The sequence below is a fragment of the Pseudomonas sp. B20 genome (assembly GCF_020515755.1).
GTDB lineage: Bacteria > Pseudomonadota > Gammaproteobacteria > Pseudomonadales > Pseudomonadaceae > Aquipseudomonas > Aquipseudomonas syringae.
This window is the reverse complement of record NZ_JAHPJG010000014.1, coordinates 115,344-171,964: the sequence shown is the minus strand read 5'-3', so window position 1 is coordinate 171,964 and position 56,621 is coordinate 115,344. Positions and strand designations below refer to the sequence as shown.

Genomic DNA, 56,621 nt, shown 5'->3' with positions numbered 1-56,621 from the left:
TCCAGGCAGTCGGGCAGCGTATCCTGCTTGACCACCAACGAGTGGTAGCGGGTGACCACCAACGGATGATTCAAGCCATCGAACACCCCGCCGTCTTGGTGAATGACCGGGCTGGTTTTGCCATGCATGACCTGACGCGCACGAACCACGTCGCCGCCAAAGGCCTGACCGATGGACTGATGCCCCAGGCACACGCCCAGAATCGGCAGCTTGCCCGCGAAGTGCTTGATCACATCCAGCGAGACGCCGGCTTCATTGGGCGTGCACGGGCCAGGCGAGACCACGATGCGCTCCGGGTTCAGGGCTTCGATCTCGGCGATGCTCAGTTCGTCATTGCGAATGACTTTGACGTCCGCCCCCAGCTCACCGAGGTACTGCACGACGTTGTAGGTAAACGAATCGTAGTTATCGATCATCAGCAGCATTTTGCTATCAACCTTTTGATTTACTGACTTGATTCAGGCCTTCCGGATTCTGCTTCACTCATGCATCCCCACGTCAGCCACAAGGCCGGGGGACGGAGAAAAGCATCATAAAATCGAAGGCATACAGGTACGGGTCCGGCAGGGCCGGCAAGGAAATAGTCAGGCGCGCCAACGCCAACGGGCGTGAGCCTTGATAACGCGCATCAAAAGCTTGCTGACTGTCGTCACGGAAGGGGTCTCATCGGTACGTTTCAGGACATTAGCGTACCGAATCGGCCGGTGCAATATGAATGTACCGGGCCGCGCCGATTGAAAAGGAGTTAAAGGCTGAAAAGAGGGCCGCGCCTCCTTGTGGAGGCGGGATTGAGGCAGGGGCACGATGGCCGAGGGTGGGGAGCCGAGAGGAACATCAGTGCGCAATCTCGCGCACGTAGGCTTGGCAGGCCTTCAAAGCGATCAATCCCTGATCGCCGTAGTCGGTGATGGCGACAATTCGTCCAGCAGCCGCTGGGTCAAGTTCGCCTCGCGAGCTTCCATGAACCACGCCGCCGGTATCGGTGCCGGCTGGCATGCCATCACGGTTGGCGGGGCTGTTGGCGAGGAGGACTGACAAGCGCAAATCAGCGGTAGCCAGGCGATCACGCAAACGAGCCTGAGCAGTCTGTGCATCGCTCAACTCCTTGTGGATGGTTGTATCGTTGGTGTGCAAACGGACTTCCAGCGCCCGTCGTTGTGCCTGCTCGGCGTTCTGCCAGTCGACTAGCGCGAGCGCCGCCTGCTCGCGCTCGCGCTGCCACGTCAGCTGTTGCGCGGACAGTTGCAGGCCATAGCGGGCCGCCTGCCATGTCCAGGCGGCCCATGTACCCAGCCCTGACCCCAGCACGAATGCGAGGATCAGGCATCGCATATCCAGCACTTTCACGGCAGCACCTCCAATGCCCGCTGGTAAAGCGCCTGCCGATCCGCCAGGCCGTTGGTACCGCCGTTGATGCGGCGGGTGATCATCAGAAAATCACCCTTGTCTGCCAGCGCGTTGAGGTTGGCACGGTCCCAGAACCATGCCGCCGACATGGCCGCGTGGTCGGGTTGTTCGAGCAGTTGCGGCTGGGCAAGCAAGTCCAGTCCGAGCGCCTCCCCGCACGCCTCGTAGTTGGTCCGCCCCGTCACCTGAATCAGCCCACGGCCCCGATACAGCTGACCGTCGCCATCTGCCTCTGGCGTGTTGCCCAGACGCAGCGCCAACTGGCCCGTGTCGTACTTCGCCAGGTAGCTGTCACTACCCAGCTCACGCACATAACGAAGCTGCCCGGACTCATGCCCTATCTGAGCGATGAACGCGGCGATACGCAGGCGAGTGTCGATGGCGTAACGGGCCATGGCGATGTTGAGAGCAGGAACGAAAACGCCGGCTTTAGAGCCGGCGTTGGGGAGGATTTGCAGTAGTTGTTGCTGGTTGATAGGCATGGTTACTCCTGCCTTGCTTATGACGCTCGTCAGTGCCCCCAATCGACGAAGCTCTCGTGACTCAAGAGCGACGCGCATTAGGGGTAAAAAACACCCCATCATTGACCTGAGTCGTTAGCAGCAGTCATATCGGCAGGTCGCGGCCATAGCGAAAGCAGAAACAACAACTCCAGCCTCATCGCTGGCGCCGGATGCAATTCGTTTTCGCGCACGCCCTGCCAAATGGCTAACTACTCAGAAGGTGGCACATACACAAAAGGCTGCGCAGGCGCCACTGGCCAGTCGAACTTCCTTGGGTAACCTGGCACTGTGTCAATTAGGGAAAGCTGCACGCGATAAAGACGGAACGCGTACAGCTCAGCGTTTATTGCTGGCACGGATTTCAATTGCTCTTCGGTCGCCAGATTCATTGCTATGGCGTCTTGAAGAATATCCAGTTCGTCCAGCAACGAGTGGATTCGATAGGTAGCGTTACTTGATAAGTTATTTCGCTGACTCGTCACCAGCTGCAGGACCGCCTCCTCGGTCGGCTCGAGAACCGGGCCGAACTCACCGGCGAGGGCACGGTTAAACAGATCGACGCCGTGAGCAGCGGAGTCGTTGGGAGACGCACTAAAAGGCACCTCGCCGTAAGTGTCTTTAAACTCTGCAAACAACACCCACAGATTAATGTATGTGTGTGTCATATCGGACCAACGTGGATCACGAGCGCTTATTACTGTGTACATATGAATACCTTTGATTTTCTATTGAGAGAGTATGGATTTATGAATAATTGACGCTTGCGGGCGTCAGCGGACCTCCCGTTTCGTTTGATGACAGGAACTAAAACGCCGGCGGTGGGGCCGGCGTCAGGGATGATGTTCAGTTGTTGCTACTGGTCGAGAGGCATTGATCCTCCTCTGGGGCTTGCGGGATGAGCCCACCCCATGAGCCGATAAGGTTCTCCTGTTCAAAAGATTAAATGGCGAATAAAACAACGCCCCCTCAGAGCGGGGCGTCAGGACTTGGGCAGCTCGTCTGCACTTACGCCGGTGACGAACTCACTATTTCGCTTGAATTGCTGGTAACGCTCGTCGGTATCCTCGACCAGCGCTTGATTGGGATACTCGGCATCATCCTGAATGCAGGCGAACACTGCGATAATGGTTTTACCGTCTTTGGAAAGTTGTACGTGGATCATGGACCACCTCAGAATTTGTAGCCGGAAATATTGAGAGCACCTTCTTTATAAGTACCTGACTGCACACCTGTAGACCAATAAATAGTTTGAGGCGTAATCAGTCTCAAGTTAGAGAAGGAGCCTGTTTCAATGTCTTGAACCGTCTCTGACATACTGTTTCCAGCTACCTGCTGAATACCTATGCCCGACACGGATGAAGCAATAGTTATCGCAGCATTTACAGTATTGACGCCAGCTATGGATAACCAACCAGTGAGCGCCTTCGCCGAAACAGGAACAACAGAAGCCAGGTTTATCGACTTGGTAGTCGTAATAGCAACGGTAGTCGCGGCCACTTTTTCGCTTACGACGCTAACCTCCCGGCCATCCATAAAACCGATCTGGAACAGCGAGCTCCTAGTCCTCCAGATACTCACTAATGCGGAGGCTGTAAAACCGCCAGGCATGTTTGCTCCGGTATACACCTCGCTCGCTGTCGTCGAGGTGACATCAGTGCACAGCAAGGCAGAAGCCCCTGTCAGAGGGTTGTAGATCGCATAGATAGCAACGAACCCATTCGCTGGCGGCGTCCCCGTATCCATACCGCCGCTGCCTACGGTGTTCAGGTTGATCGTCTTGTTGAATGCGCCAAGCCGATATCCCATCCCACCCAAACCGGTCTCGACAACCAGTTCATCCGCCGTGATCGTTGCGGACGCGGAAGCGCTGACCACACTCATGATCAAATTGCGGGCGCTGCCAACAACCGTGGTGGGTACCAAACCAGGATCGTCGTTCGACACGGCCTCACGCCAGCCAGTCCAGATGCTACTTGCCTGCGTGCGCCAGAATTTGCGGCTACCGGCTCCCAATTGAGTAACAACCTGCAGGCAACCGCCGTTGTTGTAGGGAATGACCTCTACTGAACTGTTCGTTGGCAACGGTTGATTAAGCGTTGTTGGACTGGTGCGATACCAGCCCCCCTGAACAACGAGGTTGAGGTCCGTCACTAACAAACTGGTGGTTACACCCAAGCCAAGCGCAGTAAGAGCAGCCTGTACAAATGCCGTGTTTGCAATGGACAAATCGTTATCACCAGGCGCTGCGGTAGGAGCCTTCGGATCCCCGATGAAGACAGGAGAATCGATTCCCGCCACTTCGGTGATTTTGCCGCGCTTGGTGATGTAGATCGCATCAGGGTTAAAAACAAGCTCTACCCACTCCGCCGCATTGAGCTTCAACGTATTGCTGCCGGCACCGAATAGAGAGATGACCTCAGCACCATTGGCCTTGATAGTTGCCGCTGCTGGCGATGCGTTATGAAAGGTTATCGACTTACCTACCACTACGTTCGCCTTGGAAGGCAAGGTCAGCGTGATACCACCGGCATTGATTCTGTGCCAATGCCCCGCCGCTCCGGGCAACAGAGTTTCAGAAGCGGTGTAGCCAAACCCGGCACCTTTGTAGGCCTGCCTGACCTGCGAACCTATCTGCGTGATAGCCGACGCGAGCTGGTCTGTTCTGGTTTCATCAGGCTGCTCACCACCGGCTGCCATCGCATTCAAAATCTCCTGCGTGATCGAGTTACCCCACTGCGCAGGAATAAGCGAACCGGGCATGCCGGTCGCCGGGTTTTCATCTACAAACTTGCCGCTTGCCAGGCCTACGCCCGGCACACTCTTGGGATAATCCACATTGTGTTCCTCAGTTGAAGTTTACGAATTCGACGCTGTGCGCCGGTGCTGCTCGACGGATCAAACATTCGATTGCGAGCCCGGGATTCACCCCGAACCGCTCGCCCCAGTAGCTGGCCCCGAAGCGTCGGCCCAGGCGCTGGCGCCCGCCGGTGTTCAGGGTCCACATGAATTGCGCGCTCCAGGTGCCGAAATGCGCCCGACCAAAACGCGAACGCCCCATACGGGGCGCTCGGTGTTCGGTCACGGTGGCATCGGGGTAGCCCTGGCTGATGGCGATGTCGATGTAGAACGCCGCGTTCTGCCCTCCTGTCGCCACGAGCCGCTGGCGCACCGACAGGCGCCGGTCTGCGAACAACGGTTTGAGCCCCAGGCACGGGTCAGGCAGGTTCATCACCCGCTCCCAGTCCGGGACCAGCTCACTGACGGTGGCGGGGTCCATCTCGTTGAGCAGGTCGAACGCGCGGCCATCGATGCGTGCGAACTCGCGGGACAGGCCGGTAATCACCTGCTGCAATTCCGGCACCCGCTCCGGATCCCATGCGGGACCGGGTGGCAACAGCGCCTGCAGTTGTCCGGCGTAGTGTTCGGCAGTTCTTATGACGACCATTGAATACCCCCGAACGTGAGCAGCTGGTTGGCCGCAGCAGTAACGTTGGCCACGGGTGAAACCAGCACATGATCGGTTTCGCCTGTCGCGCGACTGATGGCCTCGGCGATGTGCGTGAGCAACAGGGTTTCGCCCAGTCCGCCCTCACGGTTGTGCAGGTCCAACAGTTGCGCCTCGACCGCCGCCCGCACGGCGGAGGTGTCCGGGGTGAGCCGGATGGTGTAGACCACCGGTTTCTGCACCGGCGCCAGCACATATACGTCTGCGGTGACTGGACGCAGCGGCTCGATATACGCTGCGACCGCAGCGAGCTGCTCGGCGTCGGGAATGGGATCGGCCTGGTCGTCACGCATGAAGAACACCGCCACCGTCCCTGGCCCCATGAACCGGCGCACACACCAGGCGCGCGTCACGCCCGGCACTTCCAGCGCCCAGGTCACGTAATCATCCTGATTGCCGCCATGCGGGATGACCCGGTAGGAGCGCACGACACGCGCACGCAACGACTCGATACTTTCCTGCGAGATGCCGCCGGAAAGTCCGTCGGCAATGACGGTGAAGGTGCTGTCGATGCCTTCGACCGGTTGCACGGCAGTCATCACCAGACCGGCATCTGCATTACCCAGAACACCGGCATCCACCGCTTCGACCGTGGTCGTGTTATTGCCCGCAACCGTGGTGACGCCTTTGGTGACGCGGTAGAAGCGTCCATCACTGAACTGCAGCACAGTGTCCGCATCCAGCACCGCGCCGGCTGCAGCGGTGAAGCGCACCGTGCCGGTAGCGGCCTGTGCCACTTTGCGCGGCTGCCTCAGGCGCAGGATGGCTTGCCGCTCGAGGGTTTCCTCGTCGGCGGTGTCCGGCAGAATCTGGTCGGCGATCCAGTCCTGATAGCCGTACAGCCCGTAGGCCGCGCCGCTGTGCGCGCGGGACAATACCCGAGCATCGGACTGACGCAGCGCTTCGTCGGCGAGGTCGACCTGGGTTCGGTTGATCAGCGCCGGTAACGTAGGTGTTTCAAACGGCATAAATCACCTGCCACTGTTCAGAAGGGTTGAAACGCACGAGCTGACCGTCCGAGACGACCAGCTCGACGCCCAGGTTCAGGCGGTTGCTCTGAACCTGTTCGGTAAGAATGTTGATGTGCTGGACCTGGCCATCTTCGATCAGCCAGTCGAGCGCTTCCCGGGCATAGAACTCGGCATCGCGCCGGGTCTGGGCAGTCAGCCTGACCCGACGCAGCAGCCACAGCCTGGAACCGATGCGGTCATTGGCCTGTGCCGGGTAGGTGTCGCCCCACCAGCCATAGCGCTCGGCATCGTCGAACGGATCGTCCGCTTCGGCACGCCGCCAGGTGAACAGGCTGATGACCACCGAGCGCAGCAAGGACGCCTGCAGAGAACCTTCGATAATCATCCGGCACCTCCAACGGGCGGCCCGCTCTGGCCATTACCGCCCTGCACGTTGCCGTGCAGATGGCTGATCTGGCTGATGCCAGCGGCAAGCTGGTCGCCCTGGGAGACGATCTTTCCGGTCTGGGTGATCTGTGGAGTGTCGAAGTTCACGGCCACCGCCGCCTTGATGTTCAAGGTGTCGGTTTCAATGTCGATGACCTTGCCGCGCTTGAGGTGAATCTTGTCGCCCTCGTCGGTATAGATCGCCACTTCGCCCGACTCCAGCCCCTTGAGCCGATAGCGCCGGTCGGCCACCACCAGCAGCAGACCGTGCGACCGGTCGCCACCAATGAACGCGGCGATACCTTCAGCGCCGGCCAGTGGATTGCTGGTGAAACCGTAGGGTTCGAAGTGCTCCATGTCGTCCTTGACCTCTCCGGCGGTGAGGCGCATTTGCAGCGCCTGCATTTTGCTGCTGGCCCTGGCGAGCACCACGGTGCCGCGCACCAGCATGCGATTGAGTAAGCTCATGAGGTTGTTTCCTCGTCGATGGGCAGCAGCCAGGAGTAAGCGTCCTGATTGACCTGCACCTTGCTGCGCTTGTTGGGGTCACCTGGCTCGGCCTGGAAACCTTCAGGCGGACCGACCACCAGTGTGGTGATCGTGCCTTGGTCGCTCAGCGAGTAGGTCACGGCTGAAATCAGCATGTTGCGGCTCGTAAAACCGATGACCGGATCGATCACCCGGACCATGGTGTTGTGCCGCCAGAGCGCCCCGTTGGACTGCCGCCAGCCCTGGACCTTGTAGGTGGTGAGCAGCGCCTTGCCGGCCCGCTGACCGCGCTCCCAATTGGCGCGACTCAGGGCGAGCTTGGGTGTGATCGGCGCATCCTCATGAACGACCAGTACGCGAAGACGCTTTTTATGCGCGGGATCGTCATGCCGGTCATCCGTGACTTCTGCCGAAACCTCCGACGACTCCTTGCCAAACGTCTGGTCATTACCAGTCTGTTGACCGATGACCCGGTACTCGGAAAAAAGCCCGGAAAAGTCCCGCGCTATGTTCGCGCTCAACACATTCTTGCCGAGTTCGAGCGCGTCTGCGCTCTGCCCGCGACTACCCGGCCTGGCCAGCACCACATTGCCGTATTCGTCATCGGTGGAAAAAATCCGGAACAGGGTCAGCAACCGGTCAATGGACTTGAACACGGTTTCGGCAGGCTCGATGGTGTGATCGGCCATCTTCGAGGTTTCCGGTATTTCGCTGATCACCGACAAACCATAAGGAGCAGCCAGCGCTTCAACGATCTTCAACACACCCACCTCCTTCCACTGGCTCGGCCTGTTGATGGCCGAGCAGTCGATGAGGTCGGCGGTTTTCGAGCGCCCGGAAATCTTTAGCGTGACTTGCTTGCCGTCATAGCTGATCGGCGCGGCAAACACCCAGCCGGTCAGAATCAACTCGCCGCCGATACGCACTTCGCACGCTGCGCCGGGCGTGATCGGATGCGAAATCTCAGTGCCCGGCCACTGCCAGGTAATGCTCACGTCAAAGCTGCGCGCCTGACGCTCGATCCCGGCAGAGATTTCCACCGACTTCCAGCCGGCATAGTCGTGCTCGTCAACCGTCAGGGTGACAACGTTAGGGTCGATCATGGGTCACTCCTGAGCGATCTTCAGCGTGCCGGGCGGCACGAAGCCCGGATGGGCCAGCCGATTGCGCTGCACCATTTCCAGTGCCCGGCTGGCGTCACCGAATCGGCGATAGGCCAGCACCAGCGCGGGCAAAGGCTCGGAGACCTTCATGTCCACCAGACGTACACCGGAGGCCGCCACCGCGTTGAGGTGCCTGATCAACGCCTGACGCAACGTATTGAGCGCCAGGTAATGTTCGGGGTCGGCTTTCAACGACGCTTCCCAGATCGCCGAACTCAGCGTGTCACGCAGTTCGATGACGTCATCGGCAACCGGCACATCGACGCGTTGCAGCGCTTGCGTCACTTGCTGATCCAGCGACGGCACTACCGTGAGCGGCGTGACGGTCGTCGCAACCGGCATGCTCGCGACGATTTTCGCCACCTTGACCAACAAGGCATCCTGAACCAGATTGGCCGCCGCCTGAGCCGTCACGCCGGTGTCCAGCCCGCTGCTCTGACTGACCAGATTGATGCCGGACACCGCTTCCGCCTGTTGCGTGGCCTCGGAAATCACCGACCGGTAATCGACCGTTTCAACAGAGGACACGCCGCCATTGCTGCCGGACCTTGCTGCCGCGCTGCTCGCCGCCGTGCCGTTACTGCCACTCGCGGATCCGCTGCCTGAGCCGCCCCCTGTCGAGCTGCCGGAACCTGACCCGGCACTCGTCCCGGTACTCGCACCGCCAATACTGCTGGTGCCGTTCGCTCTTCTGGCTCGACGGCTGTCCCCGTCGAAACTGGCGAAGAACGTGGTAAACAGCGTGCTGACCGTCAACGGCGCATTGACCAGCGAATGCACCAGCGCAGTGACATCCGAATAGATCGTCATGAACGGTGTGAACTGCCGCTGAATAGTCGCGAATACACCCGACAGGGCGCTGCGCAGCGCCTGAATATTGATACGCACCGCGTCCACCGTGGCCATCACCGAGCGGTAGCGCCTGAGCGCCGAGTCCAGCAGGCTCTCGGACGCGCCCAGCAACTGCCGTCGCGTATTGAGGGTCGACACGGGAAACTTGAGCGGGTTGGCCGGATAGAATTTCAGGTCCAGCCGGACGAGCCCGCCTTCGCTCAGGTTGTGTGTAACGCCACATTCGCCAACCTGGACCTGCACGCGACCCAGCCAGGGATGCACCAGCTCGCCGGCACCTTCCTGCTCCAGTGCCTGCAGCAGTCTGTCTCGCTGTTCGAAACAGTCGGGACCGACAATGAACCCCGTCAGCGTATGCACTTTCGACTGTTTGCCCAGCGACTCGAAATAAGGCTCGTCGCGTTGTGGAAACTCATGCAACTGCCCCTTGCGGCCTGCCGGGACGACGGCTTTTTCAATGAAAAAACCGACGCCCCGAAAAGACGCTGGCAGCAGGCTGTCACGCCATGTACTCATGATCCGGCTCCTGCGCCGAGGGTTCGATAACCGACGTTTGGCGATATCGTCAAACCCGGCTGGTTGGTTTGCACTTGCCCGGCGCGCATGCCCGGCGGCGCGTTTTCAAAGCGAATGTTGAGCTCGCCCTCAAGTCGCGGGCCGGCACCGGCTGCGCCCTGTTGCAACAACAGGCTGCCGGGCGCCAACGGCGTGGGTACGCCGAGCAATTGGCTGGTCGAGGGCACGCCAGTGGCCTGATTGAGCAACTGCTGATTCGTGCGAACGTTCTCGACGGCACCGGCCGCCAGAAACGCCCCGGTCCCGCCGCCTGGCCCTGCGTTGCGTATCCGCTGTTCTTCCGCGAACTGATTGGCCTTCTCGGTCGCCCGCTGCAGGACGGTCTTATTCGTGTCGCCACCAAACCAGCTCATGATCGGTTCGATGAATGGCTTGATGTCCGCCCACAGACCTGCGAACCAGGTTTTGATCGGCTGCCAGTTCTCGATGACCATGCCCAGCGGCGAAAAACTGAACAGCGTTGCCAGCACATCGGTAAACGGTTGCGCCTCGGCCTTGATGGTTTCCCACAGGCCGGCCAGGTACTCGGACAACGGCTGCCAGTTGGCCACGACCATGCCCAGCGGCGACCACGCAAACAGCGTTTGCAGAAAATCGAAAACCGGCGTGGCCAGCGCCTTGATCACGTCCCACAGCGCAGCAAAGAATTCGCTCAGTGGCTGCCAGTTGGCTGCGATCATGCCCAGCGGCGTCCAGGCGAAGACCGCCTTGAGTACGTCCCACAGCGCCATCACCGGTCCGCGAATCGCCTCCCAGACCGCCTGAAAATAAGGTGCGACGGTCGACCAGTTGGCGATCAGAAAACCTGCCGCCAGCGCCAGGCCGCGCACGATCAGGCCCAACGGTGACATGCCCATGACCGCAGCCAGCAGACCGGCGGCACTCGTCGCAGCGAGAACGGCGACTTGCAGTACGCCGAAAGCAATCGCGGCGCCCACGACGCCCTTGATCACCTCTGGATGTTCGGCCGCCAGCGCGGCGACCTGAGAAATCATCGGCCCGATCACGGCCATTGCTTCGTTCATCGCCGGCAGGAACATACTGCCGATGTTGATGCCCAGACGATCGACACGGTTGGTCATCTCTTTGATGGCAGTGGCCGTGGTCTGGGAGTTATCTGCGAACTCCTTCTCGATGGAGCCGCTGTTTTGCACGCCCTCCCCGACCTTGGCCAGGTTGGACCTGAGCACATCGAGGTGGGCCAGCAGTGGCGTGATCGCGCCCAGCGATTCGGCACCGAACAGCTGCGTGATGACGTCCGACTGTTTGCCGGGATCAACACTGGAAACCGCCGTCAGAACCTTTTCAATGGTCCCGGACGGGTCACTCTGCATGCCTTGGGTCAGCTGGTTGACGTCGAGCTGCAACGCCTCGAACGCCCCGGCTTTCGCCGCGCCCCCTTCGGTCAACGATTGCATGAAACGCTTCATGCCGCTGGCGGCCACATCGGCCGGCACATCGACGCTGGCCAGGGTCGCTCCCATGGCCGCCAGTTGCCCGGAGGCCATCCCCGCAACCGGCCCGAGCGGGCCCATTGCAGTGACCATGGTGGCGATTTTCTTTTCCAGGTTGTTGCCGCCGAGCACGTTGATCTTCTCAGACAACGCCGCGACCTGCGGCTGAGTCATCTGAAACGATGACCGCCACGAGGCCATCATGTCGCCCGACTCGGCCGCTGTCTGATCGAATGCGACGCCCATTTTCACGGCGTCGCTGGCAAACCCGGTCAGTTCTTCGCGCGGTACATTGGCCTTGGCACCCGCGGCGACAATCGCCGCGATACCGTTGGCGCTTTCCGGCAGTCGTTCGCTGAGGTCCAGAATGTCGGAACTCATCTGCTGGAACTGTTGCGGTGTTTCAAAGGTGACCGATCGTTTCACGCCGGCCATGCTGGTCTCGAAACCGATCGCTGCCTTTACCCCGGCAATCAAGGGCTCTGCCAAAGCATTGCCCTTGATCATCTCGCCCACTTCGACGTTCCCAAGACCAGAGCCTTTAAGCCTGGTCTCGAAGCCTTCAACGTTGTTGCGGATGGTTGCCAGCGTTGGAGACAGCTTGTCGACGCCGGTAATCAGCGTCTTGATAGTGTCTGCCATCACTCCCCCTGCAGGATCTGGTTGATGCGTTGCGTCTGCAAGATCGACTCGGTGATGACGTCCAGCTCCCTGGACATCATCAGTTCGGGATCGGTCTTCCAGAAATACGCGAGGTCGTAAACGACGGCGATCAGTCCTTCGAGGTCGCTGATGCCGCTGCCATGAAAAAACTCGCAACCTTCCAGCTCAACGTGTTGATGTCGCACAGGTCCATCTGATTGACCGACGAGGGCGGGATGCCGGCGCAGACGGCGATGTACTTCGCCGCCACGTCCAGATCCAGAGAAACTTCCTCGTTCTTGTCGATCCTGTACGGCAGGGCCTTGATGGCCCGCGCTTCCTGCGCCGTAGGGCGCCGGAAGGTCAGTTGCGAAAGGGTTTCGCCGTGCGCTTCGATCGGGCTGGCCAGGTCGATGACTTCACTCATTGCCAGCTCCCCTGATTGCCGTCGAACTTCAGCTCGATGGTGCCGTCGTCAGCCTTGCTGCTCGGCTCATCGACCAGGTAGGCGCCGGACAGGACGTAGGTCTTGCCGTTCTTGAATTCACAGGTGATGGTCATGTCCACACCGGTGGTAAGCAGCTTGAGCGGCAGATCTGCGGTATGCACGGCGGTGAATTTCAGCCACGCGGCCTTGTCGACTTCCTTGTAGTAGCCCGGTACGACGGTATCGCGCTTGATGTTCATCAGAGGCGCTTCGCCGCCGCCGCTGATGGTCAATTGGGTGCCATCCACTTTGATGTAGCAGGTACCCGCAACTTTCTGACCCATGTTGTTTATCTCCAGAATGAAAAAACCCGCACGAGGCGGGCTTGAAAGGGTTGGTTAGGCTTATGCCGCTTCGTCGTACTGCAAGCGGAACTGGTTGAGCAGCGCGAACACGCGCAGGCCGTTGATGTAGTCAGGCGGGAACATCACGTTCACGCGGCTTGGGTCATTGCCGTCACGCTCGACGATCAGATGCTGGGCGAACGTTTCGGCGTTCTCCACATGACCCTCTTCTTCAAGACGTGCGTATTGCGCAATCAACTCGCCACGGATGGTGCTCGGCGTGATGATCGGCTGGCCGGCACCGAAGCGCGTGCCATCGTTGGCCAGCTTGTGGCGGCCGTACTTGCTGGTGATGATGCCTTGCAGACGACGGATGATGAACGCCGACTGGTGCATGGTTTCGCTGTCCAGGTACGAGTTGTCAGCCTGGCCGTAAGCGTTCTTCTGGTAGGTGGTGATCGAACGCTGAATGCGCACGTAACCGCCTTCGTAGTACGCCGTGGCGATGCCGTAACGCAGCAGCGACTCACGCTCGGTCAGGGTGAAACGCTGACTGGCCGGCGCCGGATCGATACCGGGCATGGTGCCGCTCTGGGTCGGACGGCTGGCGTCGGCAGAGATGAACACCGCCGTACGCGCAGCCAGTGCAGCGGCTTGCAGCCAGACCGGTTGCGGAACACCGTTTTCGACACCCTGAAGGGTGATGTGCTGGTCGTTGCGCAGTTGACCTGCGGCCACCAGCGTACCGACCGTGCCGCGCTTGGCGCTGTAAACGTGACCGTACAGCTGACGTGCCCAGCTCCAGCGACCGGTGCTGTCGTCCATTGCCGCTTTCCAGGCATCCAGCGTGGCGGTGTCGGTCCAGGGCATGCAGATGAACTCGAACGGCTCATCGCCCAGCGCAGCCAGTGCCTTGAGCTGATCAGGCGTACCCACGCCACCAGTCATGACGGTGCCTGCCGCCGTCAGGCCGGCAGGAATGACTTCGCCATTGGTCTTGCCCTGGCGATTGAATTCCAGCTGGATGTCATTGCCGCTTGCCCCGCTCCATTTGCAGGAAAGGGTCAGCACACCCGCTTCGACAGCCGCGGTGATCGGCAGGTCAGGCGTGGCATTGATTTTCACCGACAGCGCCGTGGCCGCCTGGGCAGCGGTTGCGCCGTTAACGACAGTGGCCTGCACTCGCATGCCGCCGACATACAGGTTCAGCAGACCGGCTTCGGTCGCCGCACCGGTGAGGGTGACTTTCGCGCTGGCCTTGGCGCCTTCGGTACTGAGCAGCGGCAGGCACCAGACTTCGCCGGTGGGGTCCGCCTTGCGCCAGGTTTCATACATGGCGGCCAGCATGGAACCCTGACCGCCGATGTTTTTCGCCAGCGCCACGCTTGGCACCAGCACCAGAGAACCCAGTTCGGGGCCGGACACATCGTCGTTGACCTGCGCAACGATCAGTCGACGCATGCTGGCCGACGCGCTGTTGGCGGCCGAGTTGTCCATCTCCGCATAAAACAGCGGAACGCGAACATCGGATGGAATGTTGTTAAAGCTGATAGCCATTGTTTGGCTTCCTCTTGGTTAAGCCGTGAAGGCTTGATGGGTGGTGGTGGATTGCTCGGTTTTAAGGGTGATGTCGCCGTCGTTCTGACGACGCTGCCACCAGGCGTTGAAGGTCACCTGCCGGCCTTCGACGGGCAGCAAATCGCCCGCCTCCGGATCCGGCACAGTGCGGCCTTCGGCCGGTACTACAGTGATGCGTTGAGTCATGGGGTTACCTCTGCTGTGAACTTCGCTTCGATACGGCCATCAGGGCCGGGGGATTTCAGATTCGGATCTGCGGGGTCAACGCAGTCCATCTCGAGGGTGGCGCCGGTAAACCCGGGCAAACCATCCAGATACGCTTCGTGCCAGGTCTCGGCAGGCTGATCGGCGGTGTTGCGGCCCAGTTGAAACTGCGCTGCAAAGCCGAAGCGATACGTCACCCGGTCGCCGCTGATCTGCACCAGCGCGCCACCGGTGTACTGCATCGCGTCGTAATCGTGATCCGGGTTCCAGCCCACCAGTGCACGCCACAGTTCGGCGCGCAGGGCATGCAGTTGCTCGCTGGCTTCCTGCCCGCGCTTGTCACCGCCATCGAGCACCACCACGACATCGATCGTGTCGGTGATGTTCTGGCGGATGACGTTCTGCAAATCGTTGGCGGTGGACTGATCGCCAGTGGCAATCACGTACGCCGACGGGTGAGCGAGCTGATCGCCGAGGGCGACCGCAGCCCAGTCGATACCGGCACTGATTCGCCCGGCAAAGCTCGGGCAGGTCGCCTGCAAATGGGCAACTATCGGGGTTATCTTCATGAGGGTTTCCGCGTGTATTGAAGGTTGATTGCGGCGTGGGAGACGCCTACTGATTCGCCTTGCCCAATGCCTCATCAGCCTTGTCTGCAGCACGGCTGGCCGTGTGAGCGGCCTGATTGGCAATCGATGCAGCACTCTCGACCTTGTCTGCTGCCTGGGTGGTGGTTTCGGCCAGCCTGTCCAGGCGCCGGTCGCGCTTACCCAGCGCTGCGTCGTAGGCATTGCGAACCTCGGCCAGCTGCTGCGTATGCTCGGCATTCGCCGACCACTGCCCGGCCTGAAAACCGAGCATCAGGCAGCCAGCGATCAGCAGCACGGAAATCAGCCAGACCTCCAGGCGCCGCCACCAATGGCGAGCGATGAAATCAATTGCGCATCTGTGCATCGTTTGCACCTCCGAGTTGAGATCGCAGCCGGGCTATTTCGGCGCTTTGCGTGGTGACCTTGTCGGTGAGTTGAACGATGTGGCTGGTGAGGGCTTCGATCTTGCCCTCCATCCGGCCAACCGCTGCGGCGAGCTCGTTGCGCTCCTTGGCGAACTGATCAGCCCGCGCTTCAGCCTCCTTGCGCGCCTGGCGCTCGGAGTCGAGCAATTCATTGAGGCGACGAACCGTGCCGATGTCCGCGTTGTCCATCGCCCGGTCTGTTGCATCTCTGGAAAGAAACTTGCGCAGCCATAGAAAGCCGCCAAGCAGAATTGTGCCCGTGCCGCCCAGCCAGGTAGCTGTGCCTGGGCCTAGGTCGGTTGGGTCCATTGGTACTCCGGAAATAAAAAAGGCCGCACTGAGGCGGCCGGGCTGAACACATTTAACAATGCTGCGTCGGCCAGGCTTGCGACGACACCTGATCTGGACTTTGACCGGATCTTAAAAAACAAACCCCGCCAAGGCGGGGTTCGAGGTGGGTCGCGAGTGACCGGTTGTGGCTGTTGATCAGCCTGTTTCCGGCTGCTGCCCTGAGGCGCAAATCGCATATCGTGGGACCTTTTTACCCCCCTCCGGAAAGCCTGGGAAGGGGCAGTTTCGGGGTGGGTCGAGTTTGACCGGAGTTCAGCACGAGTTCGGCCACAGCTGTGCAATCGACCCGGATAAACGGCGTGAAACCGTGCCTTCATTCACCCTTGTGCAGCCTTGTCGACGACGGCGTTGCTGCTTCTGGAAGCGCTGCGCTCGGCGAGAATCGCCAGCACTTGCTGGTGAAGCTTGTTGATCCAGTTGCGATAGGTGCGGTCTGCGCCCTCATTAATGCCCACCAGGCGCATCTGCTCGCGCACCGGCAACGATTCGACATAACGCAATGTTGCCAGCTGGGCCAGTTCGGGCCCGCGGCTCCTTGCCGGGCTGCGCGACAGCTGCGCAATGGCCGCCTCCACTTCGCTGCTTATATAGTCCAGACCGCTGCCATTGCCCACCAGCACGCGCGAGCCGGGTGTGCGACGCGGAATGTACGCGCCCCATTCCATGATCCCGGCCATCGGGCTGCTCAGTCCGCCGCCCAGGCCAATGCGCATGCGCTGTTCACCCCAATGCTGCATCACGGCTTCTATTTTCTCGATCATCGTGTCTCTCCTGTAGGACCTTTCCGAAACGCTGCGCAGCGTCTTTCGCTGCACAGGACCAAGGCCTTACAATACATTTTGTATTTTTATGACACAACGAAGCATTACATTATGTATATTGCTCAACACCCTACAGCCTGTATGATTCGACGCATGAACAGAAAATGGTATGAAGTCGCAAGACAGGTCATGGACACCCAGGAAATCAGCCAGGAAGAGATGGCTGAGCGGATGGGCGTAACGCCCGGCGCGGTAGGGCATTGGCTGAATGGCAAGCGTGAGCCGAAGATCGAGGTCATCAATCGATTTCTGACCGAGCTCGGCCTGCCGATTCTCACCACCTCCATCCCGACCAGCGAACCCGGCATGCACAACGTGGAGCACACGGTGCAGCCTTCGCGTTTCTATCGCTACCCGGTCATCAGCTGGGTAGAGGCCGGTGGCTGGAGTGAAGCCGTCGAGCCCTACCCTGCCGGCTATTCGGACACCTTCGAGATCAGCGACTATAAAGCCAAGGGCAGAGCCTTCTGGCTGGTGGTCCGTGGCGATTCGATGACCGCCCCCGCAGGCCAGAGCATTCCCGAAGGCATGTTGATTCTGGTCGACACCGGAATCGAGCCCACTGCCGGCAAGCTGGTCATCGCCAAGCTGCCGGAAAGCAACGAGGCCACGTTCAAAAAGCTTGTCGAAGACGCCGGACGCTACTTTCTCAAGCCGCTGAACCCCGCCTACCCGACCCTTGCGGTGACCGAGGAGTGCAAGCTGATCGGTGTCATCAGGCAGATGACCATGCGTCTCTGACTCCCGGCACGCACTGCCCAAGCCCCGATAATCGGGGCTTTTTCATGTCACCTGTTTCAACCCTGGCATGTGTCTGTGTAGGAAACATTTGTAGCTTGCGTGAGAAACAGCCCTCAATTACTGTATGCACATACAGTAAAAAGGAGTTCACTCATGCTCAAGCAGTTCCCCGACACCTCGCAACATGACGCTTACCTGGCCTTGGCACAGCGCATTCAGGACGCTATCACCAGTGACAAGGCGCAGATCGAGCATCAGGTCCTGCTGATCAGGGAGCCTGGCGAGTCGGTGGCTCACTGGGAGCGCATCATGGATCAGATCAGCGAGGCCGAAGGCATCAGCGTGACTCGCAACCCTGAAAACGGCACTGCTCGCGTGTCCTGGTACATCGATTCCCTGTGAGACGATCAATACAAATCGTATTTAAAATACAAACTGTATTGTCATAGCGCACTACATATCGTATTGTTTGTCTGCACCCCATCTCGGGAGTACTCACATGCAAACCACAGGGAGTCATGGAATGAACGAAATACTGGATCAACTTCGCAAAGAATTCGCCACGCCGTGCCCTTCACTGAGCGCCGTCCGAGAGCGTTATTTTTCGCACCTGTCGAACGACAGGAATCTGCTGCGCAAGATCAACGCAGGACGCATCGACTTGAAGGTCAGCCGCACAGGCGGCAGTCGTCAGGGTCACCCCTTCGTGTACCTGCATGACCTGGCCAACTACCTGAGCGCCATCGTGACCAACAGGGCAGCCTGAGGTCAAAAAAGCACCGTCGCAGCGCGATAATGTTCATCGAACTTTGCAGCCATGAAAAATCTTGCTACGTTTCCGGTACAAAACAAAAACAATCGGGATCCGTTCATGACCAAGACATCGAGGCGCTGGCCCTTCGCGGCCTGCCTGTTATCGCTTGCCTGCGGCACCGCTGCTGCCGCGCCCTATTCGACCATGGTGGTGTTCGGTGACAGTCTGGCCGATGCCGGGCAGTTTCCCGACACCGCCGGGCCCAGGGGTTCCACGCTCAGGTTCACCAATCGTGTCGGCCCCACTTATCAGGACGGCAGCGGTGAAGCGTTCAACCTGAACTCGTCGACACTGATCGGCAGGATGCTCGGTGTGCCAGCAGGAGATCTGGCGGCCTCGACGTCGCCGGTCAATGCTGCGCTGGGCGCACCCGATGGCAATAACTGGGCTGTCGGCGGCTATCGGACTGACCAGATTCTTGATTCGATCAATTCCCAATCCACCGTCGTCGATCCGAACACCGGCACATTGCTACGCAGCCGGACCGGTTACCTGCCCGCCAACAGTTTTCGCGCCGACCCCAACGCTCTTTATTACCTGACCGGAGGCGGCAACGACTTCCTGCAGGGTCGTGTATTGAGTGCCAGAAGCGCCGCGCAAGCTGCCAATCAACTGGCTGACAGCGCGCAAGCTCTGCAACAGGCCGGTGCGCGCTACATCATGGTCTGGTTGCTGCCGGACATCGGTAAAACGCCAGCCTTGAGCGGTTCGCCGCTGGCCTCGGCAACTTCCGCACTCAGTGCGGGCTTCAATCAGCAACTGGTCAGCCGACTGGCGCAGATCAATGCCCAGATCATTCCGCTGAATGTTCCGTTGCTGATCAATGAAATCCTCGCTCAACCGGCACGCTTCGGGTTCGATCCCAACGAGAATCTGGTCAGTACCTGTTTCAGCGGCGACAGCTGCCGGGAAAGCACCACCAACGGCAGGTCCAGTGCGACGCCGAATCCGAGCCGGCTGTTCTTCAATGATCGCGTGCACCCGACCGAGGCCGGACAGAGGTTGCTGGCCGACTACGCGTACTCGCTGCTTTCGGCACCCTGGGAAATCTCTCTGCTGCCGGAAATGGCCAATGGCACGCTGCGTATGCATCAGGATGAAATTCGCGCCCAGTGGCTCAGCGACTGGGGCAACTGGCAAGGTGTCGGGCAGTGGCAGAGCATGCTTTCCGCAGGCGGTCAGAAAATGGACTTCGACGCGCAGGACAGCTCGGCTGATGCTGACGGAAGAGGCTATAACCTGACCATCGGCGGCAGCTATCGGTTTGCCGAATACTGGCGTACAGGGGTTGTTGCCGGTGCGTACCGCCAGAGTCTTGAGGCAGGGCCACGGGACTCGGACTACACACTCAACAGCTACATCGCCACTGCGTTCCTGCAGTATCAGGCCAACCACTGGTGGGGTGATCTGTCGGTGTCGGGCGGCAAGCTGGATTACGAAAATGCCGAGCGCAAGTTCGCGCTGGGCGTCAGCGAAGGTCAGGAAAAAGGTAATACCGACGGCGAAATGTGGGCTGTCAGCGGGCGAGTCGGCTTCGACATCGCAGGCCCGACCAGCCGCTGGCATCTGTCGCCTTTCGTCAGCGCCGATTACGCGCACATCGATGTCGACGGCTACTCGGAAAAGGGCGACCGTTCAACGGCGCTGACCTTCAGTGACCAGACGCGCAAATCGCGGCGTGCAGGCGTGGGTGTGCAGGGCAAATTCCAGGTGACACCGAGCACGCAGGTATGGGGCGAAGTGGCCCATGAAAGGGAGTTCGAGACCGATCAGCAGGACGTGACCATGGCGCTCAACAGTGTCCAGTCAGTCGGTTTCACGCTAGAAGGCTACACACCGCAACGCGACCTGAACCGGGCCACGCTGGGCGTCAGCCAGAAGCTGACTCAGGACCTGACACTGCGCGGCAACTACAACTGGCGCAAGAACGACGACGTGACCCAGCAAGGGGTGAATGTCGCGTTGAGTCTGAGTTTCTAGACTGCCCGCTGGACAGCCTCACTATCGTGCGACGCTCCGCGTCGCATGCCGTTCTGGACGCTCCGCGTGCTATCCTGAGAACTGCGGCGCGGCGCAAATCTGTGACGCGGAGCGTCACCCACGGCATTCCCACGCTGGAGCGTGAGGAACGATAGCTCTCCAACTACCGTTCATTACCAGAGCAGCAAGCCTGACTATCGTGCGGCGCTCCGCGTCGCATGCCGTTCTGGACACTCCGCGTCCTGTCCTGAGAGCTGCGGCGCGGCGTAAATCTGTGACGCGGAGCGTCACCCACGGCATTCCCACGCTGGAGCGTGAGGAACGATAATCTCAAGTATCGTGCGATGCTCTGCGTCCGCTTTGAGACGCAGGGCAGCAAGCCTCTCAGTCCTCGGCAGTTTGCGAGGCCAGGGCTACGGCGCGGAACATGGCGCGGCGTTTGTTCAGGGTTTCTTCCCATTCCAGCACTGGCACGGAGTCGGCGACAATGCCGCCACCGGCCTGCACATGCAGTTCACCGTCCTTGATCACCGCAGTGCGGATCGCAATCGCGGTGTCCATGTTGCCGTTCCAGGCCATGTACCCCACCGCGCCGCCGTAGACGCCACGTTTAACGGGTTCCAGTTCGTCGATGATTTCCATGGCGCGGATCTTCGGCGCCCCGGACAAAGTGCCCGCCGGCAGAATCGCGCGCAGCGCGTCCATCGCCGTCAGCCCGCTTTTCAACTGGCCTGTAACGTTGGACACAATGTGCATCACGTTGGAATAACGCTCGATGACCATTTTCTCGGTCAGTTTGACCGTGCCAATCTCGGATACCCGACCGGTATCGTTGCGGCCAAGGTCGATGAGCATCAGGTGTTCGGCGATTTCCTTGTGATCGGAGAGCAGGTCTTCTTCCAGCGCGCGATCCGCCTCTTCGGTGGCACCACGAGGACGAGTACCGGCGATCGGACGCACAGTAATCAGATTGTCCTCGACCCGCACCAGCACTTCCGGCGAACTGCCGACGACATGGAAGTCGCCGAAGTTGAAGAAATACATGTAAGGCGTCGGGTTGAAGCAACGCAGCGCCCGATACAGATCGATGGGCGCGGCGCTGAAATCGATGGACATGCGCTGCGACGGGACCACCTGCATCACGTCGCCGGCCAGGATGTACTGCTTGATCGTATCGACCGCCGCCTCGTAATCGTCCTGGGTAAAGCTGGAACGAAACACCGGGTCGGCCGCCGGCGGCCGGTCTAGATCGAGGCCACGGCGCGGCGTGATCGGCTGACGCAGCTTGTGCATCAGGTCATCGAGCTGCGCCACGCCACTTGCGTAGGCGTCCTGTTGCGCTGGATCGATCAGCACGATGGCGTGCATCTTGCCCGCCAGGTTGTCGAACACCACGACCGCGTCAGACACCATCAACAGGATATCCGGCACGCCTAGCGGGTCAGGGTTCGGGCAGTTGGCCAGACGCTTCTCGACATAGCGCACACAGTCATAGCCAAAGTAGCCCACCAGCCCGCCGTTGAAGCGTGGCAGCCCGGCGATGGTCGGCACGTTGTAGCGCGCCTTGAAGGTCTCGACGAAGTCCAGCGGGTCTTCGACATCCAGGCTTTCGATCTCGACACCATCATGGGTCACGCTGACGTGATGGCCATGCACGCGCATCACGGTACGGCATGGCAGGCCGATGATCGAATAACGCCCCCACTTCTCGCCGCCCTGAACCGACTCCAGCAAGTAGGAGTTAGGCTGATCGGCAAGCTTGAGGTAGATCGACAGCGGAGTGTCGAAGTCGGCCAGGGTTTCGCGGGCAAGCGGGATGCGGTTGTAGCCTTCAGCGGCCAAACGCAGGAATTCTTCACGGTTCATGAGCAACCTCGTGGTTTGAGGACAAAACGGTCAGGTAGGCAAACGTGCCGGCAGGCCGGCCAGAATCAGGTCAGGCGCGCCAACGCCAGCGGGCCAGGGCCTTGATGACTTTCATCCAGAGTTTGCGAGTGACCACCACGATGGATTCTCTTGAGGAGGGACGTTTGATGTCGGGCAACAGTATCTCAGCGTCCATGTCCAGGCAACCGGGAATCAGTCTGCGCAGATCATCAATCACCATCGCCGGGTTTTCCTCGGCAATCGGCCGCCCATGGTTGTAGCCATAGCTCAGCGCGACACAGGCCACACCGGCAGCCTTGGCCGCCTGCACGTCAGTACGCGAGTCGCCGACGAACAGCGATTGCGAGGCTGGCGCACCGGCCATTTTCATCACGAAAAACAGTGCGGCAGGATCGGGCTTTTTCTGCGGCATGGTGTCACCGCCGATGATCCAGCGAAAAAAACGTCCCAGCTTCATCTCGTCCAGCAGCGGCGCGACGAAGCGCTCCGGCTTGTTGGTGATGAGGGCCATTTCGACACCCATTTTCTGCAGCCACTTGAGGGTTTCACGCACGCCGGGATAGACCACGGTGAACTCATGCTTTTGCGCATAAGCGCGCATGAAGATTTCCAGGCCCTGCTCGGCCAGGGCGTCATCGACTCCACTGTGGTCGAGGTTGTTGGCCAGCGCACGGCGTACCAGCACCGGCGCACCGTTACCCACCCAGGACCGCACCGATTCCAGCCCGGCGATCGGACGCCCCAGCTCGGCGAGCATGGTGTCCACCGCCACGGCCAGATCGGGCACCGAGTCCACTAAGGTGCCGTCCAGATCGAACATGATCAGCTTGGGAAGTTTGCCTGCAAACAGCTGCTCGAAACCGCTCATGCGCGGGATGACGCCAGTTCTGTACGCATCTTTTCGATCACTTCGCGGTAGTCCGGCGCATTGAAAATGGCTGAACCGGCGACGAAGGTATCAGCACCTGCCGCTGCAATTTCGCGGATATTGTTGACGTTCACGCCGCCGTCGATTTCCAGGCGGATGTCGCGTCCGGAAGCATCGATCAGGGCGCGCGCTTCACGCAGCTTGTTGAGCGTGCCGGGGATGAACTTCTGCCCGCCAAAACCTGGGTTGACGCTCATGAGCAGGATCATGTCGACCTTGTCCATGACGTATTCGAGCAGGTTCAAGGGCGTAGCCGGGTTGAACACCAGGCCCGCCTTGCAGCCACCCTCGCGGATCAGCTGCAGCGAACGGTCGATGTGCTGGGTCGCTTCCGGGTGAAAGGTGATGTAGGTGGCACCGGCCTCGATGAAGTCGCCGATGATGCGATCCACAGGGCTGACCATCAGGTGCACGTCAATCGGTGCAGTGACGCCATATTTGCGCAGGGCGCTGCATACCATCGGACCAATGGTCAGGTTCGGGACGTAGTGATTGTCCATGACATCGAAGTGGACAAAGTCGGCGCCGCTGGACAGCACGTTGTCGACTTCCTCACCCAGACGGGCGAAGTCAGCGGAAAGAATCGATGGGGCAATAACGAAGGGCTGCATGACGCACCTGTTTGAGCAGAATCACGGTGCGCGGATTGTACGCCAAGCTTCGCCCGGAGCGGTAAGCTTCGAGCCTCAAGCTGCAAGCTGCAAGCTGCAAGCTGCAAGCTGCAAGCTGCAAGCTGCAAGCCGCAAGCCGCAAGCCTCAAGCCTCAAGCCTCAAGCCTCAAGCCTCAAGCCTCAAGCCTCAAGCTTCAAGCTTCAAGCCTCAAGCTGCAAGCTGCAAGCTGCAAGCTGCAAGCTTCAAGCTTCAAGCATTTTGATTTGCTTCTGCTTTTAGCTTTTAGCTTTTAGCTTTTAGCTTTTAGCTTTTAGCTTTTAGCTTTTAGCTTTTAGCTTTTAGCTTTTAGCTTGTAGCTTGCAGCTTGCAGCTTGCAGCTTGCAGTCACTGCGCCGTTCTGAGTTTTTCACTGCGCCCGCGCAACCATTCGAGCACCAGTAGCAAGACCACCGAAAAGCCGATCAGCAGGGTCGCAGCGGCGGCGATGGTCGGGCTGAGGTTTTCGCGAATGCCGCTGAACATCTGACGAGGCAGGGTCGCCTGTTCCGGTCCGGCGAGGAACAGCGTGACCACCACTTCGTCGAACGAGGTCGCAAAGGCGAACAGCGCGCCGGAAATCACCCCCGGCGCAATCAATGGCAGGGTCACGCGCCGGAACGCGGTCAGTGGCGATGCACCGAGGCTGGCAGCCGCACGCACCAGGTTGTGATTGAAGCCCTGCAAGGTCGCCGACACGGTGATGATCACGAACGGCACACCCAGCACCGCATGAACCAGAATCAGCGAGGTGTAGCTGTTGCCCAGCCCCAGTGGCGCGAAGAACAGGTAGCTGGCGACACCGACGATCACCACCGGCACCACCATCGGCGAAATCACCAGGGCCATGACCAACGCCTTGCCGGGGAAGTTGCCGCGGGTCAGGCCGATCGCTGCCAGCGTGCCGAAGCCCATCGCCAGCAGGGTCGCGGCCGGGGCGACGATCATGCTGTTCTTCAGCGCGCGCATCCACTCGGCGGAGTTGAAGAAGTCCTGATACCACTGCAACGAGAAGCCCTGCAGCGGATAGACCAGAAAGCTGCCGGAGTTGAATGACAGCGGCACGATGACCAGTACCGGCAGCACGAGAAACAGCAGCACCAGGGTGCAGATGATGCGCAAGGCGTAATACCAGAGGCGCTCGATCGGCGATGTGTAAGGGTTCAACATGGTCACGCTCCTCAGCTCAGACGCAGGCGGCTGGCGCCGACCAGCCAGCTATAAATCAGGTACAGCACGATGGTCGCCAACAACAGCAGCCCGCCGAGCGCGGTGGCCATGCCCCAGTTGATGCTGGTGTTGGTGTAGAACGCGACGAAATAGCTGACCATCTGATCGTTCGGGCTGCCCAGCAACGCCGGGGTGATGTAGTAGCCGATCGACAGAATGAACACCAGCAGACAGCCGGCCCCGATCCCGGCATAGGTCTGCGGGAAGTACACGCGCCAGAAGCTCGCAAACGGGTGGCAACCCAGCGAAATCGCAGCGCGCATGTAGGTCGGGGAAATGTTCTTCATCACGCTGTAGATCGGCAGGATCATGAACGGCAGCATGATGTGCACCATCGAGATGTACACGCCGACGCGGTTGAAGACCAGTTCCAGCGGCTTGTCGATGATGCCCATCGCCAGCAACGCACTGTTGATCAGCCCGCTGGACTGCAACAACACGATCCAGGCAGCCACGCGCACCAGAATCGAGGTCCAGAACGGCAGCAGCACCAGAATCATCAGCAGGTTGCTCTGCCGCGCAGGCAGGCTGGCCAGCAGGTAGGCCAGCGGATAAGCCAGCACCAGACAGATCGCGGTAATCACCAGGCCCATCCAGAACGTGCGGGCGAAGATGTCCAGATAGATCGCCTGGTCCGGGGTCGCCGGGGCGATTTCGCCGAGGTCGTCGATGCGATGGTCGACCGCCGCCAGCAGGTAATACGGGGTGATGCTGCTGGTATTGCGGCGCACCGCCTGCCAGTAGGCCGGGTCGCCCCAACGCTCGTCCAGCGCTTCGAGCGCTTCTTTATAAGAGGCAGGCTCGGTCTTGAACGGCAGCGCGCGTGCGGTCTTGCTCAGCAGGCTGCGGTATCCGGCCAGTTCGATGTTCAGACGCTTGGACAGATCGCCCAGCGTGGAATTCTTGCGCGTTTCGGCCAGGTCCAGGCTCATTGCCTTGTAGACCGACTCGGGCGGCAGCCCTTTACCATCCCACTTTTGCACTTCGACCACGGTGGTCGGCAGCGCAGTCACGACTTCCGGGTTGCCGACGCTCTTGTACAGCAGCGCAGCGATGGGCACCAGAAACACCAACAGCAGGAAAATCACCAGCGGAGCGATCAATGCCTGAGCCTTCCAGCGGTTGACCCGCTCGGCGCGAGCGAGACGTTGCTTCAAGTTGGGGCTGGCGCCTTCAGTCAAGGGCACGGCGATGGCCATAGCGAACTCCGGAATCTTTCAACGAGGGGGCGCTCCCCGCTTCAGGGAGCGCCCGGTTCTGACTCAACGCAAACGGATTACTTGGCAGCCCAGGCAGTGAAACGCTGCTCGAGGGATTCGCCGTTGTCGGTCCAGAACGCCACGTCCATCTGCACCTGATCCTTGATGTTCTCAGGCGTGGTCGGCATGTTCTGCAGGGTTTCCTTGTCCAGCAGCTTGACCGCCTGGGTGTTGGCCGGGCCGTAGGCGATGTTCTGCGAGTAGGTCTTCTGCTGCTCGGGGCTCAGCATGTAGGCGATGAACTTCTTCGCGGCATCGGCGTTTTTCGAGCCCTTCGGGATGGCCCAGGCGTCGAAGTCATACACGCCACCAGTCCACACGACCTTGAGGTTGCTTTCCTTCTGCACGGCGGCGATCCGGCCGTTATAGGCCGAGCTCATCACCACGTCACCGGAAGCCAGGTACTGTGGCGGCTGTGCGCCGGCTTCCCACCACTGAATGTTCGGCTTGAGCTCATCCAGCTTTTTGAACGCGCGGTCCTGGCCGTCTTTGCTGGCCAATACCTTGTAGACGTCTTTCGGCGCAACACCGTCGGCCATCAGAGCGAATTCCAGGGTGTACTTGGCGCCTTTGCGCAGGCCGCGCTTGCCCGGGAATTTCTTGGTGTCCCAGAAATCGGCCCAGCCGCTGGGTGCAGTGCTGACCTTGTCAGCGTTGTACGCCAGCACGGTGGACCAGACGAAGAAGCCCGCGCCGCAGGTGGTGATGGCGCCAGGCACGAAGTCAGCGGCATTGCCCAACTGTTTCGGGTCCAGCTCTTCGAACATATCTTCGTCGCAACCACGCGCCAGTTCCGGCGATTCGACTTCTACCAGGTCCCAGGAAACGCTCTTGGTGTCGACCATGGTTTTGACCTTGGCCATTTCCCCGTTGTACTCACCGGCGATGATCTTGCCGTTGCCAGCCTTTTCCCAAGGCGCGTAGAAGGCTTTTTCCTGAGCGGCCTTGTTGGCACCACCAAAGGAGATGACGGTCAGGTCGGTGGCTGCCATGGCCTGCGCCGCGCACATCATGCCCAACGTGATGGCGGTGAACTTCAAAGATTTCAACATGTGTTCTTTTCTCCACGAGCAGTGTTGGTAAGCGATTGGGATGGGCGATCAGGTCGCATCTGTTATTGCTTTTGTCGGTAGATCAATGCACTTGCTGCAAGGGGTCGAGCGCACGGACGTGCTCGACTTGCCAGCCGATGGGCACCACGTCGCCCACGCTCAGGCCGGGGTCCAGTTCGGCAATCGGCTGTTTGACGAAGAAGTCGTTCTTGCCGGCCACTTCCAGACGCACGCGAACGTGGTCGCCCAGATAGATGAACTCGGCCACACGACCGGAAAAACGGTTGGCGCAGCTCTCGCTGCGGCCATTGAGGTTGATGCGCTCGGGACGGATCGACAGGGTCACCGGGCCGCCAGGCTGGCCGACGTTGATCGCCAGCGCGTGGACTTTCTCGCCGCGCTCCAGCTCGACCACACAGCGGTCGCCGTCCTGACTGACCAGACGTCCATTGAGGCGGTTGTTCTCGCCGATGAAGTTGGCGACGAAGGTGTTCTTTGGCTCTTCGTACAGGCTGCGGGGCGGTGCGATCTGCTGAATCTCGCCCTGATGGAAGACGGCAACCCGGTCCGACATGGTCAGCGCTTCGCCCTGGTCGTGGGTCACATAGACCACGGTTACGCCCAGGCGCTGGTGCAGGTGCTTGATCTCCATCTGCATGTGTTCGCGCAACTGCTTGTCGAGCGCGCCGAGCGGCTCATCCATCAGCACCAGTTGCGGTTCGAAGACCAGCGCACGCGCCAGCGCCACGCGCTGCTGCTGGCCACCGGACAGCTGCGCCGGGTAGCGATGCGCAAAGGTGTCGAGCTGGACCATGCCCAAGGCCTTTTTGACCTTCTCGCCGACGTCGGTCTTGCTCATGCCACGCACCGACAACGGGAACGCCAGGTTCTCGGCCACGGTCATGTGCGGAAACAAGGCGTAGTTCTGGAACACCATGCCGATGTCGCGTTTGTGCGGCGGCACGTTGTTGATGGCGCGGCCACCGAGGAGGATTTCACCAGCCGTCGGGGTCTCGAAACCGGCCAGCATCATCAGGCTGGTGGTCTTGCCAGAGCCGGAAGGACCGAGCAGGGTCAGGAACTCGCCCTTGCGAATGTCCAGGTTGAGGTCTTTGACGATCAGTGCTTCGCCGTCGTAGCTCTTCTGCACACCACGAAAGCTGACCAGAACATCATTTGCTCCAGCGCTTGTATCGACGTCGCTCATTACCCACACCTTTGTTTTGTCTGCGTGGGCTCAAGCCTAGAGCAGCCCGAAGCCCCCGCAAATCGGGGGCCGGGAGAGAATCGCCTAGGCCGGCTGGAAGGCCAGGGGTAGGGATTGCCCTACAGAGATGGCGCGATTGGATATGTCGGTTCCTCCCCTTCTCGATGCGCGGCATCGCAAGAGGACGCAGAGCGTCCAGAACGGCATACCCACGCGGAGCATGGGCACGATAGTGTTCTCACGGACGCCTATCGTTCCGCACGGAGCATGGACACAACGGCGTTCTCAAGGACGCCTATCGTGTCGGGTGTCGTTTTCAGACTCAGAGCAGCTTGTGCTCCATCGCGTACTTGACGAGATCGGCCAGCGAGTTGAGTTTCATTTTTTGCATCAGCCGCGCCTTGTGGGTGCTGATGGTCTTGCTGCTCAAGGCCAGTTGCTGAGCGATGTCGTTGACGTTGGCGCCCTGGGCGAGGCGCTCGAATACCGAAAACTCGCGCTCCGACAGCAGTGAGTGCAGGGGCCGGCTGTCGGTGAGGCCGACTTCGAAGACCATGCGGTCGGCCAGATCCGGATCGATATAACGCCCGCCGGCCGCCACCCGGCGAATGGCCGTGAGCAGCAGCGCCGGGTCGCTGTCCTTGGTGGCATAACCTGCCGCGCCGACCTTCAATGCACGCGCGGCCATCTGCGCCTCATTGTGCATCGACAGCACCAGAATGGCCGGCGGGTTGGTCAATGCGAGAATCCTCGGTATCGCCTCAAGGCCGTTGACGCCGGGCATGGAGATATCCAGCAGCACCACTTCGCAGGCCACATGACGCAGGGTTTCGAGCAACTGTTCGCCGTTGCTGGCCTCGCCCACCACCTGCAGATCCCTGGCCAGACCAATCAATTGCTTGATCCCTTCACGCACGATGGTGTGGTCTTCGGCTACCAAAACACGAATCACTGTCTTCGCTCCTGTGCGAGGGTGTCCAGCGGGATATAGGCGCGCAAGGTTGTGCCCTCACCCACCTCGCTGTCCAGCTCAAGTCGGCCGCCGAGCATCAGCACCCGCTCGCGCATCCCGACCAGACCGAACGAAACCGCCCTGCCCGACTCGATGACAAAGCCCTGCCCGTCATCGGCGATGCTCATGCACATCATGCCGTCCTGCAGCGTCAGGCTGATCTCTACCGTGTGGGCCCGGGCATGGCGCATCACGTTGGTCAGCGCCTCCTGAAGGATCCGGAACATGCCTGTAGCCCTGGCATCGCTGAGCGCCGGGAGATTGTCCGGCACCTGCACCAGACACGGGATCTGCGTGCGCGCCTCGAAACGACGTGCCTGCCATTCGATGGCTGAAGCGATACCGGCGTCGAGAATCGGTGGCCGCAAGGCCGTAGCAACATCGCGCACCAGTTGAAACAACTGAGCGATCAGACGCTTCATGCTGTCCAGCCGCTCGCTCAGGCCAGGGTCGAGGTCGGCATAGGCCAGCTCGCACATCGACGTCTCGAGCTTCAATACCGTCAGCATCTGACCCAGCTCGTCGTGAACCTCGCGGGCAATATGTGCCTTCTCCTCTTCACGCACGCTTTCCAGATGCGCTGACAAGTCACGTAACTGCTCATGCGCGCGGCGTCGTTCGCTGACGTCAGTGAGGAACACCACCAGGTATTCGGCATCGCGAAAGCGCAGGAAGCTCAACGAGACATCGACAGGCAGCAGGCTGCCATCGGCGCGCAGACAATGGGTCTCGAACACTTGCGGGCTGTCTTCGCTGGAGCGCGCGTTCTTCCACAGGTTGAGCCAGCGATCCATATGCAGACCGGGCTCGAAATCGATCAGCGGGCGCTCGACCACCTGCCCCGGCGCATAGCCCAGCATGGACTCCGCCGCCCGATTGGCGTAACGCACCCGGCTGTCCCAGTTGACCCAGAGGATGCCGACGGTGCTTTGATCAATGGAAAACTGCGCCAGACGCAGCGCCTCCTCCTCTTCGACACGGCGGGCGAGTTCTTCACGCGCAGCCAGCAGCTCCTGCTCCAGCGCCTGCTGCTGGCGACGCTGCCAGATCACGATGGCGAAACACGCCAGCAACATCACCAGCAGCAGAATGCACAGGTTCTTCCAGAGTTTGGTCGACTCGATGAAATGGGACGGGGTCAGCGGCATCCAGCGCGCATGCAGCTGCTCCAGCTCCTTGGCAGGGATCGCCCGCAAGGCTTCGCTGACGATGGCGGCCAGCTCCGGCATGTCGCGACGCGAAGCCACCCGCAACAATTGTGGCAGCCCGATATCCCCCACCACCGCCAGCCCGGCGAACTCCGGCTCGCGCAGCAAACGACTGAGTTGCGCTTCGTCCACCACGGCATAACGTGCCTGCTGACTGAGCAACAGCTGCAAGGCCTGGCGCTCCAGCGGTACCCCTTGCAGGTTGAGGTGCGCAAAGTTGCTGCGCAGGTAGTCGGCCGTGGTGCTGGGCATGCGTACCGCGACGCGGGAAAGACTGTCGAGTTTCTCCAGGTCCACGGCAGTGCTGCCATCACGTTCGCCGATCAACAGCTGCGAAACACGCAGATACGGATCGGAAAACAACCACAGACGCAGGCCTGCGGGGGTTTGCATCAAGCCGGGCGCGACGTCGATTTCACCCTTGGCCAGCGCGTTCTCCAGCGCGCTCTGGTCAGGAAAATTCCGCCACAGCAAGTCGACCGGCAGCGTCGCCGCCAGCGCATTCATCAGGTCGACGTTGGCGCCGGACAACTGCTGCAAGCGTTGATCGAACTGCGCGTAAGGCGCGCGCAATACCAGCCCTACGCGCAACGGGCCATGCTGGTCGAGCCAGTTACGCTGCGCTGAACTCAACTGCGCAACGGCAGGTGTTTCAGGTTCGTCAGCCTGCGTATTCGCCATCTGAGCCATCAAGAGCAAGGCCAGGCAGCCGATAAAACCGGTGCGCAGAAGACGAATCATCAGTATGTCGCTCTCGTGTGTGCGTATCACGGCCTTGTGCCGCGCAGGCTCAGGCCTGACAAAAGCCGATCAACCCATTAGGCTGCCGGGATAGTTTCTGGCTTGGAATATCCGATGTCCTACACCTTTCGCGCAACGTTTCCTGCATTGTTTCTGTCATTGATACTGCCTTGCGCCTTGCCTGCCCTCGCAGCGGACCCGACCCCTGACCCGGCCAAGGACGCTGCTGCAGAAGCGCCCGTCGAAAGAGCCCCGCTGCTCAGCCGTTCACAGGAAGACGCAATAGCGCTGGAACGTCAATTGCCGCGCGAAGATCAGCAGCAACTTCAGGCCGGAGACGATAGCTTTCTCGCGCTCTGGAAACCCGCCAACACTGAGGCTCCTGAAGGCGCGGTCATCATTGTGCCCGGCGAAGCCGAGTCACCGGACTGGCCTGACGCTGTCGGCCCGCTGCGGCGCAAGTTTCCGGATGTGGGCTGGTCGAGCCTGAGCATCACCATGCCGGACCCGCTCGACAACACGCCGGGGGCACGCGAGCCCGATGTTGCTCCGGCAGATGCAAACGCCGCCAAAGCCACTGAGGCACCGAAGGAAAAACCCAAAGACGCCACGGAGACAGCAAAAGACCCGGCCGCAGAAGCCGAGGCCCTGGCTGCGGCTGAAACAGCCAAGGCTGCTGCCGACGAAGAACTCAACAAGGCTCAGGCCGAGCGCATCTTCGCGCGGATCGAAGCCGCGATCAGCTTTGCGCAGCAGAACAAGGCACGCAGTATCGTGTTGATCGGCCACAGCAGCGGCGCGTACTGGGCGGCCAGGTTCCTCAATGAACGGACATCGCCTGTGGTGCAGAAACTGGTGATGCTGACGGCGCGTGAACCTCTGAATACCAAGCCTTCGCTTCTGGACATGGTGCCTCAGCTGAAAGTAAAAGCCGTCGATTTCATCTACAAAAACGCGCCTGACGAGGCTGCAAAGGCCCGCCTGCAGGCCAGCAAACGCACCAAGGGGCCGGGCTTTACCCAAATCGGCCTGATCAACATCGCCGGCAGCGGAGATACCGAACAAGAGCAGCTATTCCGCCGCGTTCGCGGCTGGATAGACGCCAAAGAGGAAAAATAAGCGCCAGACGCACCAGCAGGTTCAGTTGAACCCGCGTCGGGCTTTCACCACGCGATAGGCATTGTGCAACTCGCTGGTCTTCTCGGTCGCCACCCGCACTTGCTGTGGATTGGCGCCCGAGCCGGCAATCTTGTCAGGGTGATGCCGACTGAGCAGGCGCCGGTAGGCACGCTTGATGCTCAAAGGATCGGTGTCCGACCTTATTCCCAGCAACGTCATCGCACTTTTGTAGTCGTCGCCGCTGCTGATCGGCGAGCGCTTCATGGGGTCGTGGTCAGCCGCCAGCGCCTCGACCTGCGGCCCTGTCCAGCCAAGCCACATGCCCCATACCCCGATCAGCTCGCGTTCGACCCGAGAAGTTTTGCCGTCCGCCCAGGCCATCCGCCAGCAGGCGCGCAACATATCCTCGGCAATGTCCGACTGCCCTTGCAGGCCACGCAGGTAACTGCGCAGGCCATCGGTGCCGTCGCGGCCGCGCTTGAAGGCGTTGATGGCGCGCAACTGATCCGTCTCGTTCAGGTTCAAACGGCGCATCTCGATACGTGCCTGATGGATATGGCTGGCCAGAACCCGTCCGTTACTTTTGGCCAGACGGCCCAGCAACACAAACAGCAGATCGTCCTTGTGGATCGTTGCACGTCCGCCCAGACGCTCACGCAGATGCGCCCAACTCTGCAGTTTCAGGCGCCGGTCCAGCGCCTGGCCCAACAGAGCACCGAGCATTGCGCCTGGAATACTGGCAATTGCGTAACCGACTCCAGCGCCGATCACTGTGCCGGGCCAAAGCATTCAGCGAGTCTCCGCAAGCATCTGCTCGACTTCAGCCAGGCGCTCGTGGGTGCCGACATCGACCCAGCGCCCTCGGTAGTGCTCGCCCGTGACCAGCCCCTTATGCATCGCCTCGCGCAACAGCGGCGCGAGCTTGAACGCGCCGGGCTCGCAATTGGCAAACAACTGTGGATGGAGGATGGCGATACCGCTGTAGGTCAGGCGCTGCCCCGCCGAATCGTCGTCGCGCACCTGAGCGTCGACCAGCGAGAAGTCGCCCGTCGGGTGATGCGCGGGGTTATCGACCAATACCAGGTGCGCAAGGCCCGTAAGCGGCACGCGCAATGTGCTGAAGTCGTAATCGGTCCAGATATCCCCGTTGATCACCACGAAGGGCTCAAGGCCAAGCAGCGGCAATGCCCGCTGAATGCCACCGCCAGTTTCAAGCGGCATGCCCTCTGGGGAGTAACGAATGCTCAGGTCGAAACGCTGACCGTCGCCCAGGTAATCCTCGATCTGCTGACCCAGCCACGCATGGTTGATGACCAACTGGTGAAACCCTGCATCGCGCAAGGCGTTCAGGTGGTATTCGATCAACGGTACATCCCCGACACGCACCAGCGGTTTGGGCGTGTGCAGGGTCAACGGGCGCATTCGCTCGCCTTTACCGGCGGCGAGAATCATCGCTTTCATGCAGTCCTCTTCGACACAATCAAGATCTTTTCCAAAATGGCCATCTTTCAAAGCGGCCCTTTATAAAACCGGCTCTCTGTCACGTTGGCCGTCTCTGTCATTTCAGACAGCGGTGTCTACCGGCTGCAGACTGGTAAGCAACTGCCCGAGCTGCGCCAGCTCTGGGCGACGTGACAACACCGCCTCTATATAAGCGAAAAAGCGCGGAACGTCTTCCAGGTAGCGAGGTTTTCCATCGCGGTGACAAATGCGGGCAAAAATGCCGATCACCTTCAAATGTCGCTGTACACCCATCAGATCACTGGCGCGCTCGAATGAGGCAAAATCTTCCTGTACCGGAATGCCGACGGCACGCGCCTGATCCCAGTAGGTGCGCAGCCAGCCACTGACACGCTCCTGTGGCCAGCTCAGGAATGCGTCCTTGAACAGGCATGTCACGTCATAGGTGACCGGGCCATAGACCGCATCCTGAAAATCCAGCACGCCCGGGTTAGGCTCGCTGATCATCAGGTTTCGCGGCATATAGTCGCGATGCACCAGTACTTTGGGCTGTGCCAGGGCGCTGTTGATCAACAGCTCGCTGACCTGCTGCCAGTCGCTCAGCTGCGCCTCGTCCATCTCGATACCCAGGTGCCGCTTCACGTACCACTCGGGAAACAGCTCCAGCTCACGGCGCAGCAACGCGACGTCATAGCTGGGCAATGGCGCGTCCATAGGCAGTTGCTGGTAGGCCAGCAACGCCTGAATGGCATCAGCGAACAAGGCATCGGCATTATCGGCGTCAATGACATCCAGATAAGTTTGACGGCCCAGATCGTTGAGCAGCAAAAAGCCTTGTGTCAGGTCTTCGGCATAAATTTTTGGAACATTAATGCCCGACTTTTCCAATAAATGAGCGATATCCACGAACGGTTTGCAGTTTTCCTGCGGTGGAGGGGCGTCCATGACAATAAAAGTTCGGCCCGCACCCTCCCAGCGAAAATAACGGCGAAAACTTGCGTCACTACTGGCCGCAGTCAATGTAGCCGGGGGCACGGCGCCCCAACCGTGCGCCGAAAACAGCGCCGGCAACTGCTCATCGAGCCAAACTTTCAGGGATTGCAGGCGTATATCTTGATCTGACATTACAAGGGTCTCCGACGGCGCTAGCCGTCAAGCGGGTCATGCTTTATTATCCGGAATCTTTTTCAGCCCATCGAGAGGCGTGCGGCCCCCCCGCGGGCAGATGGCGCGCAGGAAGCCCGGACTAATAAGATGGCATTGAAATCCCCCGCGTTTCGTAAAAAATTTCCGTTGCTCGTAACCGGCAGTCTGCTGGCGATGCAACCTCTGGCCACTCAGTTCGTGGTCGCCGCGGAACAGTATGACTGCTCAGTCTCTGCTTCGGGTGCCTGGAACTGTGCGCCGAAATCCAATGCTGCTGCAGTGGATCTGCCTCCGCGCCCCGTGCATGACACGACGTCGGTCAGTTCCAACGGCACGGTCACCTCACAAGGCACCTCTTCGGGTGAACAGTCTGCGGGTACGCAACTGGTCACTGAAGCCAAGGGCAAAGGTCTGAAGTCGCGTAGTGCTGACTACAGCCACCTCGATTGGGTTCCTCGCGAAAAGCTTACCGCAGCGCAACTGGCCGAGACCGGCCCGTATTGCTCGGGTGCCTACGTCGAGCCGATCCGTCCTGGCATGGACGACAAGACGCCGATGAAAGACGCGCCGATGTTCGTGGGAGCCAAGGCTTCGCGTTACGAACAGGAAGCGCAGGTCGCCACGCTGGCGGGTGATGTGGTGATGCGCCAGGGCAGCATGCAGGTGCAGGCCCAGGAGGCTGCACTGCATCAGGCCGAGAACCGTGGCGAGCTGAACGGCGATGTCCGTCTGCGCGACAACGGTGCGCTGATCGTCGGTGACAAGGCCGAACTGCAACTCGACACCGGCGAAGCCCGTGTCGACAACGCCGAGTACGTCCTGCACAAGTCGAACATTCGCGGTAACGCCCTGTACGCCAAGCGTGCAGAGAACGCGATCATCCGGCTCAAGGACGGTACCTACACGACGTGCGAGCCGAACAGCAACGCCTGGACGCTCAAGGGCAACAACATCACGCTGAACCCGGCCACCGGCTTCGGTACAGCGACCAACGTTACCCTGCGGGTCAAGGACATACCGGTTCTGTACACGCCGTATATCTACTTCCCGATCGACGACCGTCGTCAGTCCGGTTTCCTGCCGCCAACCATTGCAGCAGGCGGCGACAATGGCTTCACGCTGGTCACCCCGTACTACTTCAACCTGGCGCCGAACTACGACGCCACGTTGTACCCGCGTTACATGGCTGATCGTGGCTTGCTGATGGAAGGCGAGTTCCGCTACCTGACCAAGGGCAGCGAAGGTCAGTTTGGCGGCGCGTACCTGAACGACGAAAACGACGACCGCAAACTGCAGTCGGACTACGACAAGACCCGCTGGATGATCAACTGGCAGCACAAGGGCGGGCTTGATACGCGCTGGCTGACCCAGGTCGACTACACCGATATCAGCGATCCGTATTACTTCCAGGACCTGGAAACCGATCAGATCGGCGTCAAACGGACTGACTTCCTCAACCAGCAGGGCTCCCTGACCTACCGCGGCGACAGCTTCGCGGCAGTGCTCAATGCTCAGGCCTACAAGCTGGCGACGGTTGCCAACGTTACGCCGTACAACCGTCTGCCTCAGCTGACGCTCAACGGTACGTTGCCCTACAACCCCGGCGGTCTGAAGTTCGATTATCAGACTGAAGCGGTGCGCTTCGAACGTGACCTGCGCAGCGGCGCGTTCATCGATGAAGATGGCAACTCCGAGACACGCCTGGACAACAACATCTCCGGCCTGGCTCGCGCCAACGGCGATCGTCTGAACCTGGCACCGTCCGTCAGCCTGCCAATGAACTGGACCTATGGCTTCCTGACGCCGAAGCTGAAGTACGTCTACACGCAATACGATCTGGATCTGGACAGTCAGGGTAAAAACACCCTGCTGGCCGGCGAAGAGTACAGCAGCAGCCAAAGCCGCAGCGTACCGATCTTCAGCGTCGACAGCGGCCTGTACTTCGACCGCAATACCAACTGGTTCGGCAAGGATTACCGCCAGACCTTGGAGCCGCGCCTGTTCTATCTCTATGTTCCCGAGAAAGACCAGACCGACATCCCGGTATTCGACACCAGCGAAAGCACGTTCAACTTCGCCTCGCTGTTCCGTGACAACCGCTTCACCGGTTCCGACCGCATCGGCGACGAGAACAAACTGTCGCTGGGCGTCACCAACCGCTGGATCGAGGAAAACGGCTTCGAACGTCAACGCTTCAGCATCGGTCAGGCGCTGTATTTCGAAGACCGCAAGGTGCAGTTGCCGGGCGTGGTGTTCGCGGATCGTGATGATGCGCGCTCCAACGTTTCGCCTTATGCACTGGAATACGAATACCGCTTCAACCGCGACTGGCGCTTCAACTCCGATTTCAACTGGGATCCGGACAGCCGAAGCACCCGTTCGGGCAGCGCAATGTTCCACTACCAGCCTGAAGACAACCCGAACAAGGTCGTCAACCTCGGCTATCGCTATCGCAACGACCAGATTCGTTACGACGAAAGCACCGGCCGTTGGGTCGTGGGTGGTGGTGACTACGGCACCCCGGGTTCGCCAAACTACGTGAAGGACTACTACAAGATTCAGCAGCACGATTTCTCGGTCATCTGGCCGATCGTGCCGCAGTGGAGCCTGATCAGCCGTTGGCAGTATGACTACAACCGTGAACGCACCATCGAAGCTTTCGGCGGGTTCGAGTACGACAACTGCTGCTGGAAAATGCGTCTGGTCAATCGCTACTGGATCGACTACGACGAGTTCAGCCAGGCAGCACCTCAGAACGAGAAAGGCGACCGCGGCATATTCCTACAAATCGTGTTGAAGGGGCTCGGCGGTGTAACTGGCGCCAAGGTAGACAGCTTCCTCGACAAAGGCATTCAAGGTTATCGTGAACGTGAAGACCAAGCTTTCTGATTGTCTGCGCCCGCTGATGCTGGGCGCGTTACTCCTGAGCGGTGCAGTGCATGCTGCGGTTCAACCTCTGGACAGTGTCGTGGCTATCGTCGACAACGATGTGATCATGAAAAGCCAGATGGACCAGCGTGTACGTGAAGTTCAGCAGACCATTGCCAAGCGCGGCTCTGGTGTACCGCCTGCAGAAGCCCTGCAACCACAGGTTCTGGATCGTCTGATCCTGGAAAACCTGCAGTTGCAGATTGGCGAACGCTCTGGCATTCGTGTCTCCGACGAAGAGCTGAACCAGGCCATTGGCACCATTGCCCAGCGCAACAACATGAGCGTGGAGCAGTTCCGCGCCGCGCTGGCGCATGACGGCCTGTCCTATAACGATGCGCGCGAACAGGTGCGCCGGGAAATGATCATCAGCCGCGTGCGTCAGCGCCGGGTGGCCGAACGTATCCAGGTGTCCCAGCAGGAAGTGAAGAACTTCCTCGCCTCCGATATGGGCAAGGCTCAGCTGTCTGAAGAGTTTCACCTGGCCAACATTCTGATCGCCACACCTGACAGCGCTTCCTCGGACGCCATCCAGGCTGCTGCGGTCAAGGCCAAGGGCATCTACGACCAGTTGAAGAAAGGTGCTGACTTCACCCGTCTCGCAGCCACCTCCTCGTCCAGCGAAAACGCGCTGGAAGGCGGCGACATGGGCTGGCGCAAGGCTGCGCAATTGCCACCGCCGTTCGGTGACATGCTCAGCTCGATGCCTGTCGGTGACGTGACGCCTCCTGCACGTACGCCGGGCGGTTTCATCATTCTCAAGCTGCTTGAAAAGCGCGGCGGCCAGGGTGAGGCGCAAATGCGTGATGAAGTGCATGTGCGTCATATCCTGATCAAGCCAAGCGAAATTCGTAACGAGGAAGAGACCAAGCGTCTTGCCCAGAAGATCTACGACCGCATCGAGGGCGGCGAAGATTTCGCCGCGCTGGCGAAGAGCTTTTCGGAAGATCCGGGTTCTGCACTCAATGGCGGCGATCTGAACTGGGTTGATCCCAACTCTCTGGTTCCGGAGTTCCGCCAGGTGATGGGCGAAACGCCACAAGGCGTCTTGTCCAAACCGTTCCAGACCCAGTACGGCTGGCATGTGCTCGAAGTGCTCGGTCGTCGCTCCAAGGACGCTACTGATCAGGCTCGTGAACAGCAGGCGCTGAACGTATTGCGTAACCGCAAGTACGACGAAGAGCTGCAAACCTGGCTGCGTCAGATCCGCGACGAAGCCTACGTTGAAATCAAACTCCCTGGCGCGACACAGGCTGCAAAGTGAAACCCAAGCGTTTCGCACTGACACCCGGCGAGCCGGCCGGCATAGGTCCTGACCTTTGCCTGCTGCTCGCCACGCAGCCTCAGCCATACCCCCTGATTGCCATCACCAGCCGCGACCTGCTCCTTGAGCGGGCCGCGCAACTGGGTGTGGCAGTCAGTCTGATCGAGGTCACGCCCGACGCGTTTCCCGACCTGCCTGCACCTGCCGGCAGTCTGTACGTCTGGGATACGCCACTGGCCGCTCCGGTGGAAACCGGCGTGCTGAACAAGGCCAACGCGGCGTTCGTCCTGGAAACCCTGACTCGCGCGGGCCAGGGCTGCCTGGACGGACTGTTCAGCGGCATGATCACCGCCCCGGTGCACAAAGGCGTGATCAACGACGGCGGTATCGCGTTTTCCGGACACACCGAATTTCTCGCTGAACTGACTCACACCGAACAGGTAGTGATGATGCTGGCAACCGGCGACCTGCGCGTAGCACTGGTGACCACTCACCTGCCGTTGCGCGATGTGGCCGACGCTATCACAGCGGATCGTCTGGAGCGCGTGACACGCATCCTGCACGCCGATCTGGTCAACAAGTTCGGCATTGCCCACCCACGCATTCTGGTCTGCGGCCTCAACCCTCATGCCGGCGAAAGCGGGCATCTGGGTCGTGAGGAAATCGACATCATCGAACCTGCTCTGGAGCGCCTGCGCAGCGAAGGCCTGGACTTGCGCGGCCCGCTGCCTGCAGACACTCTGTTTACCCCCAAATATCTGGAGCACTGCGACGCAGTGCTGGCGATGTACCACGATCAGGGCCTGCCCGTGCTGAAATACAAAGGTTTCGGCGCAGCGGTCAATGTGACGCTCGGCCTGCCAATCATCCGCACCTCTGTCGATCACGGCACGGCGCTGGACCTGGCCGGCACTGCGAACATCGACACCGGCAGCCTGCACGTCGCACTGCAAACCGCCTACCAGATGGCCGAGACCCATTCATGACCGAGCACTACCAACACCGGGCGCGCAAGCGCTTCGGGCAGAACTTCCTGCACGATGCAGGCGTTATCGACAAGATCCTGCGTGCCATCCGTGCCAAACCTGAAGACCGGCTGCTGGAAATCGGGCCGGGCCAGGGTGCACTGACCGAGGGCCTGCTTGACAGCGGCGCTCAGCTGGACGTGGTCGAGCTGGACAAGGACCTGATCCCGATCCTGAACGGTCAGTTCGCCAGCAAGCCGAACTTCAACCTGCATCAGGGCGATGCGCTGAAATTCGACTTCAACACCCTCGGCGCCGAACCGCGCAGCCTGCGGGTGGTGGGCAACCTGCCGTACAACATCTCGACACCGCTGATTTTTCATCTGCTGCAGAACGCCAGTCTGATCCGCGACATGCACTTCATGCTGCAAAAGGAAGTGGTCGAGCGCATGGCTGCCGGACCCGGCGGCGGTGACTGGGGCCGTCTGTCGATCATGGTCCAGTACCATTGCCGCGTCGAACACCTGTTCAACGTCGGACCGGGTGCATTCAACCCGCCGCCGAAAGTGGACTCGGCCATTGTGCGCCTCGTCCCTTACGAAACACTGCCGCACCCTGCCAAGGATCACCGTGTGCTGGAGCGGATCGTGCGTGAAGCGTTCAACCAGCGTCGCAAGACCCTGCGCAACACGCTCAAGCTGCTGTTGACCAGCGATGAGATCACCGCTTCCGGAGTAGACGGCAGCTTGCGTCCCGAGCAGCTCGATCTGGCTGCATTCGTTCGTCTGGCAGACACTCTCAGCGAAAAAGTTGTGACAGAGTGAACCCTGGGGACAAGTAAACGGCAGGCTCAGTCTTCATTTTCCGCTTACTTGTCCTAGACTGATCTACCTGCCGCACACGCCCTTTTTTCGCAGCTATGGATTTCAAGGCCTATTGCATGCCCGATTCTCGTTACAAGGTCGACGTCAGCGTCGTCACACGCTTCCTCTCGGAGCAGTCGCAACCCGAGCAGAACCGCTTCGCTTTCGCCTACACCATCACCGTGCACAACAATGGCGAGCTCCCTGCCCGGCTGCTGTCGCGGCACTGGGTCATTACCGACGGTGATGGCAATGTCGAGGAAGTACGTGGTGAAGGCGTGGTCGGCCAGCAGCCACTGATCAAGGTCGGCCAAAGCCATACCTACAGCAGTGGTACGGTCATGACCACCAAAGTCGGCAATATGCAGGGCACTTACCAGATGCTGGCCGAAGACGGCAAACGCTTCGATGCCGTTATCGAGCCTTTCCGTCTGGCCGTTCCGGGCTCGCTGCACTGATGGCGGTGTATGCGGTGGGTGACCTGCAAGGCTGCCTTGAACCTCTGCAATGCCTGCTCGAGCACGTGCACTTCAACCCGGAGCAGGATCGCCTCTGGCTGGTGGGTGACTTGGTCAACCGTGGCCCGCAATCGCTGGAAACGCTTCGCTATCTGTACAGCATTCGCGAATCGCTGGTGTGCGTGCTCGGCAATCATGACCTGCACCTGCTGGCAGTGGCCCGTAAAAAAGAGCTGCTGAAGAAAGGCGACACGCTGCTTGAAATCCTTGAAGCGCCTGATCGTGACGACCTGCTTGGCTGGGTGCGTCGGCAGAAGCTCATGCATTACGACGCAGAACGCAATGTCGCCATGGTGCATGCCGGTATCGCGCCACAGTGGGCGCTGAAAAAGGCCTTGAAGCACGCTGCCGAAGTCGAGCACGCGCTGCAGGACGACACGTTGTACGGCGCCTTTCTCGACGGCATGTACGGCAATGAACCGGCCAAGTGGGATAACGAACTGCAAGGCGTGACGCGTCTGCGGGTCATCACCAACTACTTCACCCGCATGCGCTTCTGCACCAGCGACGGCAAACTCGATCTGAAGAGCAAGGAAGGGGTCGGCACCGCGATACCTGGCTACGCGCCCTGGTTCAGCCACCAGAGCCGCAAGACCCGCGACGTGAAAATCATTTTCGGCCACTGGGCTGCGCTTGAAGGTCGCTGCGGCGAACCTGACGTCTTCGCCCTCGACAGCGGATGTGTCTGGGGCGGCTCGATGACGCTGCTCAATGTCGATACGCTTGAACGTCATCAGTGCAATTGCGATGCTATCGGCAATGCCGCCGACGGGCTTGTTACCCGCGTGCAACCCGGGGCTACTCCCCTTCCGTAACCTCAGGCTCAGGAGCCCAGGCAATGACTGAATTCAAACGTATCCCACCTGAACAGGCCCAGGCTCTGCGCGAGCAAGGCGCCGTGCTGGTCGATGTTCGGGACCCACAGGCTTTCGAGAGCAATCACATTCCCGATTCCGTGCATCTGGACAACCACTCGATCGCCGACTTCATCCGCGAAGCCGATCTGGACAAACCGCTGGTGGTCGTCTGCTACCACGGCAACTCCAGCCAGAGCGCTGCGGCCTATCTGGTCGGCCAGGGTTTCTCCGATGTGTACAGCGTGGACGGCGGTTTCGAGCTGTGGCGCGCCACTTATCCGCAAGAAACCGTGCAAGGCTGATAGAAAATATTTTTATGACAGCTGATCCCGCGTTCTACGCGGGCTCGCGAGCCATCTGACGAACGGTCAGCCCGTCTTCTCGCGCATCCCTTCTTTATCTTTCCGAATCCGAACTATCCTTAGCCTAGGCCATCCGTTTTCAGGGGAGAGCCGGTACACCGGCGCGTGGGTCATCGGTAGTTACTTTTAGGGTGTTCTGGGGGGAAACAGCGGCCGTAGTTAGGTCGCTGCCAGCATCGACTGACGATCCGCCGCCGGCTCCACGTATCGAGCGAGGTGACGTCATGAGTATATTCAGCCACTTCCAACAACGCTTCGAAAGCACGCGGCAAGAAGAGCTCTCGCTACAGGAGTATCTGGAGCTCTGCAAACAGGATCGCAGCGCCTACGCCTCTGCCGCAGAACGCCTTCTGCTGGCTATCGGCGAGCCCGAACTGGTGGATACCTCCGCCAACTCCAGGCTGTCGCGCATTTTCTCCAACAAGGTCATACGCCGCTATCCGGCCTTTGCCGACTTCCACGGAATGGAGGAATGCATCGACCAGATCGTTTCGTATTTCCGCCATGCCGCCCAAGGCCTGGAAGAGAAAAAGCAAATCCTGTATCTGCTCGGCCCGGTGGGTGGCGGTAAATCGTCCCTGGCGGAAAAACTCAAGCAACTGATCGAAAAAGTCCCGTTCTACGCCATCAAGGGCTCGCCAGTCTTCGAGTCGCCCTTGGGCCTGTTCAACGCCACCGAGGACGGCGCGATTCTCGAAGAAGACTTCGGGATTCCGCGACGCTACCTGAGCACCATCATGTCGCCGTGGGCGACCAAACGTCTGGCCGAGTTCGGCGGCGACATCAGCCAGTTCAAGGTGGTGAAGCTCTACCCGTCGATTCTCAACCAGATTGCCGTGGCGAAAACCGAACCCGGCGACGAAAACAACCAGGACATCTCTGCGCTGGTCGGCAAGGTGGATATCCGCAAACTGGAAGAATTCCCGCAGAACGACGCCGATGCCTACAGCTACTCGGGCGCGCTGTGCCGGGCCAACCAGGGCCTGATGGAATTCGTCGAGATGTTCAAGGCCCCGATCAAGGTGCTTCACCCGCTGCTCACCGCAACCCAGGAAGGCAACTACAACAGTACCGAAGGGCTGGGCGCGATCCCGTTCACCGGTATCCTGCTGGCGCACTCCAACGAATCGGAATGGCACAGTTTCCGTAACAACAAGAACAACGAAGCCTTCATCGACCGTATCTACATTGTGAAGGTGCCGTACTGCCTGCGTGTCAGCGACGAGATCAAGATCTACGACAAGCTGCTGTTCAACAGCTCGCTGTCCAAGGCGCACTGCGCGCCGGACACCCTGAAAATGCTCGCGCAGTTCACCACGCTGTCGCGCCTCAAAGAGCCGGACAACTCCAACATCTACTCCAAGATGCGCGTGTATGACGGCGAGAACCTCAAAGACACCGACCCTAAAGCCAAGTCGATCCAGGAGTACCGCGACAGTGCGGGCGTCGACGAAGGCATGAATGGTCTGTCTACCCGCTTCGCGTTCAAGATTCTGTCCAAGGTCTTCAACTTCGATCCGCACGAAATCGCCGCCAACCCGGTGCACCTGCTTTACGTACTGGAGCAGCAGATCGAACAGGAGCAGTTCCCCGCCGAAACGCGCGAGCGTTATCTGCGCTTTATCAAGGAATACCTGGCACCGCGCTATATCGAGTTCATCGGCAAGGAAATCCAGACGGCGTATCTGGAATCCTACAGCGAGTACGGTCAGAACATTTTCGACCGCTATGTGCTGTATGCGGACTTCTGGATTCAGGATCAGGAATACCGCGATCCGGAAACCGGCGAAATCCTCAACCGCGTGGCCTTGAACGAGGAGCTGGAAAAAATCGAGAAGCCGGCTGGCATCAGCAACCCGAAAGATTTCCGCAACGAAATCGTCAACTTCGTGCTGCGTGCCCGCGCCAACAACAATGGCAAGAACCCGACCTGGCTCAGCTACGAGAAGCTGCGGGTGGTGATCGAGAAGAAAATGTTCTCCAACACCGAGGACCTCCTGCCGGTCATCAGCTTCAATGCCAAGGCCAGCAAAGAGGATCAGCAGAAGCACAACGACTTCGTGACACGAATGGTCGAGAGGGGCTACACGGACAAGCAGGTACGTTTGCTTTCCGAATGGTATCTGCGCGTGCGGAAATCGCAGTAAAGCAGCTGCAAGCTTCAAGCTATCAGCTGCAGGCGACAAGCGATCAACACCCGGTCTCGGGATTGATCGTGTACTCGCCTGCAGCTTGAGGCTTACAACTTGAAGCTCCCCGGAGGAGCCTATGAGCTATGTGATCGACCGACGTCTCAACGGCAAGAACAAGAGCACGGTGAACCGGCAGCGGTTTCTGCGGCGTTACCGTGACCACATCAAGAAAGCAGTGGAGGAAGCGGTCAGCCGGCGCTCCATCACTGACATGGAACACGGCGAGCAGATCAGCATCCCCGGGCGTGACATCGACGAACCGGTGCTGCATCACGGTCGCGGCGGCAAGCAGACCGTCGTTCATCCTGGCAACAAGGAGTTCACCACAGGTGAGCACATCGCCCGCCCTCAAGGCGGCGCTGGCGGTAAAGGCCCCGGCAAGGCGGGCAATTCCGGCGAAGGGATGGATGAGTTTTCGTTTCAGATTACTCAGGAAGAGTTTCTCGAGTTCATGTTCGAAGACCTGGAGCTGCCGAACCTGGTCAAGCGCAACCTGACCGGCACCGACACCTTCAAGACCGTGCGCGCCGGGATCAGCAACGAGGGCAACCCGTCGCGGATCAACATCATCCGCACACTGCGCTCGGCGCATGCACGGCGTATTGCGCTGTCCGGCAGCAGCCGGGCGAAGCTCAGGGAAGCGACCGCCGAGTTTGAGCGCATGAAGCGCGAAGAGCCGGATAACTTCGGCGACCTTCAGGAACTGGAAGTAGAAATCGACCGACTGAAGGCTCGCATCCGTCGTGTGCCCTACCTCGATACCTTCGACCTCAAGTACAACCTGCTGGTCAAGCAACCTAACCCCAGCTCCAAAGCGGTCATGTTTTGCCTGATGGACGTCTCCGGCTCCATGACCCAGGCGACCAAGGACATCGCCAAGCGCTTCTTCATCCTGCTGTACCTGTTCCTCAAGCGTAACTACGACAAGATCGACGTGGTCTTCATTCGTCACCACACCAGCGCCCGCGAAGTGGACGAGGAAGAGTTTTTCTATTCACGGGAAACCGGCGGCACCATCGTTTCCAGCGCATTGAAACTGATGCAGGAAATCATGGCCGCACGCTACCCGAGCAGTGACTGGAATATCTACGCGGCACAGGCGTCAGACGGCGATAACTGGAACGATGATTCGCCCATCTGCCGGGAAATCCTCACCAAACAGATCATGCCCTTCGTGCAGTACTACACGTACGTGGAAATCACGCCGCGTGAGCACCAGGCCTTGTGGTACGAATACGAACGCATCGGTGAAGATTTTGCCGACACGTTTGCCCAGCAACAGCTGGTCTCTGCCGGTGATATCTATCCGGTATTCCGCGAACTCTTTCAGCGAAGGTTAGTGTCATGACCGCCAGAGAGCAGAAGCGCCAACCCCTTTCCACGGGGTCAGAGTGGACATTCGAACTGATCCGCGCCTACGACCGCGAAATCGGCAGGATTGCCGAACGGTATGCGCTGGACACCTATCCCAACCAGATCGAAGTGATCACGGCCGAGCAGATGATGGACGCCTATGCCTCGGTGGGCATGCCGCTGGGCTATCACCACTGGTCCTACGGCAAACACTTCCTCAGCACGGAAAAATCCTATTCTCGCGGCCAGATGGGCCTGGCTTACGAGATCGTCATCAACTCCGACCCGTGCATTGCCTACCTGATGGAAGAAAACACCATCTGTATGCAGGCGCTGGTGGTGGCCCATGCGTGCTATGGCCATAACAGCTTCTTCAAGGGCAACTACCTGTTCCGCACCTGGACCGACGCCAGTTCGATCATTGATTACCTGGTGTTCGCCAAGCAGTACATCATGCAATGCGAGGAGCGCCATGGCATCGATGCCGTGGAGGACTTGCTCGACTCCTGCCATGCGCTGATGAACTACGGTGTCGACCGCTACAAGCGCCCCTACCCGATTTCCGCTGAAGAGGAGCGGCGTCGGCAGAAGGACCGGGAGGAGCACCTTCAGCGACAGATCAATGATCTTTGGCGCACTATCCCGAAAAGTGCCGACAAGAGCAGCAAGGAAGACAACGCGCGCTTTCCGGCCGAACCGCAGGAAAACATTCTCTACTTCATCGAGAAACACGCCCCGCTTCTGGAATCATGGCAGCGCGAAGTGGTGCGCATCGTGCGCAAGATCGCGCAGTATTTCTATCCACAGCGCCAGACCCAGGTGATGAACGAAGGCTGGGCGACGTTCTGGCATTACACGCTGATGAATGACCTGTACGACGAAGGGCTGGTCACCGACGGCTTCATGATGGAGTTCCTGCAGTCGCACACCAGCGTGATTTTCCAGCCCGGTTTCGACAGCCCCTATTACAGCGGCATCAATCCCTACGCGCTGGGCTTTGCCATGTATCAGGACATCCGCCGGATGTGCGAACACCCTACCGATGAGGATCGGCAGTGGTTTCCGGAAATTGCCGGCAGCGACTGGCTGACGGCGATCAAGTTCGCGATGACCAGCTTCAAGGACGAGAGCTTCATCCTCCAGTACCTGTCGCCCAAGGTAATCCGTGACCTCAAACTGTTCAGCATCATGGACGACGACCAGAAGGACGACCTGCTGGTGCCCGCCATTCATGATGAAAACGGCTATCGGACCATTCGCGAAATACTCGCTGCGCAGTACAACCTGGGTAATCGGGAGCCCAATGTGCAGATCTACAGCATCGACCGCCGAGGCGACCGCTCGCTGACCCTGCGCCACCAACAGCACAATCGCAAACCGCTCGGTGACTCGACAGACGAGGTGCTCAAACACCTGCACCGGCTGTGGGGCTTTGACATCCACCTGGAAACCTTGCAGGGCGATCGTGTGGTCAAGACCCATCACGTACCCCCGAAAGGCGAGCATGCCGACAGTGAATATCCCCGGCTTGATATGGCGGTCGTCCACCTTTAAGCGCTAGGGCAATAGCGCGTTAAACGCTTGCTCATACAGCTTTAGCCTCCATAAGCACGACACAAGGTTTATCCTGTCGCGCTTACGGAGGCTTTTTATGCAGATTTATAAAGTGGGCGGGGCTGTACGCGACCGTCTTCTGGGTCAACCTGTCACGGACATCGACTGGGTCGTGGTCGGCGCAAGCACCGAGGACATGCTGATCAAGGGCTATCGCCCGGTCGGTACAGATTTCCCGGTGTTTCTGCATCCGCTGACCAATGAGGAATACGCGCTGGCGCGCACCGAGCGCAAGAGCGGCGTGGGCTACGGGGGCTTTGTTTTCCACGCCAGCCCCGAGGTAACACTCGAGCAGGATTTGATTCGGCGCGACCTGACGATCAATGCCATGGCTGAAGACAAGGACGGCAATTTAACCGATCCCTACAACGGCCAGAAGGATTTGCAAGCGCGGATATTGCGTCACGTTTCACCCGCATTCGCCGAAGATCCGCTCAGAGTCTTGCGTGTCGCCCGATTCGCAGCGCGCTACGCCGGTCACGGTTTTACCATCGCGCCCGAGACCCTGGGATTGATGCGACAGCTCAGTGAATCGGGCGAACTCAAGGCGCTGACTGCCGAGCGAAGCTGGAAGGAAATCTCTCGCGCACTCATGGAAGAACAGCCTCAGGTGTTCATTCAGGTACTGCACGACTGCGGCGCCCTCAAAGAGCTGATGCCCGAAGTCGAAGCGTTGTTTGGTGTACCGCAGCCGGCCGCGCATCACCCGGAAATAGACACCGGCGTGCACGTGCTCAGCGTCCTCGAGCAATCCGCACGCCACAAACACCCGCTGACGGTGCGCTGGGCCTGCCTGCTGCACGACCTCGGCAAAGGGCTGACGCCGGAAGCCGAATGGCCAAGGCACATCGCCCATGAGCACACCGGCCTGCGCCTGATAAAAGCGGTCAACGAGCGTTTTCGTGTACCTCGAGACTGCCAGGAACTGGCGCTGCTGGTCGGCCAGTACCACACTCACGGCCACCGTGCGCTGGAGCTGAAACCCTCGACCCTGCTGGAGTTGCTGCAAAGCTTCGACGTCTACCGCCGCCCGCAGCGCTTTGAAGAGTTCATTGCCGCATGCGAGATGGACGCCAGAGGACGTCACGGCTTCGAACAACGCAGTTATCCACAGGCCGACTATCTGCGCGGCGCCGCCGAGGTCGCACGCGCGGTATCAGTACAGCCGTTGCTGGAACAGGGCCTGAAAGGCAAGGAACTGGGTGACGCACTGAAGAACGAGCGCTTGAAGGCACTGAAAACCTACAAAGCCGAGCACGTCGTCTGACAGGCAACGCTCATCGTTACACGCAGATCTAACTGCTTATCGTGCCAATGCTCCGCGTTGGCATGCAGTTCATGACGCTCTGCGTCAAAAATCTTCAGTCTGGCGAAACAGCACGGATAAACAAAGCTCAGGCTTTAAGGCGGCCTGCATCTCGTACAGACTGAATCAGGCGGCAACGCTGCACTGTGTGACGCGGAGCGTCACGAACTGCATTCCCACGCGGAGCGTGAGGAACGAGAGGTGTCCGGGGGAGCAATTTTCGTAACTATGCGCAGCCATGGACGCTCTGCGCTCGAGCTTTAAGGCGAGGACGCCTTCAGCTACGCAGCAAATCCTCAGGCGTCAGTGCCAACCCGCGCCACTCGAACGCCACCGGCCAAAGCTGCTGATCGATCTGCGCATCAGCCCAGAGTTTGCTGAAAGCAATCCCCACACCGGGATGCAGAATTTCAGGGGCAATCAACGCCAATGGACGCAGTACGAAGGCATTCTTCAGGATTTCTGCCCTCGGCAAGATCAGCCCGTCGAAGTTACCGACCTGTTCGCCGTACAGCAGCACATCGATATCCAGCGGCAACCCTTTGCGATCCGGGGCATAGCGGCCATTGTCCGCTTCGATGAATTTCAGGCGACGATCCAGCTCCATCAAGGGCAGATCGGTCAGCGCCGACACCACCAGATTGAAGAATGGTCCGCTCTTGATACCCACGGCATGGCTCTCAAAAACCGGCGAACAGCTCAGGTCGGTCAGGAAGCCATCCAGCGCATCGAGCCCCGCAACCAGATGGCGCTCACGCTCGATGTTGCTCCCCAGGCCGAGGAAAATCCGCGTCAGCGACATCCGCGCTCGATCTCCACGCCCACACCGGCAGCGGCCGCTACAGCACCGGGCTTGGTCAGTTTCAGGCGCAGCCAGGGAATATTGAATTCACCCATCAGCACTTCGGCCAGTCGCTCGGCGAAGGTCTCCACCAACTGGAACTGTGCCTGCTCGGCGAACGCCTGAATACGTGTCGAGACACTGGCGTAGTCGAGGGCCTTGCTCAGATCGTCCCCTGCGGCTGCAGGGCGATTGTCCCAGGCGAAGCTGAGGTCCAGACGCAGGCACTGACGAATGCCGCGCTCCCAGTCATAGGCGCCAATGACCGTATCGACCTCAAGGCCCTCGATGAAAACTCTGTCCAAGCACTACTCTCCACTGCACGACAAGGGCGCGATGCGCCGTTAGAATCAGGGCATCCTCGCCCGGAATGGTTCGCATGTTTTGGTTAATGGCCACCTTCGCCTACCTGCTTGGCTCGCTGTCCTTCGCCATCCTGCTCAGCCGCCTGAGCGGCAGGCCGGACCCGCGCGCCAGTGGCTCCGGCAATGCCGGCGCGACCAACATGCTGCGTCTGGCCGGGAAAAAACTCGCCATCCTGACCCTGCTCGGCGACCTCTGCAAAGGCCTGGTGCCGATCCTGATCGCCAGCGCCTTGGGCATGGACATCGCACAACAGGGCTGGATCGGCGTCTGCGCAGTGCTGGGCCATCTGTTCCCGCTGTACTTCCGCTTCCGCGGTGGCAAAGGCGTAGCGACTGCCGCCGGCGTGCTGCTGGGCCTGTATCCGCCCGCCGCTGCCCTGGCGATAGTCGCCTGGCTGCTGACGCTGTACCTGACCCGCACCAGCTCGCTTGCCGCCCTGATCGCCACACCCCTGACCCTGCCATTGCTGGCGTGGCAGGAGCCTCATGTGCTGCTGCCGATGAGCGTGTTGACCCTGCTCATCGTCTGGCGCCATCGCGGCAATCTACGCGACCTGCTCGCCGGGCGCGAACGGCATTTCTGAGGCGTAACCCGCCTCGCCTGCCGTCACAGCCCCGACAACTGCTCCATGGGCCAGCGCGCCTGCACGCTGATGCTCAAATCTTCCTTCTGCCCGACCTGCAAACGCTGGCACCCGGCAAACGCGATCATCGCGCCGTTATCGGTACAAAACTCGGGCCGTGCGTAATAAACATGGCCGCGCAAATCGCCAAGCATGCTTTCCAGCGAAGCGCGCAGTGCCTTGTTGGCGCTGACGCCACCGGCAATCACCAGGCTCTTGAGGCCGGTCTGCTTGAGCGCGCGCTTGCACTTGATGGTCAAAGTCTCCACTACCGCCTGCTGGAAGGCCAGAGCGATGTCGCAGCGGGTTTGCTCACTGTCGTCTCCAGCGTTTCGGCATTGCTGCCAGGTATTGAGCGCAGAGGTTTTCAGGCCGCTGAAGCTGAATTCCAGCCCGGGACGATCGGTCATCGGCCGAGGGAAGACGAAACGCCCTGCCACGCCCTGCAGGGCTGCCTTTGAAATCTCCGGGCCGCCGGGGTACTGCATGCCCATCATCTTCGCGGTCTTGTCGAAGGCCTCGCCTGCGGCATCATCCAGCGTCTCGCCCAGCAGCTCGTACTGACCGATGCCATCGACGCGCACCAGTTGCGTATGGCCGCCCGACACCAGCAAGGCGACGAACGGGAACTGTGGCGGGTTTTCTTCCAGCATCGGGGCCAGCAGATGACCTTCCATGTGATGCACGCCCAGCGCCGGGATATCCCAGGCGAACGCCAGCGCCTGAGCGCACGAAGCGCCGACCAGCAAGGCGCCGACCAGCCCAGGGCCGGCCGTGTAGGCAATGGCGTCGATATCAGTGGCCACGCAGTCCGCCTCGGCCAGTGTCTGGCGAATCAGGGGCAGCATGCGCTTGACGTGATCGCGCGAAGCCAGCTCCGGCACCACACCGCCATAGGCACGATGCAGGTCGATCTGGCTGAATAATGCGTCCGCAAGCAAACCGCGTTCGCTGTCGTATAACGCGACGCCGGTTTCGTCGCAGGAGGTTTCTAATCCCAGTACTAGCATGGGGTTGCGCCTTGTAGGGGGCAGATTTGAAGGCGCGCATAATAGTCGCCGACCGAGGTGCCGACCAGCGGTTTTCGATCAGAGGCTTTGCATTCCTCTCAATGAGGGGTTAACATCCGCAACCCTTAAAAACCGACGTACTTTTGTGCAGTGTTTGCACTGAGCGTTGACCCCGGTAATGAATGAAGGTAGCTCTGGATGCCAGCCGTCAAAGTTAAAGAGAACGAACCCTTCGACGTAGCTCTGCGTCGTTTCAAGCGCTCCTGCGAAAAAGCCGGTGTTCTGGCTGAAGTTCGTAGCCGCGAATTTTACGAGAAGCCGACTTCGGAGCGTAAGCGCAAGGCAGCAGCTGCTGTCAAACGCCACGCCAAGAAAGTCCAGCGCGAACAGCGCCGCGCCGTTCGTCTGTATTAATTTACAGACCTTCGTCGCAAGCTTCTGCCTTGCCCGGCCAACCAGCCGGGCTGTCGGCAGTTACAGCTTCGCTGTTTCGCGTTTGCTTTATTGATTGACCCTGTCCAGGCCGCACATGCGACTCGGATATTCAGTCAAGCACGTCACGGCCTGTTCACAGGCTACATCGGTCATGCCCACTCGGGCAGCACATCGACCGATGACAAGACGAGTATGCCTTGATGACTTCGCAAGAAGCTCAGCCAAGGCAGCGTCTTCCGTGTCCCAGGCTCTGTACCACTCAAGTGGACAACGAAGCTTGTGGCCTTTCCGACCTGCTCGCGGGTTCAAGATTTATTCCTTTCAGGCCAACACCGTCCTTCGGATGCAAAGACGTGCCCGTTTATTGCCTACGTCTACAAAAAGACGGCTGACAGGCTGACGGAACGCTCGTAGAGTCATCCGATATTTTTGCACCACGCTTGAATGATGAGAACGCCATGGCCGGGCTGATTCCCCAGAGCTTTATCGACGACCTTCTGAACCGCACCGATATTGTCGATGTTGTCAGTTCGCGCGTGCAGCTCAAGAAAGCCGGGAAGAACTACACCGCGTGCTGCCCGTTCCACAAAGAGAAAACACCCTCTTTCAGCGTCAGCCCGGACAAGCAGTTCTATTACTGCTTCGGTTGCGGCGCAGGTGGCAACGCGCTCGGCTTCATCATGGACCACGACAACCTGGACTTCCCCCAGGCTGTCGAAGACCTGGCCAAGGCCGCAGGCATGGAAGTGCCTCGCGAACAGAGCGTAAAAGGCCAGAAGCCCCGGCAACCGACAGATTCCCCGCTCTACCCGCTGTTGACCGCCGCCGCCGAGTTCTACCGCCAGGCCCTGAAAAGCCACCCGTCACGCAAGGCTGCGGTGGATTACCTCAAGGGCCGCGGGCTGTCCGGCGAGATCGCCAGAGACTTTGGCCTGGGCTTCGCCCCTCCCGGCTGGGACAACCTGTACAAGCACCTGAGCAGCGACTCAATACAGCAAAAGGTGATGATCGATGCCGGCCTGCTGATCGAGAACGCCGAAACCGGCAAACGCTACGACCGCTTCCGCGACCGGGTGATGTTTCCGATCCGTGACTCACGCGGGCGCGTCATCGCCTTTGGCGGCCGCGTACTGGGCGATGACAAACCCAAGTACCTGAACTCCCCGGAAACACCGGTTTTCCACAAGGGCCAGGAGCTGTACGGGCTGTTCGAGGCGCGCAAATTCAATCGCAACCTCGATGAAATCATCGTCGTTGAAGGCTACATGGACGTCATCGCCCTGGCCCAGCAAGGCTTGCGCAATGCCGTGGCCACGCTGGGTACTGCAACCAGCGAAGAGCATTTGAAGCGCCTGTTCAGGGTGGTGCCCAACGTACTGTTCTGCTTCGACGGCGATCAGGCCGGACGCAACGCTGCATGGCGTGCGCTGGAAGCGACACTGTCGAACCTGCAGGACGGACGCCGGGCGCGCTTTCTGTTTCTTCCCGAAGGCGAAGACCCGGACACGCTGGTGCGCTCCGAAGGCACCGACGCGTTCAAGGCACGCATCAATCAGCACGCGCAGCCGCTGGCCGATTATTTTTTCGAGCAACTGACCAAAGAGTCCGATCCGCGCTCGCTGGAGGGCAAGGCGCACATGGCCACCCTCGCGGCGCCATTGATCGACAAGGTGCCCGGCGCGAACCTGCGTATTCTGATGCGTCAGCGCCTGACCGAAATTACCGGGCTGACCGGCGAGGCCGTCAGCCAGCTGGTGCAAAGCGCGCCGACAGAGGCGCCACCGAGTTACGACCCGTATGTCGACTACGACGCCATGCCTGATTTTGCCGATTACCAGCCACAAGGCGGTTATGAGCCTCAGCAGGAATGGACGCAGAAGAAAACCGGCGGTCCGAATCAAAAAAAATGGGACAACAAATCCTGGGGCAAAAAAGGCAAGCGCCAGGACTTCGAACCTCGAACGCCGCGTGTTCCCACCGCCGTCGAGCCGCCCATGCAGGCCGCACTGAGAACCTTGCTGCATCACCCCGAATTGGCGGAAAAGGTCGAAAATGCCAGCCATTTCGCTGCAGAAGACCAATCCAACGCACAACTGCTGGTCGCTCTTATCGAGGCCCGGCAAAAGAATCCGAACCTTCGGTCGTTACAGTTGATAGCGCGATGGCACGGGACTGAACAGGGCCGCTTGCTGCGCGCACTGGCAGAAAAGGAATGGCTGATTGAGGCCGATAACCTTGAACAACAGTTTTTCGACACTATAACTAGCTTATCCGCTCGCCAACGCGAGCGCAGTCTGGAACATCTGATCAGCAAGGCTCGGCAGACCGAGTTGAGCGCAGAAGAGAAAATTCAGCTTAGGGAACTGCTAAATCGCAATGTTCCCGCACAAACCCCGACCTCAACTGGCGCGTGAGGTCATAGCTCGGGTATAATCCTCGGCTTGTTTTTTGCCCGCCAAGACCTTCAGTGGATAGGGTGTTATGTCCGGAAAAGCGCAACAGCAATCTCGTATCAAAGAGTTGATCACCCTGGGTCGTGAGCAGAAGTATCTGACTTACGCAGAGGTCAACGACCACTTGCCCGAGGATATTTCAGATCCCGAGCAGGTGGAAGACATCATCCGCATGATCAACGACATGGGGATCCCGGTACACGAGAGTGCTCCGGATGCGGACGCCTTGATGCTGGCCGACGCCGATACCGACGAGGCAGCCGCAGAAGAAGCGGCTGCAGCGTTGGCAGCGGTCGAGACCGACATCGGGCGTACCACCGATCCTGTTCGTATGTACATGCGGGAAATGGGTACCGTTGAACTTCTGACCCGTGAAGGCGAAATCGAAATCGCCAAACGTATCGAAGAAGGCATCCGTGAAGTGATGGGCGCAATTGCGCACTTCCCAGGCACGGTTGACCACATTCTCTCCGAATACACACGCGTCACCAGTGAAGGCGGTCGCCTTTCCGATGTCCTGAGCGGCTATATCGACCCGGACGACGGCATTGCGCCGCCTGCCGAAGTCCCGCCGCCTGTCGACCCCAAAGCCGTCAAGGCCGAGGGTGCCGATGACGACGAAGAAGAGTCGGCAGACGCCAGCGACGAAGAAGACGAAGTCGAGAGCGGTCCTGATCCGGTCATCGCCCAGCAGCGCTTCGGTGCGGTTTCCGATCAAATGGAAATCACCCGCAAGGCACTGAAGAAATTTGGTCGCGACGACAAGCACGCCATTGCCGAAATGGTTGCGCTGGCCGAACTGTTCATGCCGATCAAACTGGTTCCAAAACAGTTTGAAGGTCTGGTAGAACGTGTACGCGGTGCCCTCGAGCGTCTTCGTGCCCAGGAACGCGCCATCATGCAGCTGTGTGTACGTGATGCACGTATGCCGCGCGCCGACTTCCTGCGCCAGTTCCCGGGCAACGAAGTTGACGAAAGCTGGACTGACGCACTGGCCAAGGGCAAGAGCAAATACGCCGAAGCCATCGGTCGCCTGCAGCCTGACATCCAGCGTTGCCAGCAGAAGCTGTCTGCACTGGAAGAAGAGACCGGCCTGAAAATCGCCGAGATCAAGGACATCAACCGTCGCATGTCGATCGGTGAGGCCAAGGCCCGCCGCGCGAAGAAAGAGATGGTTGAAGCGAACTTGCGTCTGGTGATCTCCATCGCCAAGAAGTACACCAACCGTGGTCTGCAATTCCTCGATCTGATCCAGGAAGGCAACATCGGCTTGATGAAGGCTGTGGACAAGTTCGAATACCGTCGTGGCTACAAGTTCTCGACCTATGCCACCTGGTGGATCCGTCAGGCGATCACTCGCTCGATTGCCGACCAGGCACGCACCATTCGTATTCCTGTGCACATGATCGAGACGATCAACAAGCTCAACCGTATTTCCCGGCAGATGTTGCAGGAAATGGGTCGCGAACCGACCCCGGAAGAGCTGGGCGAACGCATGGAAATGCCTGAGG

The 56,621-nt window shown here is 59.8% G+C and carries 56 protein-coding genes and 1 pseudogene (2 of these 57 cut by a window edge); 21 read left to right on the top strand and 36 right to left on the bottom strand.

Features of this window, described 5'->3' with window-relative positions; translation table 11 throughout:
• From LIX91_RS15500 to LIX91_RS15400, 21 genes and pseudogenes are all read right to left on the bottom strand, one after another.
• Positions 1-425, bottom strand: partial view of an aminodeoxychorismate/anthranilate synthase component II gene (locus LIX91_RS15500; protein ID WP_003419681.1) — the 5' portion only. Its footprint begins 175 nt before the window's first position; the window shows 425 of its 600 coding nt (coding positions 1-425); it begins with the start codon at positions 423-425; its stop codon lies beyond the left edge, outside the window.
• Positions 426-834: 409 nt separating this feature from the next.
• Complete coding sequence (locus LIX91_RS15495; RefSeq protein WP_226488731.1) at positions 835-1,347, bottom strand: lysis system i-spanin subunit Rz; 513 nt, start codon at positions 1,345-1,347, stop codon at positions 835-837.
• The gene (locus tag LIX91_RS15490; protein WP_046237369.1) at positions 1,344-1,889 is read right to left on the bottom strand and encodes a glycoside hydrolase family 19 protein; all 546 of its coding nucleotides are present in this window, start codon (positions 1,887-1,889) and stop codon (positions 1,344-1,346) included. The genes LIX91_RS15495 and LIX91_RS15490 overlap by 4 nt, the downstream gene beginning before the upstream one ends.
• Before the next feature lie 230 nt (positions 1,890-2,119).
• Positions 2,120-2,617 (bottom strand): phage tail protein, encoded by a 498-nt coding sequence (locus LIX91_RS15485; protein ID WP_103697338.1) that lies wholly within the window; start codon positions 2,615-2,617, stop codon positions 2,120-2,122.
• A 272-nt stretch (positions 2,618-2,889) separates the two neighbouring features.
• A complete protein-coding gene (locus LIX91_RS15480) occupies positions 2,890-3,072 on the bottom strand; it encodes a hypothetical protein (protein ID WP_046269561.1) in 183 nt (60 codons plus the stop codon).
• A gap of 1,118 nt (positions 3,073-4,190) precedes the next feature.
• Positions 4,191-4,745 (bottom strand): annotated as a pseudogene (locus LIX91_RS25640) (phage tail protein); the annotation flags it as partial.
• 10 nt (positions 4,746-4,755) lie between these two features.
• Positions 4,756-5,355 (bottom strand): YmfQ family protein, encoded by a 600-nt coding sequence (locus tag LIX91_RS15470; protein ID WP_024662983.1) that lies wholly within the window; start codon positions 5,353-5,355, stop codon positions 4,756-4,758.
• Positions 5,343-6,383: a baseplate J/gp47 family protein gene (locus LIX91_RS15465; RefSeq protein ID WP_003372716.1), complete on the bottom strand. Its 1,041-nt coding sequence runs from the start codon at positions 6,381-6,383 to the stop codon at positions 5,343-5,345. The genes LIX91_RS15470 and LIX91_RS15465 overlap by 13 nt, the downstream gene beginning before the upstream one ends.
• Positions 6,373-6,771 (bottom strand): phage GP46 family protein, encoded by a 399-nt coding sequence (locus tag LIX91_RS15460; protein ID WP_198702008.1) that lies wholly within the window; start codon positions 6,769-6,771, stop codon positions 6,373-6,375. Before LIX91_RS15460 ends, LIX91_RS15465 begins: the two co-directional genes overlap by 11 nt.
• Entirely contained in the window at positions 6,768-7,280 is a 513-nt protein-coding gene (locus tag LIX91_RS15455) for a phage baseplate assembly protein V (protein ID WP_003341098.1), read from the bottom strand. The genes LIX91_RS15460 and LIX91_RS15455 overlap by 4 nt, the downstream gene beginning before the upstream one ends.
• Positions 7,277-8,404, bottom strand: a complete 1,128-nt coding sequence (locus tag LIX91_RS15450; RefSeq protein WP_226488729.1) for a phage baseplate assembly protein — start codon at positions 8,402-8,404, stop codon at positions 7,277-7,279. Before LIX91_RS15450 ends, LIX91_RS15455 begins: the two co-directional genes overlap by 4 nt.
• A 3-nt stretch (positions 8,405-8,407) precedes the next feature.
• Positions 8,408-9,832: a DNA circularization protein gene (locus LIX91_RS15445; protein WP_226488728.1), complete on the bottom strand. Its 1,425-nt coding sequence runs from the start codon at positions 9,830-9,832 to the stop codon at positions 8,408-8,410.
• On the bottom strand, positions 9,829-11,988 hold the full coding sequence (locus LIX91_RS15440) for a phage tail tape measure protein (protein ID WP_103751235.1): 2,160 nt from the start codon (positions 11,986-11,988) through the stop codon (positions 9,829-9,831). Before LIX91_RS15440 ends, LIX91_RS15445 begins: the two co-directional genes overlap by 4 nt.
• Positions 11,989-12,118: 130 nt before the next feature.
• Positions 12,119-12,415 (bottom strand): phage tail assembly protein, encoded by a 297-nt coding sequence (locus LIX91_RS15435; RefSeq protein ID WP_003316280.1) that lies wholly within the window; start codon positions 12,413-12,415, stop codon positions 12,119-12,121.
• Complete coding sequence (locus LIX91_RS15430; protein WP_011269114.1) at positions 12,412-12,759, bottom strand: phage tail tube protein; 348 nt, start codon at positions 12,757-12,759, stop codon at positions 12,412-12,414. The genes LIX91_RS15435 and LIX91_RS15430 overlap by 4 nt, the downstream gene beginning before the upstream one ends.
• A gap of 60 nt (positions 12,760-12,819) precedes the next feature.
• On the bottom strand, positions 12,820-14,316 hold the full coding sequence (locus LIX91_RS15425) for a phage tail sheath subtilisin-like domain-containing protein (RefSeq protein WP_226488727.1): 1,497 nt from the start codon (positions 14,314-14,316) through the stop codon (positions 12,820-12,822).
• Between the two features lie 18 nt (positions 14,317-14,334).
• Positions 14,335-14,523, bottom strand: coding sequence for a DUF2635 domain-containing protein (locus tag LIX91_RS15420; protein WP_003419716.1), 189 nt, complete (start codon positions 14,521-14,523; stop codon positions 14,335-14,337).
• Positions 14,520-15,110 (bottom strand): hypothetical protein, encoded by a 591-nt coding sequence (locus tag LIX91_RS15415; protein ID WP_011269116.1) that lies wholly within the window; start codon positions 15,108-15,110, stop codon positions 14,520-14,522. Before LIX91_RS15415 ends, LIX91_RS15420 begins: the two co-directional genes overlap by 4 nt.
• Before the next feature lie 46 nt (positions 15,111-15,156).
• Complete coding sequence (locus tag LIX91_RS15410; protein WP_003372736.1) at positions 15,157-15,495, bottom strand: hypothetical protein; 339 nt, start codon at positions 15,493-15,495, stop codon at positions 15,157-15,159.
• The gene (locus LIX91_RS15405) at positions 15,476-15,865 is read right to left on the bottom strand and encodes a hypothetical protein (protein WP_003411734.1); all 390 of its coding nucleotides are present in this window, start codon (positions 15,863-15,865) and stop codon (positions 15,476-15,478) included. The genes LIX91_RS15410 and LIX91_RS15405 overlap by 20 nt, the downstream gene beginning before the upstream one ends.
• A gap of 359 nt (positions 15,866-16,224) precedes the next feature.
• Positions 16,225-16,668: a hypothetical protein gene (locus tag LIX91_RS15400; protein WP_226488726.1), complete on the bottom strand. Its 444-nt coding sequence runs from the start codon at positions 16,666-16,668 to the stop codon at positions 16,225-16,227.
• 189 nt (positions 16,669-16,857) lie between these two features.
• Between LIX91_RS15400 and LIX91_RS15395 the strand changes: the two genes are divergently transcribed.
• From LIX91_RS15395 to estP, 4 genes are all read left to right on the top strand, one after another.
• Positions 16,858-17,469 carry a LexA family protein gene (locus LIX91_RS15395; protein ID WP_046237378.1) on the top strand — a complete coding sequence of 204 codons (612 nt, stop codon included), beginning with the start codon at positions 16,858-16,860 and terminating at the stop codon, positions 17,467-17,469.
• Between the two features lie 153 nt (positions 17,470-17,622).
• Positions 17,623-17,871: a DUF1654 domain-containing protein gene (locus LIX91_RS15390; protein ID WP_002551908.1), complete on the top strand. Its 249-nt coding sequence runs from the start codon at positions 17,623-17,625 to the stop codon at positions 17,869-17,871.
• A gap of 121 nt (positions 17,872-17,992) precedes the next feature.
• Complete coding sequence (locus LIX91_RS15385; RefSeq protein ID WP_003316268.1) at positions 17,993-18,235, top strand: pyocin activator PrtN family protein; 243 nt, start codon at positions 17,993-17,995, stop codon at positions 18,233-18,235.
• 105 nt (positions 18,236-18,340) lie between these two features.
• Positions 18,341-20,263, top strand: coding sequence for an esterase EstP (gene estP / locus LIX91_RS15380; protein WP_226488725.1), 1,923 nt, complete (start codon positions 18,341-18,343; stop codon positions 20,261-20,263).
• A 384-nt stretch (positions 20,264-20,647) separates the two neighbouring features.
• On the opposite strand, the gene trpE is transcribed toward estP, so the two are convergent.
• From trpE to rpe, 3 genes are all read right to left on the bottom strand, one after another.
• Complete coding sequence (gene trpE / locus LIX91_RS15375) at positions 20,648-22,129, bottom strand: anthranilate synthase component I (protein WP_003341130.1); 1,482 nt, start codon at positions 22,127-22,129, stop codon at positions 20,648-20,650.
• 70 nt (positions 22,130-22,199) lie between these two features.
• The gene (locus LIX91_RS15370) at positions 22,200-23,018 is read right to left on the bottom strand and encodes a phosphoglycolate phosphatase (RefSeq protein ID WP_003419729.1); all 819 of its coding nucleotides are present in this window, start codon (positions 23,016-23,018) and stop codon (positions 22,200-22,202) included.
• A complete protein-coding gene (gene rpe / locus LIX91_RS15365; protein ID WP_003304938.1) occupies positions 23,015-23,689 on the bottom strand; it encodes a ribulose-phosphate 3-epimerase in 675 nt (224 codons plus the stop codon). The genes LIX91_RS15370 and rpe overlap by 4 nt, the downstream gene beginning before the upstream one ends.
• Here rpe and LIX91_RS15360 point away from each other — a divergent pair.
• On the top strand, positions 23,688-23,969 hold the full coding sequence (locus LIX91_RS15360) for a hypothetical protein (RefSeq protein WP_226488724.1): 282 nt from the start codon (positions 23,688-23,690) through the stop codon (positions 23,967-23,969). The genes rpe and LIX91_RS15360 overlap by 2 nt on opposite strands.
• A 105-nt stretch (positions 23,970-24,074) precedes the next feature.
• On the opposite strand, the gene LIX91_RS15355 is transcribed toward LIX91_RS15360, so the two are convergent.
• The 6 genes from LIX91_RS15355 to LIX91_RS15330 form a co-directional block, all read right to left on the bottom strand.
• On the bottom strand, positions 24,075-24,896 hold the full coding sequence (locus tag LIX91_RS15355) for an ABC transporter permease (protein ID WP_003394916.1): 822 nt from the start codon (positions 24,894-24,896) through the stop codon (positions 24,075-24,077).
• An 11-nt stretch (positions 24,897-24,907) separates the two neighbouring features.
• Entirely contained in the window at positions 24,908-26,155 is a 1,248-nt protein-coding gene (locus LIX91_RS15350; RefSeq protein ID WP_003419732.1) for an ABC transporter permease, read from the bottom strand.
• A gap of 77 nt (positions 26,156-26,232) precedes the next feature.
• Complete coding sequence (locus LIX91_RS15345; RefSeq protein ID WP_003394920.1) at positions 26,233-27,267, bottom strand: polyamine ABC transporter substrate-binding protein; 1,035 nt, start codon at positions 27,265-27,267, stop codon at positions 26,233-26,235.
• 82 nt (positions 27,268-27,349) lie between these two features.
• Positions 27,350-28,474, bottom strand: a complete 1,125-nt coding sequence (locus LIX91_RS15340; RefSeq protein WP_003411754.1) for an ABC transporter ATP-binding protein — start codon at positions 28,472-28,474, stop codon at positions 27,350-27,352.
• Positions 28,475-28,796: 322 nt separating this feature from the next.
• On the bottom strand, positions 28,797-29,426 hold the full coding sequence (locus LIX91_RS15335) for a response regulator transcription factor (protein WP_003341145.1): 630 nt from the start codon (positions 29,424-29,426) through the stop codon (positions 28,797-28,799).
• Positions 29,423-31,435: a transporter substrate-binding domain-containing protein gene (locus tag LIX91_RS15330; protein ID WP_046271697.1), complete on the bottom strand. Its 2,013-nt coding sequence runs from the start codon at positions 31,433-31,435 to the stop codon at positions 29,423-29,425. The genes LIX91_RS15335 and LIX91_RS15330 overlap by 4 nt, the downstream gene beginning before the upstream one ends.
• 114 nt (positions 31,436-31,549) lie before the next feature.
• Here LIX91_RS15330 and LIX91_RS15325 point away from each other — a divergent pair, with 114 nt between their 5' ends.
• Positions 31,550-32,554, top strand: coding sequence for an alpha/beta hydrolase family protein (locus LIX91_RS15325; RefSeq protein ID WP_100073612.1), 1,005 nt, complete (start codon positions 31,550-31,552; stop codon positions 32,552-32,554).
• A 21-nt stretch (positions 32,555-32,575) separates the two neighbouring features.
• Here the strand turns inward: LIX91_RS15325 and LIX91_RS15320 are convergent, their stop codons facing one another.
• The 3 genes from LIX91_RS15320 to LIX91_RS15310 form a co-directional block, all read right to left on the bottom strand.
• The gene (locus LIX91_RS15320) at positions 32,576-33,343 is read right to left on the bottom strand and encodes a DnaJ domain-containing protein (protein WP_103696497.1); all 768 of its coding nucleotides are present in this window, start codon (positions 33,341-33,343) and stop codon (positions 32,576-32,578) included.
• Positions 33,344-34,015 (bottom strand): N-acetylmuramate alpha-1-phosphate uridylyltransferase MurU, encoded by a 672-nt coding sequence (gene murU, locus LIX91_RS15315; RefSeq protein WP_181017125.1) that lies wholly within the window; start codon positions 34,013-34,015, stop codon positions 33,344-33,346.
• A gap of 102 nt (positions 34,016-34,117) precedes the next feature.
• Positions 34,118-35,140, bottom strand: a complete 1,023-nt coding sequence (locus LIX91_RS15310) for an aminoglycoside phosphotransferase family protein (protein ID WP_226488723.1) — start codon at positions 35,138-35,140, stop codon at positions 34,118-34,120.
• 129 nt (positions 35,141-35,269) lie between these two features.
• On the opposite strand from LIX91_RS15310, the gene LIX91_RS15305 reads away from it, so the two are divergent.
• The 11 genes from LIX91_RS15305 (at position 35,270) to LIX91_RS15250 (ending at position 49,344) form a co-directional block, all read left to right on the top strand.
• The gene (locus tag LIX91_RS15305) at positions 35,270-38,050 is read left to right on the top strand and encodes an LPS-assembly protein LptD (RefSeq protein WP_003419759.1); all 2,781 of its coding nucleotides are present in this window, start codon (positions 35,270-35,272) and stop codon (positions 38,048-38,050) included.
• Positions 38,031-39,353: a peptidylprolyl isomerase gene (locus LIX91_RS15300; RefSeq protein ID WP_226488722.1), complete on the top strand. Its 1,323-nt coding sequence runs from the start codon at positions 38,031-38,033 to the stop codon at positions 39,351-39,353. The genes LIX91_RS15305 and LIX91_RS15300 overlap by 20 nt, the downstream gene beginning before the upstream one ends.
• Positions 39,350-40,339 (top strand): 4-hydroxythreonine-4-phosphate dehydrogenase PdxA, encoded by a 990-nt coding sequence (gene pdxA / locus LIX91_RS15295; protein ID WP_003419761.1) that lies wholly within the window; start codon positions 39,350-39,352, stop codon positions 40,337-40,339. Before LIX91_RS15300 ends, pdxA begins: the two co-directional genes overlap by 4 nt.
• A complete protein-coding gene (gene rsmA, locus LIX91_RS15290; protein WP_003419764.1) occupies positions 40,336-41,142 on the top strand; it encodes a 16S rRNA (adenine(1518)-N(6)/adenine(1519)-N(6))-dimethyltransferase RsmA in 807 nt (268 codons plus the stop codon). The genes pdxA and rsmA overlap by 4 nt, the downstream gene beginning before the upstream one ends.
• Positions 41,143-41,258: 116 nt before the next feature.
• Positions 41,259-41,639, top strand: a complete 381-nt coding sequence (apaG, locus tag LIX91_RS15285) for a Co2+/Mg2+ efflux protein ApaG (RefSeq protein ID WP_003316251.1) — start codon at positions 41,259-41,261, stop codon at positions 41,637-41,639.
• Positions 41,639-42,514, top strand: coding sequence for a symmetrical bis(5'-nucleosyl)-tetraphosphatase (locus LIX91_RS15280; protein WP_226488721.1), 876 nt, complete (start codon positions 41,639-41,641; stop codon positions 42,512-42,514). The genes apaG and LIX91_RS15280 overlap by 1 nt, the downstream gene beginning before the upstream one ends.
• 23 nt (positions 42,515-42,537) lie before the next feature.
• On the top strand, positions 42,538-42,858 hold the full coding sequence (glpE, locus tag LIX91_RS15275; protein WP_003341167.1) for a thiosulfate sulfurtransferase GlpE: 321 nt from the start codon (positions 42,538-42,540) through the stop codon (positions 42,856-42,858).
• Positions 42,859-43,142: 284 nt separating this feature from the next.
• Positions 43,143-45,065, top strand: coding sequence for a PrkA family serine protein kinase (locus LIX91_RS15270; RefSeq protein ID WP_003341169.1), 1,923 nt, complete (start codon positions 43,143-43,145; stop codon positions 45,063-45,065).
• A gap of 121 nt (positions 45,066-45,186) precedes the next feature.
• On the top strand, positions 45,187-46,458 hold the full coding sequence (locus LIX91_RS15265) for a YeaH/YhbH family protein (RefSeq protein ID WP_003316246.1): 1,272 nt from the start codon (positions 45,187-45,189) through the stop codon (positions 46,456-46,458).
• Positions 46,455-48,017, top strand: a complete 1,563-nt coding sequence (locus LIX91_RS15260; protein WP_230412570.1) for a SpoVR family protein — start codon at positions 46,455-46,457, stop codon at positions 48,015-48,017. The genes LIX91_RS15265 and LIX91_RS15260 overlap by 4 nt, the downstream gene beginning before the upstream one ends.
• Before the next feature lie 97 nt (positions 48,018-48,114).
• A complete protein-coding gene (locus tag LIX91_RS15250; RefSeq protein WP_226488720.1) occupies positions 48,115-49,344 on the top strand; it encodes a multifunctional CCA addition/repair protein in 1,230 nt (409 codons plus the stop codon).
• 316 nt (positions 49,345-49,660) lie between these two features.
• Here LIX91_RS15250 and folK read toward each other — a convergent pair whose 3' ends face one another.
• The gene (gene folK, locus LIX91_RS15245; protein ID WP_003419777.1) at positions 49,661-50,185 is read right to left on the bottom strand and encodes a 2-amino-4-hydroxy-6-hydroxymethyldihydropteridine diphosphokinase; all 525 of its coding nucleotides are present in this window, start codon (positions 50,183-50,185) and stop codon (positions 49,661-49,663) included.
• Positions 50,176-50,529, bottom strand: coding sequence for a dihydroneopterin aldolase (folB, locus tag LIX91_RS15240; protein ID WP_003316242.1), 354 nt, complete (start codon positions 50,527-50,529; stop codon positions 50,176-50,178). The genes folK and folB overlap by 10 nt, the downstream gene beginning before the upstream one ends.
• A 74-nt stretch (positions 50,530-50,603) precedes the next feature.
• Here folB and plsY point away from each other — a divergent pair, with 74 nt between their 5' ends.
• Positions 50,604-51,173: a glycerol-3-phosphate 1-O-acyltransferase PlsY gene (gene plsY / locus LIX91_RS15235; protein WP_226488719.1), complete on the top strand. Its 570-nt coding sequence runs from the start codon at positions 50,604-50,606 to the stop codon at positions 51,171-51,173.
• Between the two features lie 23 nt (positions 51,174-51,196).
• On the opposite strand, the gene tsaD is transcribed toward plsY, so the two are convergent.
• Positions 51,197-52,222 (bottom strand): tRNA (adenosine(37)-N6)-threonylcarbamoyltransferase complex transferase subunit TsaD, encoded by a 1,026-nt coding sequence (tsaD, locus tag LIX91_RS15230; protein ID WP_003411784.1) that lies wholly within the window; start codon positions 52,220-52,222, stop codon positions 51,197-51,199.
• 198 nt (positions 52,223-52,420) lie between these two features.
• Here tsaD and rpsU point away from each other — a divergent pair, with 198 nt between their 5' ends.
• The 3 genes from rpsU to rpoD form a co-directional block, all read left to right on the top strand.
• Positions 52,421-52,636: a 30S ribosomal protein S21 gene (gene rpsU / locus LIX91_RS15225; protein WP_002551877.1), complete on the top strand. Its 216-nt coding sequence runs from the start codon at positions 52,421-52,423 to the stop codon at positions 52,634-52,636.
• 479 nt (positions 52,637-53,115) lie between these two features.
• Entirely contained in the window at positions 53,116-55,071 is a 1,956-nt protein-coding gene (gene dnaG, locus LIX91_RS15220; protein ID WP_226488718.1) for a DNA primase, read from the top strand.
• Between the two features lie 67 nt (positions 55,072-55,138).
• Positions 55,139-56,621, top strand: partial view of an RNA polymerase sigma factor RpoD gene (gene rpoD, locus LIX91_RS15215; RefSeq protein WP_003411788.1) — the 5' portion only. The gene runs 368 nt beyond the window's last position; 1,483 of the gene's 1,851 nt are visible here — the first part of the coding sequence; the start codon lies at positions 55,139-55,141; its stop codon lies beyond the right edge, outside the window.

Excerpts from the sequence above, each read along its gene's own strand:
- LIX91_RS15445 (WP_226488728.1), bottom strand. The coding sequence starts at position 9,832 with ATGAGTACATGGCGTGACAGCCTGCTGCCAGCGTCTTTTCGGGGCGTC.
- LIX91_RS15280 (WP_226488721.1), top strand. The coding sequence starts at position 41,639 with ATGGCGGTGTATGCGGTGGGTGACCTGCAAGGCTGCCTTGAACCTCTG.
- estP (WP_226488725.1), top strand. The coding sequence starts at position 18,341 with ATGACCAAGACATCGAGGCGCTGGCCCTTCGCGGCCTGCCTGTTATCG.
- LIX91_RS15410 (WP_003372736.1), bottom strand. The coding sequence starts at position 15,495 with ATGCACAGATGCGCAATTGATTTCATCGCTCGCCATTGGTGGCGGCGC.
- folK (WP_003419777.1), bottom strand. The coding sequence starts at position 50,185 with ATGTCGCTGACGCGGATTTTCCTCGGCCTGGGGAGCAACATCGAGCGT.
- LIX91_RS15345 (WP_003394920.1), bottom strand. The coding sequence starts at position 27,267 with ATGTTGAAATCTTTGAAGTTCACCGCCATCACGTTGGGCATGATGTGC.
- LIX91_RS15305 (WP_003419759.1), top strand. The coding sequence starts at position 35,270 with ATGGCATTGAAATCCCCCGCGTTTCGTAAAAAATTTCCGTTGCTCGTA.
- LIX91_RS15340 (WP_003411754.1), bottom strand. The coding sequence starts at position 28,474 with ATGAGCGACGTCGATACAAGCGCTGGAGCAAATGATGTTCTGGTCAGC.
- LIX91_RS15450 (WP_226488729.1), bottom strand. The coding sequence starts at position 8,404 with ATGATCGACCCTAACGTTGTCACCCTGACGGTTGACGAGCACGACTAT.
- LIX91_RS15430 (WP_011269114.1), bottom strand. The coding sequence starts at position 12,759 with ATGGGTCAGAAAGTTGCGGGTACCTGCTACATCAAAGTGGATGGCACC.
- tsaD (WP_003411784.1), bottom strand. The coding sequence starts at position 52,222 with ATGCTAGTACTGGGATTAGAAACCTCCTGCGACGAAACCGGCGTCGCG.
- LIX91_RS15310 (WP_226488723.1), bottom strand. The coding sequence starts at position 35,140 with ATGTCAGATCAAGATATACGCCTGCAATCCCTGAAAGTTTGGCTCGAT.
- LIX91_RS15465 (WP_003372716.1), bottom strand. The coding sequence starts at position 6,383 with ATGCCGTTTGAAACACCTACGTTACCGGCGCTGATCAACCGAACCCAG.
- LIX91_RS15490 (WP_046237369.1), bottom strand. The coding sequence starts at position 1,889 with ATGCCTATCAACCAGCAACAACTACTGCAAATCCTCCCCAACGCCGGC.
- murU (WP_181017125.1), bottom strand. The coding sequence starts at position 34,015 with ATGAAAGCGATGATTCTCGCCGCCGGTAAAGGCGAGCGAATGCGCCCG.
- LIX91_RS15485 (WP_103697338.1), bottom strand. The coding sequence starts at position 2,617 with ATGTACACAGTAATAAGCGCTCGTGATCCACGTTGGTCCGATATGACA.
- rsmA (WP_003419764.1), top strand. The coding sequence starts at position 40,336 with ATGACCGAGCACTACCAACACCGGGCGCGCAAGCGCTTCGGGCAGAAC.
- LIX91_RS15395 (WP_046237378.1), top strand. The coding sequence starts at position 16,858 with ATGGACACCCAGGAAATCAGCCAGGAAGAGATGGCTGAGCGGATGGGC.
- LIX91_RS15360 (WP_226488724.1), top strand. The coding sequence starts at position 23,688 with ATGACGCACCTGTTTGAGCAGAATCACGGTGCGCGGATTGTACGCCAA.
- LIX91_RS15325 (WP_100073612.1), top strand. The coding sequence starts at position 31,550 with ATGTCCTACACCTTTCGCGCAACGTTTCCTGCATTGTTTCTGTCATTG.
- plsY (WP_226488719.1), top strand. The coding sequence starts at position 50,604 with ATGTTTTGGTTAATGGCCACCTTCGCCTACCTGCTTGGCTCGCTGTCC.
- LIX91_RS15330 (WP_046271697.1), bottom strand. The coding sequence starts at position 31,435 with ATGATTCGTCTTCTGCGCACCGGTTTTATCGGCTGCCTGGCCTTGCTC.
- LIX91_RS15400 (WP_226488726.1), bottom strand. The coding sequence starts at position 16,668 with ATGATCGAGAAAATAGAAGCCGTGATGCAGCATTGGGGTGAACAGCGC.
- LIX91_RS15265 (WP_003316246.1), top strand. The coding sequence starts at position 45,187 with ATGAGCTATGTGATCGACCGACGTCTCAACGGCAAGAACAAGAGCACG.
- LIX91_RS15435 (WP_003316280.1), bottom strand. The coding sequence starts at position 12,415 with ATGAGTGAAGTCATCGACCTGGCCAGCCCGATCGAAGCGCACGGCGAA.
- rpsU (WP_002551877.1), top strand. The coding sequence starts at position 52,421 with ATGCCAGCCGTCAAAGTTAAAGAGAACGAACCCTTCGACGTAGCTCTG.
- LIX91_RS15385 (WP_003316268.1), top strand. The coding sequence starts at position 17,993 with ATGAACGAAATACTGGATCAACTTCGCAAAGAATTCGCCACGCCGTGC.
- trpE (WP_003341130.1), bottom strand. The coding sequence starts at position 22,129 with ATGAACCGTGAAGAATTCCTGCGTTTGGCCGCTGAAGGCTACAACCGC.
- glpE (WP_003341167.1), top strand. The coding sequence starts at position 42,538 with ATGACTGAATTCAAACGTATCCCACCTGAACAGGCCCAGGCTCTGCGC.
- LIX91_RS15320 (WP_103696497.1), bottom strand. The coding sequence starts at position 33,343 with ATGCTTTGGCCCGGCACAGTGATCGGCGCTGGAGTCGGTTACGCAATT.
- rpe (WP_003304938.1), bottom strand. The coding sequence starts at position 23,689 with ATGCAGCCCTTCGTTATTGCCCCATCGATTCTTTCCGCTGACTTCGCC.
- LIX91_RS15455 (WP_003341098.1), bottom strand. The coding sequence starts at position 7,280 with ATGAGCTTACTCAATCGCATGCTGGTGCGCGGCACCGTGGTGCTCGCC.
- LIX91_RS15355 (WP_003394916.1), bottom strand. The coding sequence starts at position 24,896 with ATGTTGAACCCTTACACATCGCCGATCGAGCGCCTCTGGTATTACGCC.
- LIX91_RS15350 (WP_003419732.1), bottom strand. The coding sequence starts at position 26,155 with ATGGCCATCGCCGTGCCCTTGACTGAAGGCGCCAGCCCCAACTTGAAG.
- dnaG (WP_226488718.1), top strand. The coding sequence starts at position 53,116 with ATGGCCGGGCTGATTCCCCAGAGCTTTATCGACGACCTTCTGAACCGC.
- LIX91_RS15370 (WP_003419729.1), bottom strand. The coding sequence starts at position 23,018 with ATGAGCGGTTTCGAGCAGCTGTTTGCAGGCAAACTTCCCAAGCTGATC.
- LIX91_RS15270 (WP_003341169.1), top strand. The coding sequence starts at position 43,143 with ATGAGTATATTCAGCCACTTCCAACAACGCTTCGAAAGCACGCGGCAA.
- LIX91_RS15480 (WP_046269561.1), bottom strand. The coding sequence starts at position 3,072 with ATGATCCACGTACAACTTTCCAAAGACGGTAAAACCATTATCGCAGTG.
- LIX91_RS15440 (WP_103751235.1), bottom strand. The coding sequence starts at position 11,988 with ATGGCAGACACTATCAAGACGCTGATTACCGGCGTCGACAAGCTGTCT.
- LIX91_RS15260 (WP_230412570.1), top strand. The coding sequence starts at position 46,455 with ATGACCGCCAGAGAGCAGAAGCGCCAACCCCTTTCCACGGGGTCAGAG.
- apaG (WP_003316251.1), top strand. The coding sequence starts at position 41,259 with ATGCCCGATTCTCGTTACAAGGTCGACGTCAGCGTCGTCACACGCTTC.
- LIX91_RS15460 (WP_198702008.1), bottom strand. The coding sequence starts at position 6,771 with ATGATTATCGAAGGTTCTCTGCAGGCGTCCTTGCTGCGCTCGGTGGTC.
- LIX91_RS15425 (WP_226488727.1), bottom strand. The coding sequence starts at position 14,316 with ATGGCTATCAGCTTTAACAACATTCCATCCGATGTTCGCGTTCCGCTG.
- LIX91_RS15390 (WP_002551908.1), top strand. The coding sequence starts at position 17,623 with ATGCTCAAGCAGTTCCCCGACACCTCGCAACATGACGCTTACCTGGCC.
- LIX91_RS15415 (WP_011269116.1), bottom strand. The coding sequence starts at position 15,110 with ATGAAGATAACCCCGATAGTTGCCCATTTGCAGGCGACCTGCCCGAGC.
- LIX91_RS15405 (WP_003411734.1), bottom strand. The coding sequence starts at position 15,865 with ATGGACCCAACCGACCTAGGCCCAGGCACAGCTACCTGGCTGGGCGGC.
- LIX91_RS15250 (WP_226488720.1), top strand. The coding sequence starts at position 48,115 with ATGCAGATTTATAAAGTGGGCGGGGCTGTACGCGACCGTCTTCTGGGT.
- LIX91_RS15470 (WP_024662983.1), bottom strand. The coding sequence starts at position 5,355 with ATGGTCGTCATAAGAACTGCCGAACACTACGCCGGACAACTGCAGGCG.
- LIX91_RS15420 (WP_003419716.1), bottom strand. The coding sequence starts at position 14,523 with ATGACTCAACGCATCACTGTAGTACCGGCCGAAGGCCGCACTGTGCCG.